52 protein-coding genes and 1 riboswitch (1 of these 53 running past the window's edge) are annotated in these 57,671 nt (G+C 55.9%); of the genes, 27 read left to right on the forward strand and 25 right to left on the reverse strand.

What is annotated here, in order from left to right:
• Positions 1-328: 328 nt before the first annotated feature.
• A complete protein-coding gene (murI, locus tag AC2FAP_RS22050) occupies positions 329-1,180 on the reverse strand; it encodes a glutamate racemase (RefSeq protein ID WP_014172170.1) in 852 nt (283 codons plus the stop codon).
• The gene (gene btuB, locus AC2FAP_RS22055; RefSeq protein ID WP_020883937.1) at positions 1,125-2,972 is read right to left on the reverse strand and encodes a TonB-dependent vitamin B12 receptor BtuB; all 1,848 of its coding nucleotides are present in this window, start codon (positions 2,970-2,972) and stop codon (positions 1,125-1,127) included. Before btuB ends, murI begins: the two co-directional genes overlap by 56 nt.
• Before the next feature lie 66 nt (positions 2,973-3,038).
• Positions 3,039-3,214: riboswitch (cobalamin riboswitch) on the reverse strand.
• A 104-nt stretch (positions 3,215-3,318) separates the two neighbouring features.
• Here btuB and trmA point away from each other — a divergent pair.
• Positions 3,319-4,419 carry a tRNA (uridine(54)-C5)-methyltransferase TrmA gene (gene trmA / locus AC2FAP_RS22060; protein ID WP_032679233.1) on the forward strand — a complete coding sequence of 367 codons (1,101 nt, stop codon included), beginning with the start codon at positions 3,319-3,321 and terminating at the stop codon, positions 4,417-4,419.
• A gap of 41 nt (positions 4,420-4,460) precedes the next feature.
• On the opposite strand, the gene AC2FAP_RS22065 is transcribed toward trmA, so the two are convergent.
• Both AC2FAP_RS22065 and fabR read right to left on the reverse strand, forming a co-directional pair.
• Positions 4,461-4,820, reverse strand: a complete 360-nt coding sequence (locus AC2FAP_RS22065) for a YijD family membrane protein (protein ID WP_020883939.1) — start codon at positions 4,818-4,820, stop codon at positions 4,461-4,463.
• Between the two features lie 9 nt (positions 4,821-4,829).
• On the reverse strand, positions 4,830-5,468 hold the full coding sequence (gene fabR / locus AC2FAP_RS22070) for an HTH-type transcriptional repressor FabR (RefSeq protein WP_008501784.1): 639 nt from the start codon (positions 5,466-5,468) through the stop codon (positions 4,830-4,832).
• A gap of 196 nt (positions 5,469-5,664) precedes the next feature.
• Between fabR and sthA the strand changes: the two genes are divergently transcribed.
• Complete coding sequence (gene sthA / locus AC2FAP_RS22075) at positions 5,665-7,065, forward strand: Si-specific NAD(P)(+) transhydrogenase (RefSeq protein WP_014172175.1); 1,401 nt, start codon at positions 5,665-5,667, stop codon at positions 7,063-7,065.
• Here sthA and oxyR read toward each other — a convergent pair.
• The 4 genes from oxyR to argC form a co-directional block, all read right to left on the reverse strand.
• On the reverse strand, positions 7,048-7,965 hold the full coding sequence (gene oxyR / locus AC2FAP_RS22080; RefSeq protein ID WP_014172176.1) for a DNA-binding transcriptional regulator OxyR: 918 nt from the start codon (positions 7,963-7,965) through the stop codon (positions 7,048-7,050). The two genes, sthA and oxyR, sit on opposite strands and share 18 nt — an antisense overlap.
• Before the next feature lie 325 nt (positions 7,966-8,290).
• Positions 8,291-9,664: an argininosuccinate lyase gene (gene argH, locus AC2FAP_RS22085; protein ID WP_449541862.1), complete on the reverse strand. Its 1,374-nt coding sequence runs from the start codon at positions 9,662-9,664 to the stop codon at positions 8,291-8,293.
• Positions 9,665-9,742: 78 nt separating this feature from the next.
• The gene (gene argB, locus AC2FAP_RS22090; protein WP_086462987.1) at positions 9,743-10,519 is read right to left on the reverse strand and encodes an acetylglutamate kinase; all 777 of its coding nucleotides are present in this window, start codon (positions 10,517-10,519) and stop codon (positions 9,743-9,745) included.
• Positions 10,520-10,525: 6 nt separating this feature from the next.
• On the reverse strand, positions 10,526-11,530 hold the full coding sequence (argC, locus tag AC2FAP_RS22095; RefSeq protein ID WP_032679234.1) for an N-acetyl-gamma-glutamyl-phosphate reductase: 1,005 nt from the start codon (positions 11,528-11,530) through the stop codon (positions 10,526-10,528).
• Positions 11,531-11,618: 88 nt separating this feature from the next.
• Between argC and argE the strand changes: the two genes are divergently transcribed.
• The 5 genes from argE to gldA all read left to right on the forward strand — a co-directional run bounded on the left by argE (position 11,619) and on the right by gldA (position 18,427).
• Entirely contained in the window at positions 11,619-12,770 is a 1,152-nt protein-coding gene (gene argE, locus AC2FAP_RS22100) for an acetylornithine deacetylase (RefSeq protein ID WP_020883942.1), read from the forward strand.
• Between the two features lie 270 nt (positions 12,771-13,040).
• Positions 13,041-15,692, forward strand: a complete 2,652-nt coding sequence (ppc, locus tag AC2FAP_RS22105; protein ID WP_014172182.1) for a phosphoenolpyruvate carboxylase — start codon at positions 13,041-13,043, stop codon at positions 15,690-15,692.
• A 63-nt stretch (positions 15,693-15,755) separates the two neighbouring features.
• Positions 15,756-16,520: a helix-turn-helix transcriptional regulator gene (locus tag AC2FAP_RS22110; protein ID WP_449541863.1), complete on the forward strand. Its 765-nt coding sequence runs from the start codon at positions 15,756-15,758 to the stop codon at positions 16,518-16,520.
• A gap of 128 nt (positions 16,521-16,648) precedes the next feature.
• Positions 16,649-17,311, forward strand: a complete 663-nt coding sequence (gene fsa / locus AC2FAP_RS22115) for a fructose-6-phosphate aldolase (RefSeq protein ID WP_032679238.1) — start codon at positions 16,649-16,651, stop codon at positions 17,309-17,311.
• 12 nt (positions 17,312-17,323) lie between these two features.
• Positions 17,324-18,427 (forward strand): bifunctional L-1,2-propanediol dehydrogenase/glycerol dehydrogenase, encoded by a 1,104-nt coding sequence (gene gldA, locus AC2FAP_RS22120; RefSeq protein WP_449541864.1) that lies wholly within the window; start codon positions 17,324-17,326, stop codon positions 18,425-18,427.
• Between the two features lie 49 nt (positions 18,428-18,476).
• Here gldA and katG read toward each other — a convergent pair whose 3' ends face one another.
• The 4 genes from katG to metB form a co-directional block, all read right to left on the reverse strand.
• Entirely contained in the window at positions 18,477-20,657 is a 2,181-nt protein-coding gene (gene katG / locus AC2FAP_RS22125) for a catalase/peroxidase HPI (RefSeq protein ID WP_025202761.1), read from the reverse strand.
• 209 nt (positions 20,658-20,866) lie between these two features.
• Entirely contained in the window at positions 20,867-21,757 is an 891-nt protein-coding gene (gene metF / locus AC2FAP_RS22130; protein ID WP_014172187.1) for a methylenetetrahydrofolate reductase, read from the reverse strand.
• Between the two features lie 226 nt (positions 21,758-21,983).
• Entirely contained in the window at positions 21,984-24,416 is a 2,433-nt protein-coding gene (locus AC2FAP_RS22135; protein ID WP_020883947.1) for a bifunctional aspartate kinase/homoserine dehydrogenase II, read from the reverse strand.
• Positions 24,417-24,418: 2 nt separating this feature from the next.
• Positions 24,419-25,579 carry a cystathionine gamma-synthase gene (gene metB, locus AC2FAP_RS22140; protein WP_014172189.1) on the reverse strand — a complete coding sequence of 387 codons (1,161 nt, stop codon included), beginning with the start codon at positions 25,577-25,579 and terminating at the stop codon, positions 24,419-24,421.
• A 276-nt stretch (positions 25,580-25,855) separates the two neighbouring features.
• Here metB and metJ point away from each other — a divergent pair, with 276 nt between their 5' ends.
• Positions 25,856-26,173: a met regulon transcriptional regulator MetJ gene (metJ, locus tag AC2FAP_RS22145; RefSeq protein WP_007369220.1), complete on the forward strand. Its 318-nt coding sequence runs from the start codon at positions 25,856-25,858 to the stop codon at positions 26,171-26,173.
• Positions 26,174-26,221: 48 nt separating this feature from the next.
• Here metJ and rpmE read toward each other — a convergent pair whose 3' ends face one another.
• The gene (gene rpmE / locus AC2FAP_RS22150) at positions 26,222-26,434 is read right to left on the reverse strand and encodes a 50S ribosomal protein L31 (protein WP_003862040.1); all 213 of its coding nucleotides are present in this window, start codon (positions 26,432-26,434) and stop codon (positions 26,222-26,224) included.
• Between the two features lie 200 nt (positions 26,435-26,634).
• On the opposite strand from rpmE, the gene priA reads away from it, so the two are divergent.
• From priA to rraA, 7 genes are all read left to right on the forward strand, one after another.
• Positions 26,635-28,830 (forward strand): primosomal protein N', encoded by a 2,196-nt coding sequence (gene priA / locus AC2FAP_RS22155; protein ID WP_181239938.1) that lies wholly within the window; start codon positions 26,635-26,637, stop codon positions 28,828-28,830.
• Between the two features lie 119 nt (positions 28,831-28,949).
• Positions 28,950-29,975: a DNA-binding transcriptional regulator CytR gene (gene cytR, locus AC2FAP_RS22160; protein WP_020883949.1), complete on the forward strand. Its 1,026-nt coding sequence runs from the start codon at positions 28,950-28,952 to the stop codon at positions 29,973-29,975.
• 93 nt (positions 29,976-30,068) lie between these two features.
• Positions 30,069-31,070 carry a cell division protein FtsN gene (ftsN, locus tag AC2FAP_RS22165; protein ID WP_014172193.1) on the forward strand — a complete coding sequence of 334 codons (1,002 nt, stop codon included), beginning with the start codon at positions 30,069-30,071 and terminating at the stop codon, positions 31,068-31,070.
• Between the two features lie 94 nt (positions 31,071-31,164).
• The gene (gene hslV, locus AC2FAP_RS22170; protein WP_014172194.1) at positions 31,165-31,695 is read left to right on the forward strand and encodes an ATP-dependent protease subunit HslV; all 531 of its coding nucleotides are present in this window, start codon (positions 31,165-31,167) and stop codon (positions 31,693-31,695) included.
• A 9-nt stretch (positions 31,696-31,704) separates the two neighbouring features.
• The gene (gene hslU / locus AC2FAP_RS22175; RefSeq protein WP_014172195.1) at positions 31,705-33,036 is read left to right on the forward strand and encodes an ATP-dependent protease ATPase subunit HslU; all 1,332 of its coding nucleotides are present in this window, start codon (positions 31,705-31,707) and stop codon (positions 33,034-33,036) included.
• A gap of 68 nt (positions 33,037-33,104) precedes the next feature.
• Positions 33,105-34,025, forward strand: coding sequence for a 1,4-dihydroxy-2-naphthoate polyprenyltransferase (gene menA / locus AC2FAP_RS22180; RefSeq protein ID WP_014172196.1), 921 nt, complete (start codon positions 33,105-33,107; stop codon positions 34,023-34,025).
• Between the two features lie 92 nt (positions 34,026-34,117).
• Complete coding sequence (gene rraA / locus AC2FAP_RS22185) at positions 34,118-34,603, forward strand: ribonuclease E activity regulator RraA (RefSeq protein WP_014172197.1); 486 nt, start codon at positions 34,118-34,120, stop codon at positions 34,601-34,603.
• A 59-nt stretch (positions 34,604-34,662) separates the two neighbouring features.
• Here rraA and zapB read toward each other — a convergent pair whose 3' ends face one another.
• The gene (gene zapB, locus AC2FAP_RS22190; protein WP_008501806.1) at positions 34,663-34,902 is read right to left on the reverse strand and encodes a septal ring assembly protein ZapB; all 240 of its coding nucleotides are present in this window, start codon (positions 34,900-34,902) and stop codon (positions 34,663-34,665) included.
• Positions 34,903-35,300: 398 nt separating this feature from the next.
• Here zapB and AC2FAP_RS22195 point away from each other — a divergent pair, with 398 nt between their 5' ends.
• The 4 genes from AC2FAP_RS22195 to fpr all read left to right on the forward strand — a co-directional run bounded on the left by AC2FAP_RS22195 (position 35,301) and on the right by fpr (position 39,639).
• On the forward strand, positions 35,301-36,146 hold the full coding sequence (locus AC2FAP_RS22195) for an MIP/aquaporin family protein (protein WP_014885705.1): 846 nt from the start codon (positions 35,301-35,303) through the stop codon (positions 36,144-36,146).
• 21 nt (positions 36,147-36,167) lie between these two features.
• Positions 36,168-37,676 (forward strand): glycerol kinase GlpK, encoded by a 1,509-nt coding sequence (glpK, locus tag AC2FAP_RS22200; RefSeq protein WP_014172201.1) that lies wholly within the window; start codon positions 36,168-36,170, stop codon positions 37,674-37,676.
• 109 nt (positions 37,677-37,785) lie between these two features.
• A complete protein-coding gene (glpX, locus tag AC2FAP_RS22205) occupies positions 37,786-38,796 on the forward strand; it encodes a class II fructose-bisphosphatase (protein ID WP_044858132.1) in 1,011 nt (336 codons plus the stop codon).
• Positions 38,797-38,892: 96 nt separating this feature from the next.
• Positions 38,893-39,639, forward strand: coding sequence for a ferredoxin--NADP(+) reductase (gene fpr, locus AC2FAP_RS22210; protein ID WP_014172203.1), 747 nt, complete (start codon positions 38,893-38,895; stop codon positions 39,637-39,639).
• Here fpr and AC2FAP_RS22215 read toward each other — a convergent pair whose 3' ends face one another.
• Positions 39,640-40,059, reverse strand: a complete 420-nt coding sequence (locus AC2FAP_RS22215; RefSeq protein ID WP_025202755.1) for a DUF805 domain-containing protein — start codon at positions 40,057-40,059, stop codon at positions 39,640-39,642.
• 112 nt (positions 40,060-40,171) lie between these two features.
• On the opposite strand from AC2FAP_RS22215, the gene AC2FAP_RS22220 reads away from it, so the two are divergent.
• Positions 40,172-40,768 carry a DUF1454 family protein gene (locus AC2FAP_RS22220; protein ID WP_020883954.1) on the forward strand — a complete coding sequence of 199 codons (597 nt, stop codon included), beginning with the start codon at positions 40,172-40,174 and terminating at the stop codon, positions 40,766-40,768.
• Between the two features lie 111 nt (positions 40,769-40,879).
• On the forward strand, positions 40,880-41,647 hold the full coding sequence (gene tpiA, locus AC2FAP_RS22225; RefSeq protein WP_014172206.1) for a triose-phosphate isomerase: 768 nt from the start codon (positions 40,880-40,882) through the stop codon (positions 41,645-41,647).
• A 33-nt stretch (positions 41,648-41,680) separates the two neighbouring features.
• Here tpiA and AC2FAP_RS22230 read toward each other — a convergent pair whose 3' ends face one another.
• The 6 genes from AC2FAP_RS22230 to cpxP form a co-directional block, all read right to left on the reverse strand.
• Entirely contained in the window at positions 41,681-42,985 is a 1,305-nt protein-coding gene (locus AC2FAP_RS22230; protein ID WP_185791918.1) for an SLC13 family permease, read from the reverse strand.
• 73 nt (positions 42,986-43,058) lie between these two features.
• Complete coding sequence (locus AC2FAP_RS22235) at positions 43,059-43,802, reverse strand: CDP-diacylglycerol diphosphatase (protein WP_449541865.1); 744 nt, start codon at positions 43,800-43,802, stop codon at positions 43,059-43,061.
• A 109-nt stretch (positions 43,803-43,911) separates the two neighbouring features.
• Positions 43,912-44,901, reverse strand: a complete 990-nt coding sequence (locus AC2FAP_RS22240; protein WP_032680073.1) for a sulfate ABC transporter substrate-binding protein — start codon at positions 44,899-44,901, stop codon at positions 43,912-43,914.
• 209 nt (positions 44,902-45,110) lie between these two features.
• Positions 45,111-46,073, reverse strand: a complete 963-nt coding sequence (gene pfkA, locus AC2FAP_RS22245) for a 6-phosphofructokinase (protein ID WP_014172210.1) — start codon at positions 46,071-46,073, stop codon at positions 45,111-45,113.
• Positions 46,074-46,246: 173 nt separating this feature from the next.
• The gene (fieF, locus tag AC2FAP_RS22250; RefSeq protein ID WP_020883958.1) at positions 46,247-47,140 is read right to left on the reverse strand and encodes a CDF family cation-efflux transporter FieF; all 894 of its coding nucleotides are present in this window, start codon (positions 47,138-47,140) and stop codon (positions 46,247-46,249) included.
• A gap of 153 nt (positions 47,141-47,293) precedes the next feature.
• The gene (gene cpxP / locus AC2FAP_RS22255) at positions 47,294-47,800 is read right to left on the reverse strand and encodes a cell-envelope stress modulator CpxP (protein ID WP_020883960.1); all 507 of its coding nucleotides are present in this window, start codon (positions 47,798-47,800) and stop codon (positions 47,294-47,296) included.
• A 150-nt stretch (positions 47,801-47,950) separates the two neighbouring features.
• On the opposite strand from cpxP, the gene cpxR reads away from it, so the two are divergent.
• Together cpxR and cpxA are read left to right on the forward strand one after the other, a co-directional pair.
• The gene (gene cpxR / locus AC2FAP_RS22260) at positions 47,951-48,649 is read left to right on the forward strand and encodes an envelope stress response regulator transcription factor CpxR (RefSeq protein WP_014172213.1); all 699 of its coding nucleotides are present in this window, start codon (positions 47,951-47,953) and stop codon (positions 48,647-48,649) included.
• Positions 48,646-50,019, forward strand: a complete 1,374-nt coding sequence (gene cpxA, locus AC2FAP_RS22265; RefSeq protein ID WP_010436910.1) for an envelope stress sensor histidine kinase CpxA — start codon at positions 48,646-48,648, stop codon at positions 50,017-50,019. The genes cpxR and cpxA overlap by 4 nt, the downstream gene beginning before the upstream one ends.
• A gap of 54 nt (positions 50,020-50,073) precedes the next feature.
• Here the strand turns inward: cpxA and yiiM are convergent, their stop codons facing one another.
• Together yiiM and sodA are read right to left on the reverse strand one after the other, a co-directional pair.
• Positions 50,074-50,748, reverse strand: a complete 675-nt coding sequence (yiiM, locus tag AC2FAP_RS22270; RefSeq protein WP_410779670.1) for a 6-hydroxyaminopurine reductase — start codon at positions 50,746-50,748, stop codon at positions 50,074-50,076.
• 70 nt (positions 50,749-50,818) lie between these two features.
• On the reverse strand, positions 50,819-51,439 hold the full coding sequence (gene sodA / locus AC2FAP_RS22275; RefSeq protein ID WP_014833772.1) for a superoxide dismutase [Mn]: 621 nt from the start codon (positions 51,437-51,439) through the stop codon (positions 50,819-50,821).
• A 289-nt stretch (positions 51,440-51,728) separates the two neighbouring features.
• Between sodA and rhaT the strand changes: the two genes are divergently transcribed.
• Positions 51,729-52,763 carry an L-rhamnose/proton symporter RhaT gene (rhaT, locus tag AC2FAP_RS22280; RefSeq protein ID WP_020883962.1) on the forward strand — a complete coding sequence of 345 codons (1,035 nt, stop codon included), beginning with the start codon at positions 51,729-51,731 and terminating at the stop codon, positions 52,761-52,763.
• On the opposite strand, the gene rhaR is transcribed toward rhaT, so the two are convergent.
• Together rhaR and rhaS are read right to left on the reverse strand one after the other, a co-directional pair.
• Entirely contained in the window at positions 52,764-53,612 is an 849-nt protein-coding gene (gene rhaR / locus AC2FAP_RS22285) for an HTH-type transcriptional activator RhaR (protein WP_025202748.1), read from the reverse strand.
• A 73-nt stretch (positions 53,613-53,685) separates the two neighbouring features.
• Complete coding sequence (gene rhaS / locus AC2FAP_RS22290) at positions 53,686-54,522, reverse strand: HTH-type transcriptional activator RhaS (protein ID WP_032680070.1); 837 nt, start codon at positions 54,520-54,522, stop codon at positions 53,686-53,688.
• 301 nt (positions 54,523-54,823) lie between these two features.
• Here rhaS and rhaB point away from each other — a divergent pair, with 301 nt between their 5' ends.
• The 3 genes from rhaB to rhaD all read left to right on the forward strand — a co-directional run.
• Positions 54,824-56,293 carry a rhamnulokinase gene (gene rhaB / locus AC2FAP_RS22295; protein WP_020883964.1) on the forward strand — a complete coding sequence of 490 codons (1,470 nt, stop codon included), beginning with the start codon at positions 54,824-54,826 and terminating at the stop codon, positions 56,291-56,293.
• Entirely contained in the window at positions 56,290-57,549 is a 1,260-nt protein-coding gene (rhaA, locus tag AC2FAP_RS22300; RefSeq protein ID WP_020883965.1) for an L-rhamnose isomerase, read from the forward strand. Before rhaB ends, rhaA begins: the two co-directional genes overlap by 4 nt.
• 109 nt (positions 57,550-57,658) lie before the next feature.
• Positions 57,659-57,671 carry the 5' end (the start) of a rhamnulose-1-phosphate aldolase gene (rhaD, locus tag AC2FAP_RS22305; protein ID WP_014172220.1) on the forward strand. The gene runs 818 nt beyond the window's last position, so only the first 13 of its 831 coding nucleotides appear in the window; it begins with the start codon at positions 57,659-57,661; the stop codon falls past the right edge of the window.

The following is a 57,671-nucleotide window of genomic DNA, read 5'->3' on the forward strand; positions in this document are numbered from 1 at the left end:
ACTTGGTATTCATTTTTTGTCCGAAGACATTAAGAATCCATGTCACTTTGAGTGCCCACACAGATTGTCTGATAAATTGTTAAAGAGCAGTTGCGACGTGGCTTACAGCTCACCGTCGCGAGGTCACGTATATTACGTTTTCCTCATTCAGAGTCAAGCATTTATTTTTGCTTTTCTCTGTTGGTGTTCATCTCTGAACCCCGCTAACCCGGCGGCTTGTAAGCCGTTGTTCCGTGTCAGTGGAGGCGCATTATAGGGAGTTCTCAGACGTTGACAACCCCTCTTTTAAAAAAAACGTTCAACCGTCTCTTTTTTGCTCAAAATCGTGCTACAGCGCCAGTTTTTCGAGCGTTTCAAAGCCATAACGGCGTAAAACGGGCAAAAGTTGCTCGGTCTCGTTGGTGATGGCCATACAAAAAGCGATGTTTGCATCGGCAGATTTTGCATCCGGGGCTTCATGTTCCAGCAACCAGGCCGTACGTCGGGCTATAGCCGCCCCCGAATCCACCAGCCGCGTGCCCTCAGGCAGAACTTCTAATAACTCTTCCTGTAATAGAGGGAAATGGGTGCACCCCAGCACAACGGTGTCCGGTGGCTCCGGCATCCGCAGCCACGGGCGGAGAATACGGCGCAACTCTTCGAGCGGCACTGCCTTTCCGTGCAGCTTCGCTTCGGCGATCTCGACCAGTTCCGCCGAACCGAGCATCGCAATCTGGCATTCGTTGGCAAAGCGGTCGATTAACTCGCGCGTATAAGGTCGCTTCACCGTGCCTCGCGTTGCCAGTAAACCAACAATGCCGTTTGCCGTCAGACGCGCGGCAGGCTTTATTGCAGGAACAACGCCCACAACCGGGAACTGGAATTTTTCGCGCAATGCAGGAAGCGATACTGTACTGGCCGTGTTACAGGCGATGACCGCCAGCGAGAGGGGATAACGCTTTTGTACCGCGCTGACGATTTCAACCACACGCTCAACAATAAAGTCTTCACTCTTTTCCCCATACGGGAACGCGACGTTATCAAAGGCGTAAATGTAATGGAGATCCGGCAGGAGATGTCGGATCTCATCATAGACCGAAAGCCCACCGACACCGGAATCAAATACCAGCACGGTGGGACGCGGATTAGAAGGTGTAGCTGCCAGACAAGGTGTATTCCCGTCCTGCAGTTTGGTAGCCATAAACTGTCTCGTAATCTTTGTCGAACAGGTTGGCTATTTTACCACGAACTGTAAGGTGAGAGGTGACAGGATATGAAACTGCGACATCCCACAGGCTTACGCCGCCCATTTTCACCTTTTCAGACGGGTAGGTACCAAAGTCAGTGTCGTAACGTGTTCCCAGGTAGTGGTAAGTCAGGCTCCAGTCGAATTCATAGACCTGCGTATCAAGCTGATACTTCACCTGCTGCTTAGCCCGGCGATCCAATAGCTGGTTTGTTGCCGCATTGCGTGCATCCACATAATCGTAACCGACCGTATGAGTCAGTGGACCTGTATCAAAGGACGCTGTGGCTTCAACCCCTTTAATACGCGCCTTGCCTACGTTGTAGTATTCCTGAAGGTTGTTATTAAAGTCGATCAGGTTATCAACGTCATTGCGATAGGCCGATACGCGCCAGTTCACGCCAGCCGTCAGACCTTCGAACGCGCCTTCCCACTGTTTACTCTCCTCAGGATCAAGATGGTCGTTGCCATAGAAACCATACAACTGCCCGAGGTTGGGTGCTTTATAGGCAGTGCCATACGAGGCAATGAATCGATAACCTTCAATGAACTCCCAGCCCGCACTGCTCTGCCAGGTGCCATGGCGACCAAACTGAGAGTTATCGTCGCTACGCGCTGCCCCTTCCAGGGTAAAGTCGCCAAACTGCTGCAGCGCAGTCAGGTAGACGCCGGTGTTACGCAGGTCATAGCCGTTTGTGACATAGCTTGTTCCTGGTTCGGTGCTCTGCTTCTGCCAGTCGACACCTGCGCCAATATTGCCATGGCCCACCTCAACGGAGTTGGTCCACTGCACGTTGTACTGTTTGATCTCATCCAGCGTGGCATTGGAATCATAACGTCCCAGATGCGGGTCGTAGTTATAATCTTTGCTGTGGCTATAGCTGGTGAGAAGTTGTGAATGGACGATGTCATTATTAAAGCGCAGTCCAGCGTCCCAGGTCTGGCTATAGAGCTGGCGAGTATCAACCAAAACATCAGGCGTAAATGAACTGTAATAGCCGTCATAGGCGGTACGGTTGCTGTAGCCATAGCCGCGAACGAACCCGCTCCACTGATCAGAGAAAGCATGCTCCAGCGCACCGTAGAGGGTTTTATTCATAAAGCCGTCACGATCGGTCTGAGCCAGACCACCGTTGTTGCCATCCGCAACCACGTCAAAGCCTTTGGTATAGGTATAATCACCCGCCAGCGTCACGCGTGTGCTGTCACCCAGGGTTTGCTGGGTGCTGCCGCCGTAATTTTGGTAGCCATGCGAGCCTACGCCCGCATTCAACGTCGTGCCGTCCTTTGCGCGGGTAGTAATAATGTTCACTACGCCACCAATCGCATCAGAACCATAGACTGCAGAGCGTGGCCCGCGAATATATTCAATGCGCTGCACCAGGGCGATCGGGAATTGGCTGAGATCGGACGACCCCGTTACCCCAGCCTGGTTAAGACGGATCCCGTCGACAAGAATAAGAACATGACTGGAATTAGTTCCCCGAATAAAAAGAGAGGAAAGTTGCCCCATTCCGCCGTTTTGGGCAGTATCCACGCCAGGCAAGCGACGCATAACGTCAATGACGGTGTTTGCCTGCCAGCGATCAATATCCTCGCGCGTCACCACAGACGTTGGTGCAAGAACGGTATTAACAGGTTGCTCAAAACGGTTTGCTGTCACCACCAACGAGTCGGCGCTATCCTGCGCCCAGCCCGAAAATGCCGTGACGGACAACGCCGTCAACAGCGATACTTTTTTAATCATTGTTAAAGCATCCACAATATAAGAAGGATGCCGCAGGCTTCATCTATAGCACGCGATGACGAAACCAAATGCGACGTGATCCCGGCAGGTCTTCGGGCTAGGTGGCGTTTTGCGGATGAAGACTTCCCATTTTCACAGTGTCTACAATTCTCATCCCGCCAGTCTTTACCGCTGCGCGTCAGCTCCAGATTTTCACTGGATTCCCTTTTCACTCTCAGGAGACCGGAAACAGAATGCTACAATTAGACACGTATAGATGTCCAGATAGCTATTGGCCATTAAATCTGGACATCCACTGCACAATCCCTACAATCCCCGCGTAATTCTTTATCACTCAGGACGCATCATGACCCCCGAACACCTCCCAACAGAACAGTACGACGCACAGCTGGCAGAGAAAGTTGTCCGCCTGCAAAGTATGATGACGCCTTTCAACGCGCCCGTTCCTGAGGTGTTCCGCTCGCCCGTTAGCCACTACCGCATGCGTGCGGAATTCCGCATCTGGCACGACGGTGACGACCTGTACCACATCATTTTCGATCAGCAGACGAAGTCCCGCATTCGGGTTGACAGTTTCCCGGCGGCGAGTGAACTCATCAACCAGCTCATGACGCTGATGATCGACGGCGTACGCAACAACCCTGTGCTGCGCCACAAGCTGTTCCAGATTGATTATCTGACCACACAAAGCAACCAGGCGATCGTCTCTCTGCTGTATCACAAAGCGCTGAATGACGAATGGCGCGAGCAGGCAGAAGCGCTGCGCGATGCCCTGCGCGCGCAGAACATCAATGTTCACCTGATTGGTCGTGCAACAAAAACCAAAATCATGCTGGATCAGGATTTCATCGACGAACGTCTGTCGGTGGCGGGAAAAGAGATGGTGTACCGCCAGGTTGAGAACAGCTTTACCCAGCCAAACGCAGCAATGAACGTACAGATGCTGGACTGGGCGCTGAAGGCGACCGAAGGGTCAAAGGGCGATCTGCTAGAGCTGTACTGCGGGAACGGCAACTTCTCCCTGGCGCTGGCGCGTAACTTTGAGCGCGTCCTGGCGACGGAGATTGCCAAGCCGTCCGTTGCCGCTGCACAGTACAACATTGCCGCCAATCACATCGACAATGTGCAGATCATTCGTATGTCTGCAGAAGAGTTCACGCAGGCCATGAATGGCGTACGCCAGTTTAATCGCCTGGAGGGGATCGATCTGAAGAGTTACCAGTGTGAGACGATTTTTGTCGATCCGCCGCGCAGTGGCCTGGACAGCGAAACCGAGAAGATGGTGCAGGCGTACCCGCGTATTTTGTACATATCCTGTAACCCGGAAACGCTGTGCAAGAACCTCGAAACATTAAGCCAGACGCACAATGTTGAACGTCTGGCTCTCTTCGATCAGTTCCCGTATACGCACCATATGGAGTGCGGCGTACTTCTTACCGCGAAGTAACGTGATGGCAGGCAGGTCAACCTGCCTGCCATCACACTCTCTTACTCCGGCAGCTCGTGCTTGCGGCTACGCATGCGCGAGCCAATCCAGAACACCAGTGCCACAGAAAGTACCGCCGGCAGGAAGTTAGAACCGATATCCGGATACTCTGCACGCACCACAGTGCTATACAGCAACACGCCAAGAATAAAGCAGGCCGCGGCCAGCCCAGGCAACCCGACCGGCATGGTGCGGTTCAGGTAACGCTGATGCAGACAGTACACCGTCAGCACCAGCGCAATGAGCGGGAAAATAGAAAATGGAACGATCGAGCTGAACACAGCCGCAAACGTGCCATTAATTGATAAGCCAGCGATCAATGCCAGCAACAGCGTACCCTTATCCTGACCTGACTGTTTCATTACTCACCTTCACTCTTCGGTTTGATGTGCCAGTTTCTCTTGTTCACGGCGATACCAGTAGTACGCGCCTTTGGAGATCATCCTGAGCTGTAATACCAGTCGCTCTTCGAGCTGCTTGCGTTGTTCGATGCTGACATCCAGCGCTTCGGCACCCGCGCTGAAAACAATCGTCACCATCGCCTCAGCCTGTGCTTCAGTGAACGCACGCGGCATATGGTTTTCGAGTTCAAGATAGTCGGCAAGTTCCGCGATAAAATGCTGAATTTCACGCGCCACAGCGGCACGGAACGCGGCTGATGTTCCGGAACGTTCCCGCAACAGCAGGCGAAACGCGTTGGGGTTATTGCCAATAAATTCCATAAAGGTCGACACAGAGGTGCGGATCACGCTCCCCCCTTTAGCGATACGCTGCCGCGCCTGGCGCATAAGCTGACGCAGCATCAGCCCGCTCTCGTCGACCATGGTCAGACCCAGTTCATCCACATCACGGAAATGACGATAGAAGGACGTTGGCGCAATCCCGGCCTCGCGCGCAACTTCACGCAGGCTTAAACTGGCAAAACTACGCTCGGCACTCAGTTGACTGAATGCGGCTTCCACCAGCGAACGCCGGGTTTTCTCTTTTTGTTGTGCTCTTACGCCCATCACGATAGTTGAATCCTTCCAAAGGCCTGATGGCACTATACCAGAGAATAAAATTAATCTGTTTGCCTGGCTTTGTGAATGATTGTTTACGTACGGTTTGTGCTCCACTGCCGGAAAAAAGCACAACGATAATTGGGTTACTCGGGCAATGATGTTATGATTCTGTTGCTTTTATGTATAAGAACAGGTAAGCCTTACCATGCCACATTCCTACGATTACGACGCAATTGTGATAGGTTCCGGCCCCGGCGGCGAAGGCGCTGCTATGGGACTGGTGAAACAGGGAGCCAGAGTAGCGGTGATAGAGCGCTACCATAACGTTGGCGGCGGTTGCACCCATTGGGGCACCATCCCTTCCAAAGCCCTCCGCCATGCCGTTAGCCGCATTATTGAATTTAACCAGAACCCTCTTTACAGCGACCACTCCCGACTTCTTCGTTCCTCCTTTGCTGACATCCTGAATCATGCGGATACCGTTATTAACCAGCAGACACGGATGCGCCAGGGGTTTTATGAGCGTAACCACTGTGAAATTTTGCAGGGCAATGCGCACTTTGTTGATGAACACACCCTGGCGCTCGAATGCCACGACGGGTCGGTCGAAACCATCACGGCGGAAAAATTTGTCATCGCCTGTGGTTCACGCCCGTACCATCCGGCAGACGTGGACTTCTCCCACCCGCGCATTTACGACAGCGACTCCATCCTGAGCCTGCACCACGAACCCCGTCATGTGATTATCTATGGCGCAGGGGTGATTGGCTGCGAATATGCGTCGATCTTCCGGGGCATGGACGTGAAAGTTGACCTGATCAACACCCGCGACCGCCTGCTGGCCTTCCTCGATCAGGAAATGTCAGACTCGCTCTCTTACCACTTCTGGAACAGCGGCGTGGTGATTCGCCACAACGAAGAGTACGAGAAAATTGAAGGCTGCGACGACGGTGTGATCATGCATCTGAAATCGGGCAAGAAGCTGAAAGCAGACTGCCTGCTGTACGCCAACGGCCGTACCGGTAACACCGATTCTCTGGCTCTGGAAAATATCGGGCTCGAAACCGACAGCCGCGGTCAGCTGAAGGTGAACAGCATGTACCAGACAGCCCTGCCGCATGTGTATGCCGTCGGTGATGTTATCGGTTATCCAAGCCTGGCTTCTGCAGCATACGATCAGGGACGCATCGCGGCGCAGGCGCTGGTGAAAGGCGAAGCGACGGCACATCTTATCGAAGATATTCCGACAGGTATTTATACCATCCCGGAAATCAGCTCCGTCGGGAAAACCGAGCAGCAGCTGACGTCAATGAAGGTGCCTTACGAGGTGGGTCGCGCGCAGTTTAAACATCTGGCGAGGGCACAAATCGTGGGAATGAGCGTGGGTACGCTGAAGATCCTGTTCCATCGCGAGACGAAAGAGATCCTCGGTATTCACTGCTTTGGTGAACGCGCGGCGGAGATTATTCATATCGGCCAGGCGATCATGGAGCAAAAAGGTGGTGGTAACACCATCGAGTACTTCGTTAACACCACCTTCAACTACCCGACCATGGCGGAAGCCTATCGGGTCGCGGCACTGAACGGTTTAAACCGCCTGTTTTAACGCATTGTCAAAATGGCCATCCATCGAACCACGGATGGCCTCTGCCAGCTGCTCATAGCGGCTGCGCAGCGGTGAACCCGGACGATAAACCAGACCAATGGTACGACGTGGCTCTGGTTTAATGCATGGCAGATAAACCACGCCGTCACGTTTACGTTCTCGCGGCACGGCCAGTGCCGGCAGCAATGTGATCCCACTGCCCGCCGCCACCATATTACGCAGCGTTTCAAGGCTGGTTGCGCGGAAATGGGTATCCTCGTCAGCACCCGCTTCGAAGCAGAATCCCATCGCCTGATCGCGCAGGCAGTGACCATCTTCCAGCATCAGCAGTTTTTCACCGGCCAGATCGGCCATCGGCACGCGATCGCGGTTCGCCCACGGGTGATCTTCATAGATCGCCAGCATCATGGGCTCATCAAACAGCGGCACTTCGATAAAAGCTTCGCTCTCTTTGACCAGCGCCAGAATGGCACAGTCGAGCTTGCCGCTGTCTAACTGCGCCAGCAGCTGATGGGTTTGCGCTTCATGCAGATACATTTCGAGTTTCGGGAACGTCTGATGCAGCATTGGAATGATGTGCGGCAACAGGTACGGGCCAACGGTTGGGATCAGGCCAATATGCAACGGGCCGGACATCGCCTCCCCCTGCTGGCTTGCCATTTCCTTGAGCACTTTGACCTCGCGCAGCACGGTGCGCGCCTGATCCACCAGCAGCAGACCTGCCTGGGTGAACAGTACCTTACGACTGGTGCGCTCCAGCAGCATCACGCCCAGCTCGTCTTCCAGCTTGCGGATCTGGCCGCTCAGGGTAGGCTGGCTGACGTGGCAGGAATCTGCCGCGCGGCGAAAATGGCGGTGCTCGGCTAGCGCTACCAGGTATTCAAGATCACGAATATTCATTATTCATCCTCCGTCGCCACGATAGTTCATGGCGATAGATAGCATAGCAACGAACGATTATCCCTATCAAGCATTCTGTTGAATAATACACCACATAGACGAGGCGGCACGTGTTTGACCCTTGACGTCCCCGCACCGTCAGCGAGTTTCTCTCAAAACTCGAACAACTAAAGCCAACGTGAACTTTTGCGGACCCCGTGGTCCGCTTTTTTTTGCGTAAAAAAGGCCGGGGATAAAAGCAAAATGGCAACCGAAGTTGCCATTTTTAGTGTTTACTCCCTCTCCCCGTGGGAGAGGGCGGGGTGAGGGCACCCGCCCGCACTCATCAAACCAGCCGGTTTTTCGCATCCGCAATCGCCTGCGCGACCTGCTTCGGTGACACGCCGCCTTTCGCTGCACGCTTATCCAGACAAGACTGCAACGCCAGAATCGGATACACATCATCACCGATAACCGCACTGAATTTCTGCAGGTCGGTCAGCGGCAACGCTTCCAGTGCCTTACCCTGACGAATGGCTTCAACCACCGCTTCACCGACAATATGGTGCGCTTCACGGAACGGTACGCCTTTCGCCACCAGGTAATCGGCAAGCTCGGTCGAGTTTGCATAGCCCTGCTGCGCCGCTTCCTGACAACGCGGGCGTTTCACCTGAATGCCATCCAGCACCAGCGCGCCCATATGCAGGCAGTCCAGCCAAGTATCGAGCGCGTCGAACAGCCCTTCTTTGTCTTCCTGCATATCTTTGTTATACGCCAGCGGCAGCCCTTTCAGGGTCATCATCATGCCGGTCAGCGCGCCCTGCACACGGCCACACTTACCGCGGATAAGCTCCAGCGCATCCGGGTTTTTCTTCTGTGGCATCAGGGAGGAGCCTGACGTCACGCGGTCAGACAGCTCAACAAACCCGGCTTCACCGGAGTTAAAGAAAATCAGGTCTTCGGCAAAGCGCGACAGATGCACCATGCCGATAGACGCATTGGAAAGCAGCTCCAGCACGTGATCACGGTCAGAGACGCTGTCCAGGCTGTTACGGGTGGCTGAAGCAAAGCCCAGCCAGCCTGCCAGCTGATCACGGTCGATTTCATAGGCCGTCCCTGCCAGCGCACCGCTGCCCAGCGGGCTCACGTCCAGACGCTTCAGGGTATCCTGCAGACGGCTTTCATCACGCGCCAGCATCTCAACGTAGGCCAGACACCAGTGCGCAAAGGTTACCGGCTGCGCACGCTGCAGGTGGGTATAACCCGGCATCACCGCGTCCTGGTTGTTCTGCGCGGTTTCCACCAGCGCGCCCTGCAGCTGACGGTTGGCTGCCAGCAGTTCACCAACGGTATCTTTACACCACAATTTCAGATCAGTCGCGACCTGGTCGTTACGGCTACGCCCGGTATGCAGTTTTTTACCCAGCTGGCCGACTTTATCGATGAGTTTCCCTTCCACCCAGCTGTGAATATCTTCCGCATCGCTGGCGAGGATCTGCTGCGGGTTCAGACGCACCTCTTCCAACAGGTTATTCAGCGCCTCTTCCAGCTGCAGCTGTTCGTCTGCGGTCAGGACGCCCACGGTGACCAGCGCTTTGGACCAGGCCACAGAGCCGACGATATCCTGCTCGGCCAGGCGGTAGTCGAAGCGCAAAGAGTCGTTGAACTGTTTGAACCGTTGATCCGCTGCCTGTGTAAAACGCCCACCCCAAAGTGCCATAACATGCTTCCTTAATATCTTTGAATTTCATTGCCCGGCTGCGCTGCGCTGACCGGGCCTGCAGAATCGGTAAATTGCTTACGCCAGAATACGCGTGCCAATCGGCGTGCCGTTAAACAACGCCGGGAGTTGCTCCGCGTGGCGCCAGGAGGCGATGTCCACCGGACGTCCGAGCGTACGCGCGGCATCCAGCGCCGCATTGACTTTGACGATCATGCCGTCGGTAATAATGCCCTGCTCGATAAGCTGTTCGGCTTTCGCTGCGGTCATTTCCGCAATACGCTGGCCTTTGCCGTCGAGAATACCGCTTACGTCAGAGAGCAGAATCAGGTCAGCGCCCAGCGTAGCCGCCAGAGCCGTTGCCGCCTGGTCTGCATTGACGTTCATCAGCTCGCCCTCTTCGGTCACCCCGATAGAGCTCACCACCGGCAGGAATCCTCCTTCCAGCAGCATGTTAATCAGCTTAGGCGAACCAGGCTGTGCCAGTCCAACGTGTCCGAGCTCTTCGTCGAGCTGGGTCACTTTTACGCTGTCACCATCGCCCAGACACAGACCGACAGAGGCGATATGGTGTTTCTTCGCCCACGCCAGCAGCGTTTTGTTCGCCGTCCCCGCCAGGGCACCGGTAATAATATCAATCTGGTCAGCAGGCGTGACGCGCAGGCCATTTTTCTTTTTCACCGGCAGGTTGAGCCCTTTCATCAGCTCATCAACCACGCAGCCGCCGCCGTGCACAATCACCAGCGGACGTTGGTGTGATTCGCGATAGTTCACCAGCGCGGTAAAAAGACGCTCCAGCGCTTCTTCGCTGTCCAGCAGTACACCACCGAGTTTGATAATTAATGGGTTCATCATCACACCTTAAATAAGAGCCTGGGTTTCCGGGAAACCGAAACGAATATTTGCACACTGCATTGCCTGCGCGGCAGCGCCTTTAAGTAAGTTATCTTCCGCAGCCACCACAATCAGGTGCTCACCCTGCACGGCAAAACCGATGTCGCAGAATGGCAGGCCAACCACGTTTTTCAGCGCCGGCACGCCTTTGTCGTACAGACGCACCAGCGGTTTGTCCGCATAGGCCTGCGTAAAGGCTTCGCTCACCTGTTCGTGGGTCACGCCGGGTTTCAGGCGGCAGGTGATAGTTTCGAGGATCCCTCGCGGGAAGCTGCCCAGATGCGGCGTGAAGATGACATCCGCACCCAGATGCGTCGTGATTTCAGGGTGATGGCGGTGATTGAACACGCCATACGGCTGAAGGCTCACTTCGCAGAAGCTGTTAGCGATAGCGGCTTTACGCCCCGCGCCGCTGACACCACTGGTGGCGTTGATCACCGGCCACTGGTTCAGATCCAGCAGGTCTGCGTCGATCAGCGGCTTCAGAGAAAGCTGTGCCGCCGTCGGATAACAGCCCGGCACGGCAACCAGATCCGCTTCTTTCAGTTTATCTGTGCTCCACTCCGCCAGGCCGTAAACCGCTTTTTCCAGCAGTTCAGGGTGTTGATGGGTGAAACCGTAATATTTTTCGTAGAACGCGCCGTCATTCACACGGAAGGCGCCGGAGAGGTCGAACACCACACAGCCGGCCGCCAGACAGTGCGGAACCAGGTCGTGGCTGACTTCGTGCGCGGTAGCTAAAAACACCACGTCAACGCCGTCGGTGAACGCGCGGATGTCAGACATTGGCTGCAGCGGCAGATCAACAATGCCTTTAAGTTGCGGATGCAAATCGGAAATTAACTTTCCTGCATCATTGCTTTGCGCTGACACGGTCAAAGCGGTTATGGTCATATGAGGATGGCGATTCACGTAGCTTACAAGCTCTGCGCCCGCATAACCGCTAGCGCCTACAATCAGCGTATTCAACATCGGGTTCCTTTATGCTCAACGTTAATGTATTTTTATTCACATTTATTGCATGAATATTGATACTATCACGACCTAAGGTGTGTCAACAATGAAAATGAACTTACCGCCATTTATCGAGATTTACCGCGCCCTAATTGCCACACCCTCCATCAGTGCGACCGAAGAAGCGCTGGATCAGAGCAATGAGTCTTTAATCAATCTGCTGGCAGGTTGGTTTAGCGATATTGGGTTTAACGTTGAGGTTCAGCCCGTTCCCGGAACACGCCATAAATTTAACCTGCTCGCCAGTACCGGACAGGGTGCCGGCGGCCTGCTGCTGGCCGGTCATACCGATACCGTTCCCTTTGACGATGGCCGCTGGACGCGCGATCCGTTCACCCTGACCGAGCATGACAACAAGCTTTACGGTCTGGGCACCGCCGACATGAAAGGCTTTTTTGCTTTTATCCTCGATGCGCTGCGTGACGTGGACGTGACAACGCTGAAGAAACCGCTCTACATTCTGGCCACTGCCGATGAAGAGACCAGCATGGCCGGGGCGCGCTACTTCTCTGAAAACACCTCGATTCGCCCGGATTGCGCCATTATTGGTGAACCAACGTCACTGCAGCCAATCCGCGCCCACAAAGGCCATATCTCCACGGCGGTGCGCGTGCTGGGCCAGTCAGGCCACTCCAGCGATCCGGCGCGCGGCGTCAACGCCATCGAACTGATGCACGACGCCATCGGCCGCATCATGCAGTTGCGCGACTCGCTGAAAGAGCGTTATCACTACGACGCATTCACCGTGCCTTACCCGACGCTGAACCTCGGCAGCCTGCACGGTGGCGATGCATCCAACCGTATCTGCGCCTGCTGCGAACTGCATATGGATATCCGTCCGCTGCCGGGCATGACGCTGAGCGATCTCGACGGCCTGTTGACCGAAGCGCTGGCGCCGGTCAGCGAGCGCTGGCCGGGCCGCCTGACGGTCTCCGAGCTTCATCCGCCGATCCCTGGCTACGAATGTCCACCGGATCATCAACTGGTTGAAGTCGTGGAAAAGCTGCTCGGCGAGAAAACCGACGTGGTGAACTATTGCACCGAAGCACCGTTTATTCAGACCCTGTGTCCTACGCTGGTGCTTGGCCCGGGTTCCATCAACCAGGCCCACCAGCCGGATGAATATCTGGAAACGCGCTTTATCAAACCGACCCGTGAACTGATTACCCAGGTCGTGCATCACTTCTGCTGGCATTAAAATGCCCCTGAGGGTTCCCTCTCCCGGTGGGAGAGGGTCAGGGTAAGGGCAACAAATCCCGCGATCTTCGTCACATTCCCATAAGCATCTCTTATCTGACGCAAAGCGAATTAAATTTCGTAAATTACCCACATTTATTCGTTTGCTGAACCGTTTTCGCAGCAATTGACGACGGGGGTTTTACGTGGCTTTATAAAGGGAGATGACAAAATATTGTCCAAAAGATTTTCGATTGGGCATAAACAAAAATGATGGGGTGACTGGGTTTTTATGAACGAACAATATTCCGCGTTGCGTAGTAATGTCAGTATGCTCGGCAAAGTGCTTGGAGATACCATCAAAGATGCGTTGGGGGAAAACATCCTCGACCGCGTTGAAACCATCCGCAAGCTGTCAAAATCTTCCCGTGCAGGTAACGAGGCCAGTCGTCAGGAGCTGCTCACCACCTTGCAGAACCTTTCTAACGATGAGCTGCTGCCCGTTGCCCGCGCCTTCAGCCAGTTTCTGAACCTGGCAAACACCGCTGAGCAATACCACAGCATTTCGCCGAATGGCGAAGCTGCCAGCAACCCGGAAGTCATTGCCCGTACGCTTCGTAAACTGAAAGACCAGCCAGACCTCAACGAAGACATCATCAAAAAAGCGGTGGAGTCCCTTTCGCTGGAGCTGGTTCTGACCGCTCACCCAACCGAAATCACTCGCCGCACCCTGATCCACAAAATGGTGGAAGTGAACAACTGCCTCAAGCAGCTGGATAACAAAGACATTGCTGACTACGAGCGCAACCAGCTGATGCGCCGTCTGCGCCAGCTGATTGCCCAGTCCTGGCACACCGATGAAATTCGTAAGCATCGTCCAAGCCCGGTCGACGAAGCCAAATGGGGCTTTGCAGTGGTGGAAAATAGCCTGTGGGAAGGGGTGCCGAACTACCTGCGTGAGCTGAACGAGCAGCTGGAAGCGAATCTGGATTACCGCCTGCCGGTCGATTTTGTACCGGTGCGCTTCACCTCCTGGATGGGCGGCGACCGTGACGGCAACCCGAACGTCACCGCGGAAATTACCCGCCACGTGCTCCTGTTGAGCCGCTGGAAAGCAACCGACCTGTTCCTGAAAGATATTCAGGTATTGATCTCCGAGCTGTCGATGGTAGAGGCCACGCCGGAACTGCGCGCGCTGGCCGGCGAAGAAGGTGCCAGCGAGCCGTATCGTTTCCTGATGAAAAAACTGCGTGGCCAACTGATGGCGACGCAGGCCTGGCTGGAAGCGCGTCTGAAAGGCCAGCGCCTGCCGAAGCCGGAAGGCCTGCTGAGCCAGAACGAGCAGCTCTGGGAGCCGCTGTATGCCTGCTATAAATCGCTGCAGGCCTGCGGAATGGGCATCATCGCGAATGGCGAACTGCTCGACACCCTGCGTCGCGTGAAGTGTTTCGGCGTGCCGCTGGTGCGTATTGACGTCCGTCAGGAAAGCACCCGTCATACCGAAGCGCTGGGCGAACTGACCCGCTATCTCGGCATCGGCGACTATGAAAGCTGGTCTGAAGCGGACAAACAAGCCTTCCTGATCCGCGAACTGAACTCCAAGCGCCCCTTGCTGCCACGTAACTGGGAGCCAAGCAACGAAACCCGCGAGGTGCTCAACACCTGTAAAGCGATCGTTGATGCGCCGAAAGGATCGGTGGCTGCCTATGTGATCTCCATGGCGAAAACGCCGTCTGACGTGCTGGGCGTTCACCTTCTGCTCAAAGAAGCCGGTATCGACTATGCCCTTCCGGTTGCACCGCTGTTTGAAACCCTTGATGACCTGAACAACGCCAACGACGTCATGACGCAGCTGCTGAACATCGACTGGTACCGCGGCTTTATTCAGGGCAAACAGATGGTGATGATTGGCTATTCCGACTCCGCAAAAGACGCGGGCGTCATGGCGGCATCCTGGGCGCAGTATCAGGCACAGGACGCGTTGATCAAGACCTGTGAAAAAGCAGGCATCGAACTGACGCTGTTCCACGGACGCGGTGGCTCGATTGGCCGTGGTGGTGCGCCAGCGCATGCGGCACTGCTGTCACAACCGCCGGGAAGCCTGAAAGGCGGCCTGCGCGTGACCGAACAGGGTGAAATGATCCGCTTTAAGTACGGCCTGCCGGAAGTGACCATCAGCAGCCTGTCGCTCTACACCAGTGCAATTCTGGAAGCGAACCTGCTGCCACCGCCAGAGCCGAAAGAGTCCTGGTGCCATATCATGGACGAGCTATCAGATATCTCCTGCGATCTGTACCGCGGCTACGTGCGTGAAAACAAAGATTTTGTGCCTTACTTCCGTTCAGCTACCCCTGAGCAGGAGCTGGGTAAACTGCCGCTGGGTTCACGCCCGGCTAAACGCCGCCCGACCGGTGGTGTAGAGTCTCTGCGTGCCATCCCGTGGATCTTCGCCTGGACCCAGAACCGTCTGATGCTGCCCGCCTGGCTGGGCGCAGGCGCGGCGCTGCAGAAAGTGGTGGAAGATGGCAAACAGAACGAACTGGAAACCATGTGCCGCGACTGGCCATTCTTCTCCACCCGTCTGGGTATGCTGGAGATGGTCTTCTCGAAAGCAGACCTGTGGCTGGCGGAATACTACGATCAGCGTCTGGTGAAGCCTGAGCTGTGGACGCTGGGTAAAGAGCTGCGCGAACTGCTGGAAGACGACATCAAAGTGGTGCTGGACATTGCTAACGACTCGCACCTGATGGCGGATCTGCCGTGGATTGCCGAGTCCATCCAGCTGCGTAACATCTACACCGACCCCCTGAACGTCCTGCAGGCGGAGCTGCTGCACCGTTCACGTCTGGCGGAAGAAGAAGGTAAAGAGCCGGATCCACGCGTCGAACAGGCGTTGATGGTGACGATTGCAGGCGTTGCGGCAGGTATGCGTAACACAGGCTAATCCATTGGCTTCATACAGGCCCGGCAGCGCTAACGCTGCCGGGCGATATCCGGTATTCACGCCATGCACCACGACATCAGCACCCTTCTGACCGACCTCATTAATGGCACCGTAGCGCTACGTGACGTACGGTTTGTCACCCCGCCCGACCCACACTCCCGCACATCGCCTTGCCTGGTCATTAACCTCGATAATGCCTGCGAAGCGTGGTTTTCTTCCTCTGCGGAGGGGTTACTTCAGACCGGACACGCGCTCAGCATCAGCTTCGGTAAACAGCAGCTGTCGCTTCGCCTTTATCGGGATAACGTGCTTATACAGCACCAGCAGGTTGCCCGGCGCGGCCCCCGAACCGGAGCGTTTCTCCTGCAAACGCTGGCCGAACTGCAGATGCAGCCTGATGAACAGAAAACGGCCAGACTGGTGGTACTGAGTATGCTCAGCCACTGTCGCGATCTTCTTGGCAGCGACATTCATACTGACAGCCGCAGTCGTGCTTTGTTTGAAGCCATCCGGCGCTATCTCGATGAACATCACGCCTCACCGCTGACCCGCGATTCCGTGGCGCGGGCGTTTTATATTTCACCCAACTACCTTTCACATCTGTTTCAGAAGACCGGGAACGTGGGGTTCAATGAATACCTGACCCAAACGCGTCTGGAACACGCGCGCCAGTTGCTCAAGGGTTATGATCTAAAAATCAAAGACATTGCCGCCCGCTGCGGCTTTACAGACAGCAACTACTTCTGTCGCCTCTTTCGTAAACATACCGAACGCTCCCCTTCTGAATACCGCCGCCAGTATCACAGCCAACTGACTGCCAAAAACTAGCATTGTGATCGCCCTCTCACTTCACTAAGCACATTACATTTGTCCAGTATTTGGCAAAATTGACCTGTATCCCCGGCCAGCGGCCCCACCTTATCCTTGAGTTAACCTTTCTGACTTAAGGAAAAATAATGGAACTGTATCTGGATACCGCCAACGTGGCAGAGGTTGAGCGCCTGGCGCGCATTTTTCCGATTGCCGGCGTCACCACCAACCCGAGCATTGTAGCCGCCAGCGGCGAAACCCTCTGGAACGTACTGCCGCGTCTGCAAAACGCCATCGGGCCACAGGGTACGCTGTTTGCCCAGACCATGAGCCGTGAAGCCGAAGGGATGGTGGCAGAAGCCAAACGCCTGAGTAACGCCATTCCTGACATCGTGGTGAAAATCCCGGTGACCGCACAGGGCCTTATAGCGATAAAAATGCTGAAAAAAGAGGGCATTACCACGTTAGGCACGGCCGTTTACAGCGCCGCCCAGGGTTTACTGGCCGCGCTGGCGGGTGCGAAATATGTCGCACCGTATGTTAATCGCGTCGACGCTCAGGGCGGGGACGGCATTCGTATGGTACAGGAGCTGCAATCCCTGCTCGAACGCCACGCCCCAGAAAGCAGCGTGCTGGCCGCCAGCTTCAAAACACCACGTCAGGCGCTGGACTGCCTGCTCGCCGGATGTGAAGCAATCACGCTTCCTTTAGATGTAGCGCAACAAATGCTCGGCACCCCGGCGGTAGAGTCAGCCATAGAGAAGTTTGAGCACGACTGGAAAAACGCGTTTGGTAACCTCAACCTCTAAGGGAGATCTGTTATGGACCGTATCATTCAATCGCCGGGGAAATATATCCAGGGCGCTGATGTTCTCACCCGTCTCGGCGACTATCTGAAACCACTGGCAACACGCTGGCTGGTTGTGGGTGATAAGTTTGTGCTGGGTTTTGCACAAGAGACCTTGCTTGAGAGTTTCAAAAAAGCGGAAATTTATGCTGAAATCGCGCCCTTCGGTGGCGAATGTTCGCAAAATGAAATCGATCGCCTGAAAAAACGGGCCGACGGCGCCGACTGTATGGCGGTGCTCGGTATCGGCGGCGGGAAAACGCTGGATACCGCCAAAGCGCTGGCGCATTTTATGGACGTGCCCGTTGCCATCGCCCCGACTATCGCCTCCACCGACGCCCCGTGCAGCGCCCTTTCCGTCATTTATACCGACAGCGGTGAATTCGATCGCTACCTGATGCTGCCGCATAACCCGAACATGGTGATTGTCGACACCCGGGTGGTAGCTGGCGCTCCGCCGCGTCTGCTGGCCGCCGGGATAGGCGATGCCCTTGCCACCTGGTTTGAAGCGCGCGCCTGTTCCCGTAGTGGCGCGATCACCATGGCGGGCGGAAAATGTACCCAGGCTGCGCTAGCCCTCGCCGAGCTGTGCTACAACACGTTAATTGAAGAGGGTGAGAAAGCGATGCTCGCGGCCGGGCAGCACGTGGTCACACCGGCGCTGGAGCGCATCATTGAAGCCAATACCTATCTGAGCGGCGTTGGATTTGAAAGCGGTGGACTGGCGGCCGCACACGCCATTCACAACGGAATGACCGCCGTGCCGGAGGCACATTCGTTCTATCACGGTGAAAAAGTGGCGTTTGGGACGCTGACGCAACTGGTGCTGGAAAATGCCCCGGTAGAGGAAATTGAAACCGTCGCGGCGCTGTGTCACAGCGTAGGTTTGCCCATCACGCTAGCAGAACTGAACATTAAAGAGGATATTCCGCTTAAAATGCGGCTGATTGCCGAGGCTGCCTGCGCAGAGGGTGAAACCATTCACAACATGCCAGGCGGGGTGTCAACGGATCAGGTTTACGCGGCGCTGCTGGTGGCCGATCAGTACGGGCAACGGTTCCTGCGGGAGTGGGCGTAACCGGTATTGCCGGATGGTAAAAAAATCCCCGCCGAAGCGGGGATTGTTTTTACTGCAGATCAAACCGATCCAAATCCATCACCTTCGCCCAAGCGGCAACAAAGTCGCGGACGAATTTCTCATGGGCGTCGCTGCTGGCGTAAACCTCGGCCAGCGCGCGCAGCACGGCGTTCGAACCGAATACCAGATCGGCACGCGTGGCGGTGTATTTCACTTCACCGCTGGCGCGATCGCTGCCGGCAAACAGCTCGTTTGATTCATCGGTCGCTTTCCACTGGGTATTCATGTCCAGCAGGTTCACGAAGAAATCGTTGCTCAGCACGCCTTCACGATGGGTGAACACGCCGTTCTGACTGCCATCGAAGTTCGCCCCCAGTACGCGCAGACCGCCAATCAGCACCGTCAGTTCTGGTGCAGTGAGCGTCAGCTGCTGGGCCTTATCAATCAACAGAGACTCGGTAGTGGAGGCATCAACCTGTGCACGGTAGTTACGGAAGCCATCGGCAATCGGTTCGAGCAGGTTAAACATCTCGATATCCGTCTGATCCTGGCGCGCATCAACGCGGCCCGGCGTGAACGGTACATTGACGTAAACGCCGGCCTCTTTCGCCGCCTGTTCAACACCCACCACACCTGCCAGCACGATGATATCGGCCAGTGACGCTTTGTTAGTGGTACGCTGAATAGCTTCCAGGGCGGGTAACGCGCGAACCGCTGCGGCGTTAACTTCCCAGTCGCGCTGGGGTGCCAGTGCCAGACGCGCACCGTTGGCGCCGCCACGCTTATCGCCACCGCGGAAGGTCGATGCAGACGCCCAGGCAACGGAAACCAGGTCGCTCACGGACAGACCCGAGGCAATGATTTCCGCTTTCAGACTCTCGATGTCCTCTTTGGTCGGGTTGAACACCGCCTGCGGCAATGGATCCTGCCAGATGAGATCTTCTTTCGGCACTTCCGGACCAATGTAACGCGCTTTTGGTCCCATATCACGGTGGGTCAGCTTGAACCACGCGCGGGCAAAGGCTTCGTTAAAGGCCTGCGGATCGTTCAGGAAGCGGCGGGAGATTTTCTCGAACTCGGGGTCAAAACGCAGCGTCAGATCGGTAACCAGCATCGTCGGTTTGCGCTTTTTCGACGGGTCGAACGGATCAGGCATAATGTCTGGTGCATCCACCGCTTCGAACTGAATCGCACCCGCCGGGCTGCGGGTCTGCACCCACTCGTATTTGAACAGGTTCTCGAAGAAGTAGTTACTCCACTGGGTCGGCGTTTGTGACCAGATGACTTCCAGCCCGGAGGTGATCGCATCTGCGCCAACGCCGGTACCGTGCGTACTGGTCCAGCCCAGACCCTGCGCTTCAATTGGCGCGGCTTCCGGGTCGGCACCGACATGGGTCGCTTCACCTGCACCGTGGGTTTTACCGAGGGTATGACCGCCAGCAATCAACGCAACGGTCTCTTCGTCGTTCATCCCCATGTTGCCAAAGGTGGCACGGATCGCCGCGGCCGCTGACAGTGGTTCACCGCTGGCGTTTGGCCCTTCCGGGTTAACGTAAATCAGCCCCATTTCGGTGGCTGCCAGTGGGCGCTTCGCCAGTGCTTCCGGGTCACGGTGGGTGAGCCAGGCTTTTTCATCACCCCAGTTCACGTCCATATCCGGTTCCCAGACATCTTCACGCCCGGCCCCAAAACCAAAGGTACGGAAGCCAGAGTTCTCCAGCGCCACGTTACCGGCAAGGATGAAGAGGTCAGCCCAGGAAATTTTTTGACCGTATTTTTGCTTGATAGGCCACAGGAGACGGCGCGCTTTATCCAGACTTACGTTATCTGGCCAGGAGTTCAGGGGGGCAAAGCGCTGTTGACCGCGGCCTGCGCCACCGCGACCGTCAACGGAGCGATAGGTACCTGCGCCGTGCCAGGCCATACGAATAAACAGGCCCGCATAGCTGCCCCAGTCGGCTGGCCACCACGGCTGAGAGTCGGTCAGAAGTGCTTTGAGATCGCCCTTGAGTGCGGAGTAATCGAGTTTGCTGAATTCTTTGCGGTAGTCAAAGTCTTCACCCAGAGGGTTAGAACGGTTGGAATGTTGATTAAGAAGATCGACGCGGAGTTGTTTTGGCCACCAGTCGCGGCTGCCTGTGCCTGCTCCCGCGCTGTGATCGACGCTGCCCTGATGGAACGGGCACTTGCCGATTGATGCCGCATTATTGCTGTCGTCTGACGTGCTCATCGCTATGCTCCCTTTTACAGTGTTACCGTTACGATATACGCCCTTGTTGATAAGGTATAGTTGAGATAACCCACAGATTCGATAGTTAATTCCGTTTAATTTCCCATTGAAAGTATGTGCGTTCTGTACGTCAAAGGCAGCATTGCTGATATGGCGGGGAAATAAAACCCTTATAAATCAAAAAACCCTCCGAAGAGGGCTTCTATTTGTTATGCGCCAGGCCGAACACCCAGCGTATGGCAAATGGCGTAACTCATTTCCGCGCGGTTGAGCGTATAGAAGTGGAAATCCTTCACTCCTTCACGACTCAAGATCTTCACCATGTCCATCGCGATGTTTGCGCCCACCAGCTTGCGTGTTTCCGGGTCATCGTCCAGCCCTTCGTACATTTTAGACATCCAGTGTGGAATGCGCACATTGGTCATATCGGCAAATTTCTTCGCCTGTTTGAAGTTAGAGACCGGCAAAATTCCCGGGATAATTTCGACGTCGATGCCCGCGGACACACAGCGGTCACGAAAGCGCAGGTAGCTTTCCACATCAAAGAAGAACTGGGTAATGGCGCGGTTCGCACCGGCGTCCACTTTACGCTTCAGGTTAAGCAGATCCGCCTGGGCGCTTTTCGCTTCCGGGTGAACTTCAGGGTAAGCGGCAACGGAAATGTCGAAGTCTGCGACCTCTTTCAGCAGCGCGACCAGATCGGTGGCGTACATGTCCGGTTTACCGCTCCCCGGCGGCAGGTCACCGCGCAGGGCGACGATATGGCGAATACCGTTGTTCCAGTAGTCCTGGGCAATGGCACGCAGCTCATCGCGCGTCGCGTCGATACAGGTCAGGTGCGGAGCCGCTTCCAGACCCGTACGGTCCTTAATGCCTTTAATGATGCTGTGCGTACGGTCACGCTCACCGGAGTTGGCACCGTAGGTGACGGAGACAAACTTCGGTTTCAGGCTGCTCAGGCGATCGATAGAGCTCCAGAGGGTTTGCTCCATTTCACTGGTGCGCGGCGGGAAAAATTCAAAAGAGACGTTAATCTGACCATTTACTTCGGCCAGGCTCTGATTCAGGGCTTCCCGCTGGTTGGCGTGAAAAAAGCTCATACCTTACCTCATCAATCGCGTGTCATTGTGTGTTGTGCTTCGAACTTCTATACGTTTAGACGTCCAGATGTAAAAATGACGGAAAAGCGGAGGGACGTCAACAGAAATAATCGCCAGGAATGGTGAGGAATGCTCAGGGAAGATGAAGGGAGTTCATGATGGCGGGTGAGTGCGGTCTGATGCCCTCACCCTGTCCCTCTCCCACCGGGAGAGGGAACAAGAAAGATTACAGCAGTTTAGCCAGACGGTTGATGTCGGACTGGATAGCCCCGGCGGTCACATCGCGCCCCGCACCCGGGCCACGGATCACCAGTGGGTTATCACGGTACCAGCGGCTTTCAATGGCGAAAACATTATCGCACGGCAGCAGTGCCGCCAGCGGATGTTCAGGACGAACCGCCTCGACACCCACACGTGCTTTTCCGTTCGCTTCGAAACGCGCCACGTAGCGCAGCACTAGCCCCATCTCGTTTGCCGCTTCCAGACGTTGCACCATCTGCTCGTTCAGCTCTTCGCCGTTCTCGAAGAAGTGGTCGACAGAGTCGTCCTCACAGCCAGCAGGCACCAGCGACTCAACGCGGACGGCATCAGGTTCGATGTCATAACCGGCTTCGCGCGCCAGGATCACCAGCTTACGCATAACGTCTTTACCGGAGAGGTCAACGCGTGGGTCAGGCTCCGTTAAGCCCTGCTGCCATGCCTGATCCACCAGGTCAGTGAACGGCACGGTGCCATCAAACTGCAGGAACAGCCAGGAGAGCGTGCCGGAGAAGATGCCACTCAGCGCCAGAATGCTGTCGCCGCTTTCAATCAAATCACGCACAGTATGGTTAACCGGCAAGCCAGCGCCCACCGTGGCGTTATACAGCCAGTGACGGCCTGTCTTTTCAAACGCGTCGTGGATTTGACGGTACTTGTCCGTGCTGCTCGCCCCCGCCAGCTTATTGGCGCTAATAACATGGAAACCGTGGCTGGCGAAATCAAGATACTGATCGGCAAGCTGTTCACTGGCGGTCACGTCCAGCACCACCAGATCGTCATACGGGTGCGCGCGCATCCAGAGGAACAGCGACTCTTCGTCCTGTTCAACCGCTTCATCGTTAAAGAAGGCCAGCGCCCGGCTGGCATCCAGCCCTTCGTAGTTCAGCAGGCTGCGGCGGCTGTCCACCACGCCCGCGAGAATAAATTCAAACCCCGTACGCGCTGAGAGGGTCACCTGCTCGCGAGCGAACAGCTCCAGCCAGCGTGAGCCGATGTTTCCTTTGCCAAACAGCACCAGTCCAATGCGTTTCTCCGCACGGAACAGAGAGGTATGCAGCCCCTGAATCAGACTCTCGGTAGGTCCTTTACGCAGTACGGCCACAAGGCTAATGCCCTCTTCCGACTGCCAGGTGAATTCAACCGGCTGGCCTTTCAGCTGCTGCCAGAAACGATGGCAGTGCAGCGGGTTGCGGGTAACGCCCGCCCCCACCATCGCCACCAGCGCCAGACCCTGACGCAGGCGAAGCTCGCCCGGCAGGCCCGCTTCATCAAGAATTTTCAGGGCGCTGTCCGCCACTTCAGCGGTGTAGCAGAACTGCAGCAGCTGGCGATCGTTATGCACGCCAACGGCGAGCGGACGCACCTGGGCGCGTTTGAGGATCAGGTCGATGTCTTTGTGTGCCAGTTTGAAATCCTGGCCCGCCGGGACCTGGAACTCAATCAGGCAGATGTCGTCATGGCTGGTCACAATTCGCGCCCCCGTACCGGACGCCAGGACGCGTTCGATACGGGTAGAGCCTTGATCCGGGGTGTAACTACAGCGCAGCTGCAGGTCGATGTCGCTCCCGGAAACCGGCTGTAGCGTACGCGCATGCAGAACCGGTGCCGCCAGGCGTGCCAGCTCGCTGGCCTCGTCCAGACGCAGCAGCGGCAGCAGGCAGGCATCCTTCACTTTACGCGGGTCAGCACTGTAGACACCGGCCACGTCGCTCCAGATGGTGACGCGGGAAACGCCTGCCAGCGCACCAATTTGCGTCGCTGAGTAGTCAGAGCCGTTACGTCCCAGCAGCACGGTTTCACCGGCACTGCTGCGGCTGATAAAGCCGGTCACCACAATACGTTTGCCCGGATGCTGAACCAGCAACTGTTGCAGCAGCGGATATGACAAGCCTTCATCCACCTGCGGCTGAGCGGCGCGTTCGGCGCGCAGGAAGTCACGCGCGTCAAGCCAGGCTGCATCCACGCCCAGGTGTTGCAGCACGGCCGCCATCAGGCGCGCAGACCACACTTCACCGTGACCGACCACCTCGGCATACACCGCGTCGGTAATACCGCTGTCCAGCAGGGCAGCCAGACGCTCAAGGTCATGCGTAAAGGCGCTAATCAATCCGTCCGCGACGTCCGCAGGCAGTAAGCCGGCAATCAGCTCACTCTGGTAACGACGTAAGGACTGTTGCACCTGATGCGCAGAGAGGCGATCGGTCTGACTCAGTTTGAGCCAGCTAATCAACTGGTTGGTGGTGCTGCCAGCCGCGGAGACAACCATCATGTCCCCTGGCTGCGAATACTCTGTCATGATCCCTGCGACACGCAGGTAACACTTCACATCAGCAAGACTACTACCACCAAACTTGTGCAGTTGACGACCCTTCGCCCCTGCCTGCGCTATCACACTCATGATTACCCCTTGGCTGCGACCCGGAAGCCATTTTCCAGATCGGCAATTAAATCTTCAGAATCTTCAATACCGGTCGAGATACGCAGCAGCGTCTCAGAAATACCGGCGGCGGCACGTGCTTCTGGTGCCATACCTGCGTGCGTCATGGTCGCGGCGTGGGAGATCAAGCTTTCAACCCCACCTAATGATTCCGCCAGCGTAAACAATGACAGCCCGCTCAGGAAGCGACGCAGCGTTTGCTCGTCACCGTCCAGTTCAAAACTTAACATCGCGCCAAATCCCTTTTGTTGACGCGCGGCAATCTCGTGCCCCTGGTTTTCCGGCAGCGACGGGTGATAGAGCTTTTTCACCAGCGGCTGGGTCTTCAGGAAATCAACAATCGCCTGAGCATTGCGCTGCGCCACTTCCATGCGCGGCGACAGCGTGCGGATACCGCGCAACAACAGGTAGCTGTCGAAAGCGCTCGCAGTGACGCCAATGTTATTGGCCCACCATGCCAGTTCGGTGACAACGTCGGGATCTTTTGCAATCACCACGCCCGCTACCACATCAGAATGACCGTTCAGATATTTAGTGCATGAATGCAATACCAGATCGGCACCCAGCGCAAGCGGGTTCTGAAGGGCCGGACTGAGGAAGGTATTATCCACTACACTTATCGCTCCCGCATCCCTTGCGCGCTGACAAATTTTCGCAATATCGACGACACGCAACAATGGATTGCTTGGACTTTCCACCAGCACCAGCTTCGGTTTCTCTGCCAGCGCCTGTTTCAGCGCCTGTTCGTCGTTTTGATCGACAAACAGTACGCGGTAGCACCCGCGTTTTGCGAGGCTGTCAAACAGACGATAGCTACCACCGTAACAGTCGTGCGGTGCCACCAGCAGGTCGCCCGGCTTCAGAAATACCGTCGTCACCAGGTGAATCGCAGACATCCCGGTGTTGGTTAACACGGCGCCTGCACCGCCTTCCAGCTCCGCCAGCGTGCGCTGGGTCACGTCACGCGTCGGGTTGCCGCGACGGGAGTAGTCATGCGCACGGGGTTCATTAAAACCGGTAAAATTGTAAGTACTGGAAAGATGAATTGGCGGGACAACACAGCCGTACTGCTCGTCATCATTTAATCCGCTACGCACTGCGATGGTGGCCTGTTTACGCGTCATGGTGAAGGCTTCCTGGCTAAAAGAGGTGAAAAGTCAGGCACCAGAGTAAACACTGAAAGTATGGACGTCAATACATCTGGACATCTAAACTTCTTTGCGTATAGATTGAGCAATGCGCAAATAGCCGTTAAAATTATATGCTTTAGTGCACGCTGCAGCGGCAATATCCGTGCCACGGTATCGTCTCTACGGTAAACTACGCTGGATTACGGTCAAAACTGGCGATGACGGGTTTTGCACCTTTAGATTAATGACTGAGAGGATTAAAGGTATCTCATGGCTGAATGGAGCGGCGAATATATCAGCCCATACGCTGAGCACGGTAAGAAGAGTGAGCAAGTAAAGAAAATTACGGTTTCCATTCCTCTGAAGGTGTTGAAGATCCTCACCGATGAACGTACGCGTCGTCAGGTGAACAACCTGCGCCACGCGACCAACAGCGAACTCCTGTGCGAAGCGTTTCTGCATGCGTTTACCGGTCAACCGTTGCCAAACGATGAAGATCTGCGCAAAGAGCGTAGTGATGAAATTCCGGAAGAGGCGAAGGTGATCATGCGTGAACTGGGTATCGACCCGGATACGTGGGAATACTGAGAAGCGGATACAAAAAAGGCACCTTGCGGTGCCTTTTTTTCGGGAAACTTACTTAGCGCCCGGGATGCTGAAACGCTTGTTGAAGCGGTCAACACGGCCACCGGTTGCAACATCACGCTGCTTACCAGTGTAGAACGGGTGGCATTTGCCGCACACGTCCAGGTTCAGATCGTGACCCACGGTAGAGCGGATCTGGATAGAGTTACCGCAAGAACAGTTTGCAGTAATCATTTCGTATTTCGGGTGAATATCTTTTTTCATGGGAGAACCTCAGTTAAGGCCGCGTCGCTCTTCCAGCCCTAACGCCAGACACCACGCGATGTTGAATGTAAGTTCTTTGGCGTAAAGTACACCAAAGGCGGCGAATCATACAGAATTTGACCAACGTATGCAAACTGATCCGCACGCCGCTTTCACTAATGTGTATACTAACGCGCCACTTTTCAAGTCAGGAAGATTCGATGCCCGTCGCTCACGTTGCCCTGCCCGTTCCGCTTCCCCGCACCTTTGACTATCTGCTGCCTGACAGCATGAGCGCCAAAGCGGGCTGTCGCGTGACCGTGCCATTTGGCAAACAGCAGCGTATTGGGATTGTGGTGTCGGTGAGCGATAAGAGCGAATTGCCGCTCAATGAGCTGAAAGCCGTCGCAGAGGTACTGGACAGCGAGCCCGTTTTCTCCACCAGCACCTGGCGGCTCCTGCTGTGGGCGGCAGATTACTACCATCATCCCATCGGCGATGTCCTGTTCCACGCCCTGCCTATTATGCTTCGTCAGGGTAAAAGTGCCAGCCACGCTCCCCTGTGGTACTGGTTTGCCACTGAAGAGGGTCAGGCGGTCGATATCAATAGCCTGAAACGCTCGCAGAAACAGCAGCAGGCGCTGGCGGCCCTGCGTCAGGGGAAAATCTGGCGGCATCAGGTTGACGAGCTTGAGGTGAGCGAAACGGCGCTACAGGCCCTGCGCAAAAAAGGGCTGAGCGAACTGGCAAGCGAGGCGCCTGCCCTTTATGACTGGCGGGACAGTTTCTCCGTTTCAGGGGATCGTCTGCGACTCAACACCGAGCAGGCCACCGCCGTCGGAGCCATTCACAGCGCCTCCGATCATTTCTCCGCCTGGCTACTGGCAGGGGTTACCGGCTCCGGCAAAACAGAAGTGTATCTCAGCGTACTGGAAAACGTGCTTGCGCAGGGTAAACAGGCGCTGGTGATGGTTCCGGAAATCGGCCTCACGCCACAAACCATCGCCCGTTTTCGCGAGCGGTTTAATGCGCCGGTTGAAGTGTTACATTCGGGCCTGAACGATAGCGAGCGCCTCAGCGCCTGGCTGAAAGCCAAAAACGGCGAAGCGGCGATTGTGATTGGCACCCGGTCCTCGCTGTTTACGCCGTTTAAAAACCTCGGCGTTATCGTCATCGATGAAGAGCATGACAGCTCCTATAAGCAACAGGAAGGCTGGCGCTATCACGCCCGCGATCTGGCCGTTTATCGCGCCCACAGCGAGCAAATCCCGATTATTCTTGGCTCCGCGACGCCCGCCCTCGAAACGCTGCATAACGTTCGCCAGCGTAAATACCACATGCTGCGCCTGACGCGGCGCGCAGGGAACGCACGCCCTGCCATTCAGCATGTGCTGGATCTAAAAGGCCAGCAGGTGCAGGCGGGGTTAGCGCCTGCGCTTATCACCCGGATGCGCCAGCATTTGCAGGCCGGTAATCAGGTCATTTTGTTCCTTAACCGCCGCGGGTTTGCCCCGGCGCTGCTGTGTCACGACTGCGGCTGGATTGCCGAATGCCCGCGCTGCGACCACTACTACACGTTCCATCAGGCCCAGCGCCATTTGCGCTGCCACCACTGCGACAGCCAGCGGCCGGTACCACGCCAGTGTCCATCATGTGGCTCAACGCATATCGTGCCGGTCGGCCTGGGGACGGAGCAACTGGAAGAGGCCCTTAAGCCTTTCTTCCCTGACGTTCCTCTTTCCCGCATCGACCGTGACACCACCAGCCGCAAAGGGGCGCTGGAACAGCAGCTGGCGGAAGTGCATCGCGGTGGCGCACGCATTCTGATTGGCACGCAGATGCTGGCCAAAGGGCATCACTTCCCGGACGTAACGCTGGTCGCCCTGCTGGACGTAGACGGCGCGCTGTTTTCGGCCGATTTTCGCTCAGCAGAACGTTTTGCCCAGCTTTATACCCAGGTTGCCGGACGTGCCGGTCGCGCAGGCAAACAGGGTGAGGTGGTTTTACAGACCCACCATCCTGAACATCCGCTACTGCAAACCCTGCTGCATAAAGGCTATGACGCGTTTGCGGAGCAGGCGCTGGCAGAACGCCAGACGATGCAGCTTCCGCCGTGGACCAGCCACGTCATCATCCGCGCAGAAGATCACAACAACCAGCAGGCACCGCTTTTCCTGCAGCAGCTGAGAAACCTCCTGCAGGCCAGTCCGCTGGTGGATAACTCGCTGTGGATACTGGGGCCGGTGCCGGCGCTGGCACCAAAGCGTGGTGGACGTTTTCGCTGGCAGATTTTGCTCCAGCACCCTTCGCGCATCCGCCTGCAACATATCGTCAGCGGCGCGCTGGTACTGATCAATACCCTACCAGAAGCGCGCAAAGTGAAGTGGGTGCTGGACGTTGATCCTATCGAAGGCTGAAGACGGATCGAAAAATTTAACGCTCCTCACACTTTTTATGAAAATTCTGTAACCGATTCCATTAACTATCTGTAAAAATGGTGGCGTCAGAAGTTCGGTGTTCAGGCGAGGAGAAGACGTTGAAGTCCAGGAAAGAGGTTGCCACGGCGACCATGAAAGACGTTGCCCAGAAAGCACAAGTCTCTACGGCAACCGTGTCCCGCGCATTAATGAACCCGGATAAAGTCTCCCAGGCGACCCGTAACCGGGTAGAGCAGGCTGCGCTGGAAGTGGGCTATTTCCCGCAGGCGATGGGACGAAACGTTAAACGCAATGAGTCGCGCACCATCCTGGTGATTGTGCCGGACATCTGCGATCCCTTCTTCAGCGAGATTATTCGCGGTATCGAAGTGACGGCGGCAGAACAAGGTTATCTGGTGCTGATTGGCGACTGTGCTCACCAGAACCAGCAGGAAAAAACCTTTATCGACCTCATTATCACCAAGCAGATCGACGGCATGTTGCTGCTTGGGTCTCGCCTGCCGTTTGATGCCAGCATTGAAGAGCAGCGCAATTTACCGCCGATGGTGATGGCCAACGAGTTTGCACCCGAGCTGGAGCTGCCGACGGTACATATTGATAACCTGACCGCCGCGTTCAACGCCGTCAACTATCTTCAGGAGCTGGGGCACAAGCGTATTGGCTGCATTGCCGGGCCGGAAGAGATGCCATTGTGCCACTACCGCCTGCAGGGCTACGTTCAGGCGCTGCGCCGTACCGGCGTCACCGTCGACCCGCACTACATTGCTCGCGGGGATTTCACCTTTGAAGCTGGTGGACAGGCGCTGGAGAAGCTGCTGGATCTGCCCGAGCCGCCGACCGCGGTGTTCTGTCACAGCGATGTGATGGCACTGGGGGCATTATCGTATGCGAAGCGCCGCGGCCTGCGCATACCGAAAGATTTGTCGATCATCGGATTCGATAATATTTCGCTGTCAGAATTTTGCGATCCTCCACTCTCGACCGTGGCGCAGCCGCGCTATGATATTGGGCGTGAAGCGATGCTTCTTCTGCTGGATCAGCTGCATGGTCAAACAGTTAACAGCGGCTCGCGGTTGCTGGACTGTGAATTGATTGTGCGCGGTTCTACCCAGGCATTGACTTAAAGTAAATGTCTTTCAGACACCCTTATCTGGTCAAAGCCCCGCCGCTTAAGTAACATGGCGGGCTGACGAACGAATAAATACAGCGAAACGATAGTGGCACAACGAGATTATGTACGTCGCGGCCAGCCGGCACCTTCGCGACGCAAAAAGAGTAGCTCAAGGAAAAAGCAACGTAACCTGCCTGCTGTCTCGCCAGCGATGGTCGCTATTGCTGCGGCTGTAGTCGTGGCCTTTATTGGTGGTCTGTACTTTATCACGCACCATAAAAAAGAAGAGTCCGAGGCGCTTCAGGCCAGCAAGGTTGCCGGAAACGGCCTTCCGCCGAAGCCTGAAGAGCGCTGGCGCTATATCAAAGAGCTGGAAAGCCGTCAGCCTGGCGTACGTGCGCCGACCGAACCTTCAGCGGGTGGTGAAGTGCAAAATGCCAGCCAGTTGACGGATGAACAGCGTCAGTTGCTGGCACAAATGCAGGCCGATATGCGCCAGCAGCCTACGCAGCTGAACGAAGTACCGTGGAACGAGCAGACGCCGGAACAGCGTCAGCAAACGCTGCAGCGTCGTCAGGCACAGCAGCAGCTCCAACAGCAACAGCAGCAACAACAGCAGTGGGCGCAAACCCAGCCAGTGCAGCAGCCTAAAACGCAGCCGCGGGTGACGGAACAGCCGTATCAGCAGCAAACGCGAACGGCGCAGTCCCAGCCAGTGCAGCAACCGCCGAAGGCCCAGCCGCAGAAACAGGCGGCTCAGCCGTATCAGGATCTGCTGCAGACGCCGGCGCATACCACTGCGCAGCAGCCGAAAACGCAGCAGGCCGCACCGGTAACCAAAGAGACCGATGCGCCGAAACAGACTGCTGAGAAAAAAGACGAACGCCGCTGGATGGTGCAATGTGGTTCATTCAAAGGTGCTGAGCAGGCGGAAACGGTGCGCGCACAGCTGGCTTTTGAAGGGTTTGATTCACGCATTACCACCAATAACGGCTGGAATCGCGTGGTGATTGGCCCGGTCAAAGGCAAAGAAAATGCCGACGGAACCATTTCCCGTTTGAAAGTGGCGGGACACACAAACTGCATTCGACTCGCTACCGGGGGTTGAAACCCCCAAATTCCCCCCCATCTATCATTCTATTCAGCCCTGAGCACAGGCTCAGGGCTTCTGTTTCCCGATTCTGTAACCAGGGGGTCTGCTCGTGACAACAATCGTAAGTGTACGCCGTAACGGCCACGTGGTAATCGCCGGTGATGGCCAGGCCACGCTGGGTAATACCGTAATGAAAGGCAACGTGAAGAAAGTTCGTCGTTTATACAACGACAAAGTGATCGCCGGTTTTGCAGGCGGCACGGCTGACGCCTTCACGCTGTTCGAACTGTTTGAACGCAAACTGGAAATGCACCAGGGTCACCTGGTGAAAGCCGCCGTTGAGCTGGCGAAAGACTGGCGTACCGATCGCATGCTGCGCAAACTTGAAGCGCTGCTGGCGGTGGCCGATGAAACCGCTTCGCTTATCATCACCGGTAACGGTGACGTCATTCAGCCTGAAAACGACCTGATTGCTATTGGCTCTGGTGGCCCGTACGCCCAGGCTGCAGCCCGTGCGCTGTTGGAAAATACCGACATGAACGCGCGCGATATCGCGGTGAAGGCGTTGGATATTGCAGGTGATATCTGCATCTATACCAACCACAACCACACCATCGAAGAATTACCGTCTAAAGCGTAAGGATCTCCCATGTCTGAAATGACCCCACGCGAAATTGTCAGCGAACTGGACAAACATATTATCGGCCAGGACAACGCCAAGCGTTCCGTGGCTATTGCCCTGCGTAACCGCTGGCGCCGCATGCAGCTCGAAGAAGAGCTGCGCCATGAAGTGACGCCAAAAAACATTCTGATGATCGGCCCGACCGGTGTCGGTAAAACCGAAATTGCCCGTCGTCTGGCGAAACTGGCTAACGCCCCGTTCATCAAAGTCGAAGCCACCAAGTTCACCGAAGTGGGCTATGTGGGTAAAGAAGTGGACTCTATCATTCGCGATCTGACCGACTCGGCGATCAAAATGGTGCGCGTCCAGGCGATTGAGAAAAACCGCTACCGCGCCGAAGAGATGGCGGAAGAGCGCATTCTTGACGTCCTGATCCCACCGGCGAAGAACAACTGGGGCCAGGCTGAACAGCAGGCTGAGCCGTCAGCGGCACGTCAGGCGTTCCGCAAAAAACTGCGTGAAGGCGAGCTGGACGACAAAGAGATTGAGATCGATCTTGCTGCTGCCCCTATGGGTGTGGAAATCATGGCACCGCCTGGCATGGAAGAGATGACCAGCCAGCTGCAGTCCATGTTCCAGAACCTGGGCGGCCAGAAGCAGAAAGCGCGTAAGCTGAAAATCAAAGACGCCATGAAGCTGCTGATCGAAGAAGAAGCGGCGAAACTGGTGAACCCGGAAGAGCTGAAGCAGGATGCTATCGACGCGGTTGAGCAGCACGGTATCGTGTTTATCGACGAAATCGACAAAATCTGTAAGCGTGGCGAATCCTCAGGCCCGGATGTCTCCCGTGAAGGCGTTCAGCGCGACCTGCTGCCGCTGGTTGAAGGCTGCACCGTCTCCACCAAACACGGTATGGTCAAAACGGACCACATCCTGTTTATCGCCTCTGGCGCATTCCAGGTGGCGAAACCGTCTGACCTGATCCCGGAGCTGCAGGGTCGTCTGCCGATTCGCGTGGAGCTGCAGGCGCTGACCACTGAAGATTTCGAACGCATCCTGACCGAGCCAAATGCCTCTGTGACCGTACAGTACAAAGCGCTGATGGCAACCGAAGGTGTGAACATCGAGTTCACTGAAGACGGTATCAAACGCATCGCCCAGGCCGCCTGGCAGGTCAACGAAACCACCGAGAACATCGGTGCCCGTCGTCTGCACACCGTGCTGGAGCGCCTGATGGAAGATATCTCTTATGATGCGAGCGACCTGAACGGTCAAAGCATTACCATTGACGCAGAATATGTGGGTAAACACCTGGATGCGTTAGTGGCAGATGAAGATCTGAGCCGTTTTATCCTATAATCGCGGTTACTGCATTCTCATCACGTTTAATGGGGGCTAAAGCCCCCATTTTTATTGGCTAAATTACTATGACTGACATCAGCCGTACTCAGGCGTGGCTCGAAAGTCTGCGCCCTAAAACTCTTCCTCTGGCCTTTGCCGCCATTATCGTCGGTACGGCGCTTGCCTGGTGGCAAGGCTATTTCGATCCGCTGGTTGCCGGGCTGGCACTGATTACCGCCGGTCTGCTGCAAATTCTCTCCAATCTCGCCAACGACTATGGCGATGCGGTTAAAGGCAGCGACAAACCCGACCGTATCGGGCCACTGCGCGGTATGCAGAAAGGGGTCATTACCCAGGCGCAGATGAAGCGCGCGCTGATCATCACCGTGGCGCTGATTTGTCTTTCCGGCCTGGCGCTGGTAACGGTCGCGTCTAAAACCCCCAGCGATTTCATTGGTTTCCTGGTACTGGGTTTGCTCGCCATTATTGCCGCCATTACCTATACCGTCGGTACCCGCCCTTACGGGTATATTGGGCTGGGTGATATCTCCGTGCTGGTGTTCTTCGGCTGGCTGAGCGTGATGGGGAGCGGGTACTTACAGGCACATACCCTGATCCCGGCCCTGTTCCTGCCGGCAACCGCCTGCGGCATGCTGGCGACGGCGGTGCTTAACATCAACAACCTGCGCGATATCGACAGCGACCGTGAGAACGGCAAAAACACGCTGGCCGTGCGTCTGGGGCCCGTTAATGCACGCCGTTATCATGCGTGTCTGCTGCTGGGCGCTCTGCTGTGCCTGGCGCTGTTTAACGTTATCTCGCTGCACAGCATATGGGGCTGGCTGTTTGTACTCGCCGCACCGCTGCTGATTAAGCAGGCGCGATTCGTCATGCGTGAACTCAGCCCTGCGGCCATGCCGCCAATGCTGGAGCGTACGGTAAAAGGGGCACTGCTGACTAACCTGTTGTTCGTCATCGGGATTGTCTTAAGTCAGACGCTGGGTTAACTGACAAATATCAATTAACAATTGATGATTTTGCCAACAACGCATTTAGCACGATATACTGAACACATTCGCAGCAACTGAGCGTTAAACCTATGAAATACGATACCTCCGAGCTTTGTGACATCTACCAGGAAGATGTCAACGTCGTTGAACCGCTGTTCTCCAACTTTGGTGGGCGGTCGTCGTTTGGCGGACAAATCGTCACGGTGAAATGTTTCGAGGATAACGGGTTGCTCTATGATCTGCTCGAACAGAACGGCCGTGGCCGCGTTCTGCTGGTTGATGGCGGGGGCTCCGTACGTCGTGCCCTCATTGATGCTGAGCTCGCCCGTCTTGCCGTACAGAACGAGTGGGAAGGCATTGTGGTGTATGGCTCAGTGCGCCAGGTGGACGATCTCGAAGACCTGGACATTGGCATTCAGGCTATCGCGGCCATTCCGGTGGGTGCTGCGGGTGAAGGTATCGGCGAAAGCGACGTGCGCGTCAATTTCGGCGGCGTGACCTTCTTCTCCGGTGACCATCTCTATGCCGATAACACCGGGATTATCCTTTCCGAAGATCCGCTGGATATCGAGTAATAAAAAAGCCGGGTGGCGGCGACGCCTTACCCGGCCTGTTCTGCATTTCCCGAAAGAAATTACACTTCTTCCATACGCCCCAGCAGCGCCTGCAGACGATCCTGCCAGCCATTCTGCTGTTCACGCAGCTGGTTGTTTTCGCGCTCCAGTTCTTCACGGCTGTGCTGAGCGTTCTGAACTTCCTGCGCCAGGCTGTTGTTCTTCTCTTTCAGCTCTTCAATTTCCATCTGCAGCAGCGTGATGGTGTCAATCGCCTGCTGTACTTTCGATTCCAGTTTCTCAAACACTTCTAAAGACATGATCCTACCTCTCCTGAATTGCAAGGCGACGCTTTAACGTAAACGCGCACAACAGATATGCCGATTGTATGAAGCCCCGTCGCCCCTGTCCAGCGGCAGACCGCGCAGATCGTGGTTTGCAACACTTTTCGGCCTCGTCCTGGTGCGTTCGCGGCATATACCCCTAAATTGTTAACTGATTCGTTAATGAAATGATTCAGCTCACATTTTGCCATTGGTGTAAAAATGCGCTTTATGGCGCGAAAACGCTCATTTTATTGACGCAGACCACACATTTTGATTTCGATATTTCTCGTTTTTGCTCGTTAACGATAAATTAACACTATGTCTACAGGGCATCGTGGCTGTCACGGGCGGTCATGCTAACAATAAACATCAATTTCTTCAGGATTCCGATTATGAGTCAGACATCAACCTTAAAAGGCCAGTGCATTGCCGAGTTCCTTGGTACCGGGTTGTTGATATTCTTCGGAGTGGGCTGTGTTGCTGCACTGAAAGTGGCGGGTGCCAGTTTCGGTCAGTGGGAAATCAGTATTATCTGGGGTCTGGGCGTGGCGATGGCCATCTACCTGACCGCAGGGGTTTCCGGCGCACATCTTAACCCGGCGGTGACCATCGCGCTGTGGCTGTTCGCGTGCTTCGACGGACGCAAAGTTGTTCCCTTCATCCTTTCTCAGTTTGCCGGCGCGTTTTGCGCAGCGGCGTTAGTTTACGGGCTTTATTACAATCTTTTCATCGACTTCGAACAGACACATCATATGGTGCGTGGCAGTGTCGAAAGTCTGGATCTGGCAGGCATTTTCTCAACCTATCCCAACCCGCATATCAATTTTGTGCAGGCGTTCGCAGTTGAAATGGTGATTACCGCTATTCTGATGGGCGTTATCCTGGCGCTGACCGACGACGGAAACGGCATTCCGCGCGGCCCGCTGGCACCGCTGCTGATTGGCCTGCTGATTGCGGTGATCGGTGCATCCATGGGCCCGCTGACCGGGTTTGCGATGAACCCGGCGCGTGATATCGGACCTAAAGCTTTTGCCTTTATCGCAGGATGGGGCGACGTGGCCTTCACCGGCGGTAAAGATATCCCTTACTTCCTGGTACCGCTGTTTGCACCGGTTGTCGGGGCTGCGCTGGGTGCATTTAGCTACCGCAAATTAATTGGTCGCCATTTACCGTGCGACACCTGTGTGGAAGAGGAGAAGGAAACGACTTCTACCGCACAACAAAAAGCTTCGCTGTAATCTGACTACGGGACACATACCATGACCGAAAAAAAATATATCGTTGCGCTCGACCAGGGCACTACCAGCTCCCGCGCTGTCGTAATGGATCATGACGCGAATATCGTCAGCGTGTCACAGCGCGAATTTGAGCAAATCTATCCTCGTCCAGGCTGGGTCGAACACGACCCTATGGAGATCTGGGCTTCACAAAGCTCCACGCTGGTAGAAGTGCTGGCGAAAGCCGATATCAGTTCCGACGAGATTGCCGCTATCGGTATTACCAACCAGCGTGAAACCACTATCGTCTGGGAGCGCGAAACCGGTAAGCCCATTTACAATGCCATCGTCTGGCAGTGCCGCCGTACGTCAGAAATCTGCGAACAGCTGAAGCGCGACGGTATGGAAGACTATGTACGTAGCGCAACCGGTCTGGTCGTTGACCCGTATTTCTCCGGTACCAAAGTGAAATGGATCCTCGACCACGTTGAGGGTTCACGTGAACGTGCAAAACGCGGTGAGCTGCTGTTCGGTACCGTCGACACCTGGCTTATCTGGAAGATGACCCAGGGGCGTGTCCACGTCACTGATTACACCAACGCCTCGCGCACCATGCTGTTCAACATCAATACCCTGGAGTGGGATGACAAGATGCTGGACGCGCTGGATATCCCGCGCGCGATGTTGCCAGAAGTCCGCAAATCTTCTGAAGTTTACGGTCAGACCAATATCGGCGGCAAAGGCGGCACGCGTATTCCAATCGCCGGTATTGCCGGTGACCAGCAGGCGGCGCTGTTTGGCCAGCTGTGCGTTAAGGAAGGGATGGCGAAAAACACCTACGGTACCGGCTGCTTTATGCTGATGAACACCGGTGAGAAAGCGGTAAAATCAGAAAACGGCTTGCTGACCACCATCGCCTGCGGCCCACGCGGTGAAGTGAACTATGCGCTGGAAGGTGCGGTGTTCATGGCAGGCGCGTCTATTCAGTGGCTGCGTGACGAGATGAAACTCATCAGCGATGCGTTTGACTCCGAGTATTTCGCAACCAAAGTGAAGGACACCAACGGCGTGTATGTGGTTCCGGCCTTTACCGGTCTGGGTGCCCCCTACTGGGACCCGTATGCACGCGGCGCGATTTTCGGCCTGACCCGTGGGGTAAACTCGAACCACATTATCCGCGCGACGCTGGAATCCATCGCTTATCAGACGCGCGACGTACTGGAAGCGATGCAGGCTGACTCCGGCATTCGTCTGCACGCCCTGCGCGTGGACGGCGGCGCCGTTGCCAACAACTTCCTGATGCAGTTCCAGTCCGACATTCTGGGCACCCGCGTAGAGCGCCCGGAAGTACGTGAAGTCACCGCGCTGGGTGCGGCGTACCTCGCAGGTCTGGCTGTCGGCTTCTGGCAGAATCTGGATGAACTGCAGGAAAAAGCGGTTATCGAACGCGAATTCCGCCCTGGCATCGAAACCACTGAGCGTAACTACCGCTACAGCGGCTGGAAGAAAGCGGTGAAACGCGCCCTGGCGTGGGAAGAGCACGAGCAGTAATTTCTCCCCTCACCCGTCCCCTCTCCCCGCCGGGGAGAGGGGACCGACCGCACCCACCCCCACTCTGTGATAAACTTCGTGCAATTCCTTTTGATTGCACGAGTACCTCATGAAACGTGAACTGGCTATCGAGTTTTCCCGCGTCACCGAAGCTGCCGCACTGGCGGGCTATAAATGGCTTGGCCGTGGCGACAAAAATACCGCAGACGGTGCGGCTGTCCATGCCATGCGCATTGTGCTTAACCAGGTCAATATCGATGGCACCATCGTCATTGGCGAAGGCGAGATCGACGAAGCGCCAATGCTCTATATCGGTGAGAAAGTGGGCACCGGCAAAGGTGATGCCGTGGATATCGCCGTCGACCCGATTGAGGGTACCCGCATGACGGCAATGGGCCAGGCCAACGCGCTGGCCGTGCTGGCGGTAGGGGACAAAGGCTGTTTCCTCAACGCGCCGGATATGTACATGGAAAAGCTGATTGTCGGCCCCGGCGCCAAAGGGGCTATCGACCTGAGCCTGCCGCTGGAAGAGAATCTGCGTAACGTTGCCAGGGCGCTGGAAAAACCGCTTAGCGCGCTCACCGTGACCATTCTGGCGAAACCGCGCCACGATGCCACCATTGCCCAGTTGCAACAGCTCGGCGTGCGCGTCTTTGCCATCCCGGATGGCGACGTGGCAGCATCTATCCTGACCTGCATGCCAGACAGCGAAGTGGATGTGCTTTACGGCATCGGCGGCGCGCCGGAAGGTGTGGTCTCCGCCGCGGTGATCCGCGCTCTGGATGGCGACATGCAGGCCCGTCTGTTGCCCCGTCATGAAGTCAAAGGCGACAGCGAAGAGAATCGCCGTATTGGGGAAGAAGAGCTGGCACGCTGCGAAGCGATGGGTATTGAAGCCAACAAGGTGCTTGCGCTGGATGACATGGCGCGCAGCGACAACGTTGTCTTCTCCGCAACCGGCATCACCAAAGGTGACCTGCTGGATGGCATCACCCGTAAGGGCAATATGGCCACCACCGAAACCCTGCTGATCCGCGGTAAATCGCGCACCATTCGCCGCATTCAGTCTGTTCACTATCTGGATCGTAAAGACCCTGACGTGCAGGCGCACATTCTGTAAAACCGTTTGATCGATAGAGCTTTCCGGCCCAAATGGGCTGGAAATCTTCGCCACAAGTCCGGAAGATAGAACAGAGAAAAAGCACAGGAGAAGATCATGGCGGACTGGGTAACAGGTAAAGTCACAAAAATACAGTTCTGGACCGATGCGCTATTTAGTCTCACCCTGCATGCTCCCGTCCACCCGTTTACGGCCGGGCAATTTGCGAAGCTGGGGCTGGATGTTGACGGCGAGCGCGTGCAGCGCGCCTATTCCTACGTTAATGCCCCCGATAACCCGGATCTCGAGTTCTATCTGGTCACCGTCCCGGACGGCAAACTCAGCCCACGCCTTGCCGCGCTTAAGCCCGGTGACGATGTGCAAATTGTGAGTGAAGCGGCCGGTTTCTTCGTACTGGACGAAATCCCGGACTGCGACACCCTCTGGATGCTGGCAACCGGCACGGCCATTGGCCCCTATCTCTCTATTTTGCAGTACGGCAAAGACCTTGAGCGCTTTAAAAACATCGTGCTGGTTCACGCCGCGCGCTATGCCGCAGACTTGAGCTATCTTCCGCAGATGCAGGCGCTGGAAAAGCAGTACGGCGGGAAACTGAAAATTCAGACCGTGGTCAGCCGCGAAACCGCAGCAGGTTCACTGACGGGCCGCGTGCCGGCATTGATTGAGAGTGGTGCACTGGAAGACGCAATTGGCTTGCCGATGAGCGCTGAAACCAGCCACGTCATGCTGTGTGGCAACCCGCAGATGGTTCGCGACACGCAGCAGCTTCTGAAGGATACCCGGCAGATGACGAAACATCTTCGCCGCCGGCCGGGCCATATGACTGCCGAACACTACTGGTGATCAGCGGTATTTCACCTCAAGGGTGTCTTTGCCGTATTTGTTTTCGCTCTGGGTGCCGATAAACGCGCCCAGATCGACCACCATCATGACAAAAATAATGGTTGGTAGCAGTCTGCCCACCACCCAGGGAAGGATGGACGGAAGTATCGACCAGTTCCCGGCCACCAGCATCCACGCCAGAATAATCAGAAAAGCCCACGCGCCGGAACGGCCGCGATCGTGCAGACGTTTCACCACCACGGCCGCTGTTGGCCACAGCAAACAGACCAGCGCAAACGCCGCCGTTTGTGTGCTGAGCCATGCGTTGAAGGCCACGAAAAACAGAAGCAGCATGGCAACGATCCACGTCGCCATCCAGATCCAGAAGTCACGGCGTCCAATACGCCCTTTGAATGAAAACAACCACTGCTGTATGGTCATGTAAGGTTCCTTATTATCATATAGCGCGCATTTTACCCTGGAGTTGTGACCTTTTGACAAGCCGACCAGATATCGATTTAATCATGAACACTTACGGCCAGGGGCAATGTTGATGAAAAGTTCGGCACGTTCTCTTTTCCTGTGTTTAGCGATGCTCATCGCGGGTGTCCCCCTGCACGCCGCCGAAACCACTGCCCCGACGACAGCCCCCTATCTGCTGGCCGGTGCGCCCTCGTTCGATCAGTCAATCAGCCAGTTTCGTGAAACCTTCAATAAAACCAACCCCACGCTACCGCTGGATGAATTCCGCGCCATTGACAGCTCCCGGGATACGCCAACCCTGACCCGGGCTGCGAGCAAGATTAACGAAAATTTATATGCCTCCACTGCGCTGGAGCGCGGCACGCTAAAAATCAAAAGCATGCAAATAACCTGGCTGCCGATTCAGGGGCCAGAGCAGAAAGCCGCTAAGGCAAAAGCGCTCGAGTACATGAGCGCGATACTGCAGGCTTTTACGCCCGCACTGACCAAAAAGCAAAGCCAGCAAAAGCTGCAAAAACTCCTCACCGCCGGTAAAAACAAGCGTTACTACGCCGATACCGAAGGGGCCATACGCTATGTGGTGGCAGATAACGGCGAAAAAGGACTGACCTTCGCTGTTGAACCGATTAAGCTGGCACTATCAGACACACTCGGCGGGGCGAATTAATGACAAAAAGCAAAGCCTTTCGAGGGAAAATCTCTATACTGATTCACAGACCATGCTGCCCGACAGGGCGGCCATATTCCTTAATTCGCTAATTTAGCGTGGAGAATTGAAATGCGACATCCTTTAGTGATGGGTAACTGGAAACTGAACGGCAGCCGCCACATGGTAAACGAACTGGTTGCGAACCTGCGTAAAGAGCTGGCGGGCGTGACGGGCTGCGCGGTTGCTATCGCTCCGCCGGATATGTACCTGGATCTGGCTAAACATGCCGCTGACGGCAGCCACATCATTCTGGGCGCACAGAACGTTGACGTTAACCTGTCAGGCGCATTCACCGGTGAAACCTCTGCTGAAATGCTGAAAGATATCGGCGCGAAATACATCATCATCGGCCACTCTGAGCGTCGCACTTACCACAAAGAATCCGACGAATTTATCGCGAAGAAATTCGCGGTGCTGAAAGAGCAGGGTCTGATCCCGGTTCTGTGCATCGGTGAAACCGAAGCCGAAAACGAAGCTGGCAAAACGGAAGAAGTGTGTGCTCGTCAGATCGACGCCGTGCTGAAAACGCAGGGTGCTGCCGCATTCGAAGGCGCGGTTATCGCGTACGAACCCGTCTGGGCGATCGGTACCGGCAAATCAGCGACCCCTGCGCAGGCGCAGGCGGTTCACAAATTTATCCGTGACCACATTGCTAAAGCGGACGCGAAAGTGGCTGAGCAGGTAATTATTCAGTACGGCGGTTCCGTTAACGCATCCAACGCTGCTGAGCTGTTCACCCAGCCAGACATCGATGGCGCGCTGGTTGGCGGTGCATCCCTGAAAGCTGACGCTTTCGCGGTGATCGTTAAAGCAGCAGAAGCGGCTAAACAGGCGTAAAAACCGACTTCCCTCCCCCACCGGGGAGGGAAATTACACTTTCCCCAGCACGCTAAACCACAGATAATCCAGCGGCAGCAGCACCAGATACGTTGCAATCGCCAGCGCCAGACAGAGCAACATCCCCGCCTTTGCAGGCACCTTCCCTAAACCCATTGCCACCACAATCGGCGACGCCTGATACGGCAACAGCGGCGTGGAATACCCCAGTACCTGAATCATGATCACCGACAACAGCGGGAAACCGGTGGCGTCAGAAAAACTCTGTGCCAGCGTGGTATACAACGCTGGCACACCGTTCGCGGTCATAATGAAGTTGAGCGCCGTGGTAATACCGGTAAGCGCCAGGAAGCTGGTGAACGGTCTGTTGGCATCAAGCGGCATAAACCGCAATAACGCCTCCCCCACCGCGGAACCGATACCCGTTTGGGTCACCACAATCGCCAGCCCGAGAATCCCCGCCACGTAAATGCAGGTGCGCATGTTCACTCCCGCAGAAAACTCTTCACCGGTGATAAACCCAACGCGTGGCAGCATGACGATGACCGATGCCGCAAGACCCGTCCACGCCGGTCCAACGCCGTGCCAGCTCTCTGTCACCCACATCCCCAGCACCACCGCCAGCAGCCAGGCGAGACGTTTTTCATCCCGCCCCATCGGTTCAGACGGCGTAAGATCGGTGGCCGGTTTCGGGCTGCCGGGGAACAACCAGCAGATCAGGCCGATCAGAATGCCCCCTTTCAGGATCCCGAGGACGGGTGTATGCAGCAGCAGATACGGGACATAGTTCAGATGGATCCCGTACGAACCCTCCGCGGCGCCGCTCATCACCAGATTCGGCACGTTGGCAGGCAGGATGGTCGCCGAGAGCTGGAAGGTTCCGAACCCGACGGCCAGCGCCAGGCCATACCACGCGCGGGAACCGTCGGGGATGGCGGCCCTTTTGGCCATGGCGGCGACAATCGGCATCAGCAGCGCGATACGGCCCATATTCGACGGCATCACAAACGCCAGCGCGTAGCTCAGCCCCACCACGCTTGCCACCATCAGTACCCACGAATCCGTGAGTTTTGCCGACAGCGCCCGTGCGGCCCTGTCCGCCAGACCGGTTTTACGGATTGCCACCCCCAGCACGAAGCCGCTAAACACTAACCAGAATGCAGACGAGGCAAAACCACCAAAAATCACCTCCGCCGGGGCGATTCTGGCGGTCATCGCCGCCGTGAAAAACAGCAGCGCGGTGATAAATTCCGGCAATAGCGACGTCGCCCACAGCACGATGGTGACGCCGACTATCAATGAGGGCACAAACAGAGGATGCGTTAACCAGAGCGACATTCCTGTCTCCTGTCGTTTTTTTCAGCAAGTCTACGGCGACAGGCAGGACGAGTAAACGCTATTTATGGTGATGTCACTTCAGGATATCGCATTGATGATCCTGCAATTCCTCAGCCGACGCGCGATTCAGGGTCAGCAAGTTACGTTCGGTCGCCAGTAAGACAAACGATCCATCCGACTGCTGCGCCATGGCCAGCGCGAAGCGCCCCATATGGTCACGCGCTTCCGGCAGCTCTTCAGCCAGCATCATAAACGGACTGCGCTGTACCAGCTCATTTTCCGTCACGCGACGGGCGAGGTACTCATGCCCTTCCAGCACGCCCGGGAACGGTAACCACTGGGTACTGATTTGCCCCTGTGCGGCATTAAGCTTCTCGCGCACGTCCGGGCGCAGGCAGGAGATATGGATATGAAAATGGTTCTGCGTACGGCCTGTCGGGGAGTTAATGGCGAGCGAAATTGCGCTGTCCGGCACCTCGGCCCCGCGCTTCATGCTCATAAAGTTGCGTGACTGCCAGGCCAGCCAGAAGAAGTTGGGCGTATTCGGTTCGGTCAACAGCGGGCTTTCGGTTCCTTTGATACGGTAAGTCGGCATCAGGAGATACTGCAGCGGCCCGTTGCGGTCTTTAAACACCACATAACCCGCATCAGGCTTCACCTGCGCGCACGGGGCCGGGTTACGGTGCTGGAGTTGATTCGGCAGACACTGGTCGAGAACGATATGACGCAACGCATTCGGATTACCCGCTTTCATCCAGTACCAGCCACCCGCGGCAAGAATGATGACAACCAGAATCAGTAATAGTATTTTTTTCACAATGCGTTCCCTGTTTTCGATAGTGGCGAAAGAGTAACGCAAAATGATGACCAAATAAAAAACCCGGCGGATTTCTCGCGCCGGGTCACCGTGTCTGTCCTGCTAACGTTTAGCGCTTGCTGATCTGGTCGAAAGTTCCGCCGTTAGAGAAGTGCTCTTTCTGCGCTTTCGCCCAGCCGCCGAACTCTTCATCAATGGTGAAAAGCTTCAGTTTCGGGAAGACGCTTTCATATTTCTTCGCCACCGCCGGATCGCGTGGACGATAGTAGTTTTTCGCCGCAATTTCCTGGCCTTCTGGCGAGTAGAGATACTTCAGGTACGCTTCCGCCACCGCTTTGGTCTCTTTCTTCTCAACCACTTTATCAACCACAGAAACGGTAGGTTCGGCGAGGATAGATTCGCCTGGCGTAACGATCTCGAACTTGTCTTTACCCAGTTCGTGGGTGGCGAGCAGGGCTTCGTTTTCCCATGCGATCAGCACGTCGCCAATCCCACGCTCAACGAAGGTGTTCGTGGCACCACGTGCGCCAGAGTCCAGCACCTCAACGTTTTTATACAGCGCTTTCACGAACGCCTGGGCTTTCGCCTGGTCACCGTTGTTGTGATGCAGCGCGTAGCCCCAGGCCGCCAGGTAGTTCCAGCGTGCGCCACCCGAGCTTTTCGGGTTCGGGGTGATAATGGAAACGCCTGGCTTAACCAGATCGTTCCAGTCATGAATTTGTTTTGGGTTGCCCTTACGCACCAGGAAAACAATGGTCGAGGTGTAAGGCGCTGAGTTGTCCGGCAGGCGTTTGATCCAGTTTTTATCGATACGCCCACGCTCGGCGATGGCGTCGACGTCATAGGCCAGCGCCAGGGTAACCACGTCGGCTTCAATCCCGTTGATGACTGAAGTCGCCTGCTTACCGGAGCCACCATGCGACTGACGCACCACCACGTTGTCGCCGGTTTCCTGTTTCCAGTGTGCCGCGAAGGCTTTGTTGTACTGCTCATACAGCTCACGCGTCGGGTCGTATGACACGTTCAGTAACTGGATGTCCTTAGCCAGAACGCTGGTCGATGCCAGCAATAATGTTAACCCCACGCCCCATTTATTCATCGCCCGGATCTCTTGTGTAGTGTTTTGATGCTTGCAGCGTGCCAGAAAGCTAACCAATGATTAAAGAATAAAAAAAGATTGGCTATAACATAGAGGAATAAAAAACGGGCAGGCATAAAAAAACCGGGCGGCGATATCGCCTTACCCGGCCTTTATGAGCGTGGACTGCAGACCCGGTTAACTCAGCGCGACCGGGGGAAAGTCACCGCTCAGTACAGTTTTTTTGCGCAGTCCAGCCAGTCACCCTTGAACGGACGCTTCATGTTTTCAATGGCGTCGATGATGTCATGGTGAACCAGTTTTTCGTTCTGAATACCGACGCAACGACCGCCATGACCCTGCAGCAGCAGTTCAATGGCGTATGCACCCATACGTGATGCCAGGATGCGGTCGTATGGACCCGGGGAACCCCCACGCTGGATGTGGCCCAGAACGGTAGCGCGCGTTTCACGTTTGGTTTCGGTTTCGATGTACTTCGCCAGCTCGTCAACGTCACAGATATGCTCGGTGATGGCTACGATGGCGTGTTTCTTGCCTTTTGCGATACCCGCTTTGATTTCAGCCACCAGATCTTCACGGCTGAATTCCACTTCCGGAACCACCACGAACTCACAACCGCCGGCGATGGCCGCAGCCAGCGTCAGGTCACCACAGTAACGGCCCATCACTTCCACGATGGAGATACGCTGGTGGGAAGAAGAGGTGTCGCGCAGGCGGTCAATCGCTTCAACAACGGTGCCCAGTGCGGTGAAATAACCGATGGTGTAGTCAGTGCCTTTGATGTCGTTGTCGATCGTACCCGGCAGCCCGATGCACGGGAAGCCCATTTCAGTCAGACGTTTTGCACCCATGTACGAGCCGTCACCACCAATAACAACCAGTGCGTCGAGGCCACGTTTTTTCATGTTCTCAATAGCCACTTCACGGACGTGTTCATCACGGAATTCCGGGAAGCGCGCAGAACCGAGGAAAGTACCGCCACGGTTGATCATGTCGGACACGCTGTAACGGTCGAGCTGAACCATGCGATCTTCATACAGGCCCAGATAACCATCATAGATACCAAAAACTTCCAGGCCTTCCGTCAGCGCTGAACGGACAACCCCACGAATTGCCGCGTTCATGCCCGGCGCATCACCGCCGCTTGTCAACACACCGATTTTCTTAATCATGACTACCTCTGAACTTAGGAATGCAAAATTGAAATCTGTTGCCGGAAGAATTTATCGACCAACGAATACTGCAAATAGTATATCAATCACTTCCAGCTGAATTGATTCAGGTCAGACCAAATGGCGGTAATTTATACACAAAATGCTGGCCTGGCTCACTTTTTTACAACCAATTACGAAAGCTCAACATGTCCGGGTACAACCGAGCAGGGATCCTGGTGAATAATGACGTCTGAACCAGGAAAACGCTGCAAAATCGCCTGCTCGACCTGCTCAGCAATAACGTGAGCCTGAACCAGTGGCAGGTTGTCTTCCATTTCAATATGAATCTGAATAAAGCGGGTCGGCCCTGACTGCCGCGTTCGAAGATCGTGTGCACCTCTGACACCAGGCCAGGAGGTCACGATAGAAAAAATTTCATTACGTTCTGAGTCCGGGAGGGCGCGGTCCAGAAGCGATTGCACCGCTTCATACCCCATCCGTAAGGCGCTATATAAAATATAGATGCCAATCCCTAACGCAAACAACGCATCGGCCCGATGCCAGCCATACCAGGCCAGACCGAGCGCAATAAGAATAGCGCCATTCATCATAACATCAGATTGATAATGAAGCATATCCGCCCGTACAGCCTGGCTTTGCGTTTTGCGAACAACCCAGCGCTGGAACGTTACCAGAACAAGTGTGCATATAAGTGCCACAATCGTCACGACCACGCCCACGCCGGGATCGTTCATCGGTGACGGCGAGACGAGATGCTGAATACCGGTTAAAAACAGAAACAGCGCGGAGCCGGAAATAAACATGCTTTGCGCCAGCGCGGCCAGCGATTCGGCTTTCCCGTGCCCAAACGTGTGTTCTTCATCCGCCGGTTGCAGCGAGTAACGCACAACCAGCAGGTTCGTCAGCGAGGCGGCAATATCCATCAACGAGTCCACCAGCGCCGCGAGAATACTGACTGAGCCGGTATACCACCACGCAAAAATTTTAATCACTAACAGGCTTGAAGCCACGATGGTCGCTGCAATCGCTGCCCGACTTACCAGTCTTCCATAGGATTGATTCATAAACGCTCCTGTCATGTCATGCCGCTAGTATAACGGAAGCATGGGGAGTCAAAGGATGAATAAACGGTTAACAAAGCAGAATGAAGGGCAAAAAAAACCCCCACATCATGTGGGGGAAGACAGGGATGGTGTCTATGGCAAGGAAAACAGGGTTTACTGGTTACTACGGGTACTGCTATTGCTACTGAAAAACGTTGTTTCTGAGCTTCGCTGCATCCGTGCAACCTCACGCAACTGGTCCATTCGCTGCTGATGTCTTGTGTTCAAAACCGCTTGCTGCTCGGGCGTTAGCAGGTGGAACATCTGGTTGCGGACCTTCGCCATCTCTACCTGGCGGGCAACCTGCTCCTGTGCCATTTTTTCGGCCTGAGCGCGTACAGCGCTTTCGTCAAATTTTTCTGCGGTGACAAGGCGGTGCATTGTCTCCATTTCGCTAACATTAACAGGGGGCTGGTCGTGTCGTGCCCTCTGCATCAGATCTCGCATCTGTTGACGCTGATGTTCGGTTAAACTTATGCCATCAAACATATGGCTTTGGCTGCTGTGCTGCGTTGCCCCCTCCGTTGAGGGCCCGTTATCGCCGGGGATAGCTACAGCGGCCTGGCTTAATGTACTGAACGCCAGCGTTGAGGCCATGACGGCAGCGGTAACTTTGCGCATCACTTGCTCCCAAAATCTTTCGTGTCGCGATTCAACGAGAGACAGTCTACGATTCAGGCTGCAAACATGCGTCAGGGGGTGTAAAACAACGTAAAGTCATGGATTAGATAGCCTTGATGTCGTAATTTCTGCCTCGGAGGTATTTAAACAATGAATAAAATCCTGTTAGTTGATGATGACCGAGAGCTCACATCCCTTTTAAAGGAGTTGCTCGACATGGAAGGTTTCAACGTTCTGGTTGCCCATGATGGCGAGCAGGCGCTGAGTCTCCTTGACGACAGCATCGATTTACTTTTGCTCGACGTGATGATGCCGAAGAAAAACGGCATTGATACGTTGAAAGAGCTTCGCCAGACACACCAGACGCCCGTAATTATGCTGACCGCTCGTGGCAGCGAACTTGACCGTGTACTTGGCCTTGAGCTGGGCGCGGATGACTATTTACCAAAGCCGTTTAACGACCGTGAACTGGTTGCCCGTATTCGCGCTATCCTGCGTCGTTCTCACTGGAGCGAACAGCAGCAGAACAGCGACAACAGTTCACCGACGCTGGAAGTCGACTCCCTGAGCCTGAATCCGGGCCGTCAGGAAGCGAGTTTTGACGGTGAAACGCTGGAACTGACTGGCACCGAGTTCACCCTGCTGTATCTGCTGGCCCAGCACCTCGGCCAGGTGGTATCGCGTGAACATTTGAGCCAGGAAGTGCTCGGCAAACGCCTCACCCCGTTTGATCGCGCCATCGATATGCATATCTCGAACCTGCGCCGCAAGCTGCCGGAACGCAAGGACGGACACCCGTGGTTTAAAACCCTGCGTGGTCGCGGTTATCTGATGGTTTCCGCTTCATGATAGGAAGCTTAACAGCCCGCATCTTCGCCATTTTCTGGCTGACGCTGGCACTGGTTTTAATGCTCGTTTTGATGTTGCCAAAACTCGACTCACGCCAGATGACGGAGCTTCTCGACAGCGAGCAACGTCAGGGCGTGATGATCGAGCAGCACGTGGAAGCCGAGCTGGCAAACGACCCGCCGAACGATTTAATGTGGTGGCGCAGGCTGTTTCGCGCTATCGACAAATGGGCACCGCCAGGCCAGCGCCTGTTGCTGGTGACCAGCGAAGGGCGCGTGATTGGCGCCGATCGCAATGAAATGCAGATCATCCGTAACTTCATTGGTCAGGCGGATAACGCCGACCATCCTCAGAAGAAAAAATACGGTCGGGTTGAGATGGTGGGCCCCTTCTCCGTCAGAGATGGCGAGGATAATTACCAGCTTTACCTGATCCGCCCGGCGAGCAACTCCCAGTCCGATTTCATCAACCTGCTGTTTGACCGTCCGCTTCTGCTGCTGATTGTCACCATGCTGGTCAGCTCACCGCTGCTGCTGTGGCTGGCGTGGAGTCTGGCGAAACCGGCGCGTAAGCTGAAAAACGCGGCGGACGAAGTGGCGCAGGGTAACCTGCGACAACACCCTGAACTGGAAGCTGGTCCACAGGAGTTCCTTGCCGCCGGGACCAGTTTTAACCAGATGGTGAGCGCCCTCGACCGCATGATGACGGCACAGCAACGCCTGCTGTCGGATATCTCGCACGAGCTGCGCACGCCGCTCACGCGCTTACAGCTCGGCACCGCGCTGCTGCGTCGCCGCAGCGGTGAGAGCAAAGAGCTGGAACGTATTGAAACGGAAGCGCATCGTCTGGACAGCATGATTAACGACCTGCTGGTCATGTCGCGCAATCAGCAGAAAAATGCGCTGGTGAGCGAAACGGTGAAAGCCAACCACCTGTGGCATGAAGTGCTGGATAACGCGGCGTTCGAAGCGGAGCAGATGGGGAAATCCTTTACCGTCAACTTCCCGCCGGGGCCATGGCCGCTGTACGGTAACCCTAACACGCTGGAAAGCGCGCTGGAGAACATCGTGCGTAACGCCCTGCGCTATTCGCACACGAAGATTGAGGTAGCCTTCTCGGTGGATAAAGACGGGATCACCATCATCGTTGATGACGATGGTCCTGGGGTAAGCCCGGAAGACCGCGAACAGATTTTCCGTCCGTTCTACCGTACCGACGAGGCGCGTGACCGTGAATCTGGCGGCACGGGGCTGGGTCTGGCGATTGTTGAAACCGCCATGCAGCAGCATCGCGGCTGGGTGAAGGCCGACGACAGCCCGCTGGGTGGGTTGCGGTTAACGCTGTGGCTGCCGTTGTATAAACGTTCGTAGCCGTTTAGCCGGGCGGCGGTATCGCTGACCCGGCTTGCCTCTCCTGCGGGGAAACTATTTCCCCCACAATCTCCGCGAATTATCTTCGATCTTGCTACTTAAACGGCGTTTCTGCATCGTTCGGGTCCAGCTCGTGGACAGCCCTGCAGCGGACAAAAGCCGATGGTACTGGTCGTCATCAAACGGCATATGCCAGGCGATCGCGCAGGCGTCATATACCGAGACATCACTCAGGCGCGATGCCAGCACCAGCGGCGCATCTGCCGATACCTGACCTGCCAGCACCACCCGATATAACCAGCCCGTTTTACCCGCGCTCTGCAGCCGGGCAGACATGTCGCTGATGCCGAAATGATAGTTTAGTTTGAAGCACGGCGAGCGCGGCTGCGTCACCTGAATCAGGGCATCGCCCCAGCGGTAGATATCGCCGATAAAGATGTTTTTCTCGGTCAGCCCTTCCGTTGAGAGATTCTCACCAAACGCTGGCGCGACAAACATATCCGCCTGTTCGGGGAACTCGGTTATCCAGTGCTGATAGTGTTCCCGCGGATAGTGGCACAGCGCGCGGTCAGGCCCGCCATGGATTTTCTTTTCGGCCTGCTCATCGCCCACCAGCCCGAGGTCGGTTAACGTCAACTCGCCGTCGACCTGAATTTTGGCGATAGCGCTCGGGCGGCTGCCGTCGTACTCCCTTACCTTGCCTGTAAAGACATTCACCGGAAAATGCATCGCTGCTCCTTTCTGCAGATACAAAAAAAGCGAGTCATCAGACTCGCTTCTCACAGGCGTCAATGCAACCTTATTTTTTCGCGGCGAAACGCGCTGCTGCTTCGTCCCAGTTCACCACGTCCCAGAAGGCTTTGATGTAGTCCGGGCGACGATTCTGGAATTTCAGGTAGTAAGCGTGTTCCCACACGTCCAGACCCAGGATAGGGAAACCGGATGCGCCAGAGATTGCTTCACCCATCAGCGGGGAGTCCTGGTTAGCCGTTGAAACAACCGCCAGTTTGTCACCTTTCAGAACCAGCCACGCCCAGCCAGAGCCGAAACGGGTCGCAGCGGCTTTTTCGAATTCCGCTTTGAAGTTGTCTACAGAACCGAAATCGCGCTCGATAGCCGCTTTCAGGTCGCCCTGCAGGGTGGTACCGGTTTTCAGGCCTTTCCAGAACAGGCTGTGGTTAGCGTGACCACCTGCGTTGTTACGCAGAACGGTTTTCTTGTCAGCTGGCAGCTGGTCCAGTTTGGTGATCAGCTCTTCAACAGGCAGGCTAGCGAACTCTGGCAGGCTTTCCAGCGCGGCGTTCGCGTTGTTCACATAGGTCTGGTGGTGTTTAGTGTGATGGATTTCCATCGTCTGCTTGTCGAAATGCGGTTCCAGTGCGTCGTAGGCATACGGCAGGGATGGCAGTGTATAACTCATAATCCTCTCCATTATTGTCGGGCGGCACAGCTGTTAATGCCGCGTAAGCAGTTGGTTCATTATAGTTAATTAAATGATATTGAAAATGATTATCAATGCCGTAGTTTTTATAAGGTTATTCGGTTTTCGATTATTGCTGAAATTGTGAGTCTGCTCACCCGGTTAACGCGTTGATTGCCATTCAAAACCAAAGTGCGGCAACCTTCCGAAGGTTACCCGACTGCTTAATTTTTACACTCATCGAGTCGGTGGGAAGCCACCGGCATATAAAAACGATGAGGATGTAAACATGAATCATGCGATTACGATGGGTATTTTCTGGCATCTGATAGGCGCGGCCAGTGCAGCCTGTTTCTATGCCCCGTTTAAACAGGTCAAACAGTGGTCATGGGAAACCATGTGGTCCGTCGGCGGTGTGGTCTCGTGGATAATTCTTCCCTGGACCATCAGCGCCATGCTGCTCCCGGATTTCTGGGGCTATTTCTCCTCCTTTAACGCCTCCACCCTGCTGCCGGTCTTTCTTTTTGGCGCCATGTGGGGCGTCGGTAACATTAACTATGGCCTCACCATGCGCTATCTCGGCATGTCGATGGGCATTGGCATCGCGATTGGTATTACGCTGATTGTCGGCACTCTGATGACGCCGATACTCAACGGCAACGTCGACGTGCTCATCAACACCAAAGGCGGCCAGATGACGCTGCTGGGCGTGCTGGTGGCCGTCATTGGCGTGGGCATTGTCACCCGCGCAGGGCAGCTGAAAGAGCGCAAAATGGGCATCAGAGCCGAAGAGTTCAACCTGAAGAAAGGCCTGCTGCTGGCGGTGATGTGCGGGATCTTCTCCGCAGGCATGTCATTCGCGATGAACGCCGCCAAACCGATGCATGAAGCCGCTGCCGCACTGGGCGTCGACCCGCTGTACGTGGCACTGCCAAGCTATGTGGTGATCATGGGTGGCGGAGCGGTGGTTAACCTCGGTTTCTGTTTTTTCCGTCTGGCAAACGTGAAGACCTTGTCACTGAAAGCCGACTTCTCGCTGGCTAAACAGATGATTATCGGGAACGTGCTGCTCTCGGCGCTCGGCGGGCTGATGTGGTATCTCCAGTTCTTCTTCTACGCGTGGGGTCACGCCAGTATTCCGGCGCAGTATGACTATATGAGCTGGATGCTGCACATGAGCTTCTACGTGCTGTGCGGTGGGCTGGTGGGTCTGCTTCTGAAAGAGTGGAACAACGCCGGGCGTCGCCCGGTGGGCGTGCTGAGTCTGGGGTGCGTGGTGATCATTATTGCGGCCAACATTGTGGGCCTCGGCATGGCGAACTGATTACGCCGCGTTACGACTGCGATGACGCCACTGAACCGGCGTCATCCCCACCTCGCGGTTAAAGACCACCGAAAAATAGTTACTGTCCTCAAAGCCGCAGCGCATCGCCACATCGCTGACCATCAGTTCCGTATGCTGAAGCAGGTACTGGGCATGGCAGATGCGCAGCTGGCGCAGATAGTGGTTCACCGTCATCCCGGTCTGGGTGCGGAATTGCTGGCGCAACGCGCGCTCGCTGCACTGCGCCTGCTCGCAGAATTTCTCCAGCACAAAGCTTTTGTTAAGGCTGCCCGCCAGGGTGGTAATGAGCTTATCGAGCAGGGCTTCCTGCGCGGTAGCCGACGGGTTATCAATGGCGTAGCGATGGCGCGCCAACGTCATGACCAGTTGGGCGAAAAGCAGTTCTGCCATCTGATGAGCCTCAGGATCGCTTTTCTGGCTTTCCTGCTCCAGCTGAGAAATCACCTGTCGCACCTGCGTCATGCCGTTACTGCTCAGTCGCCAGTGCGCCGCGCACTTCGTATCATTAAAACCCGGAATGTAAGCCGCCCAGTCGACGTTGAGTTTCAGCCTGTCGGGGCAATAAATCACATTCTGCAGGACCAGGTCGTTGACCGAAGCGTAGGCGTGCTTGTCTTCAGCACGGATGTAAAACAGATCCCCACGCGTAATGCGGTAGGGCCGGTCGTTGAGGATATGCAAGCCATTGCCCCGCCACACCAGCACCAGCTCGCAGAATTCATGGGTGTGCTCGGCAAAGACGTTTTGCGGATAGCGATCCGCCACCGCGACGGCCTGGCCGGCGGAGGCAAAAAAATCCACTTTGCGAAGCATTAGCTGAGCAACCACGACACCACCTCGACAGCAAATAACCTGACATTATTAGCGTTTTTGCCCACGGGAAACGGTGACAACCCTCGCGTTACTGCAGTGACGCGTCCTTTCCCTGACGAATATCGCGCGGTGACCAGCTAAATTCCCGGCGAAACAGGGTCGAAAAGTGGTTACTGTCGCCGAAACCGCAACGATAGGCGATATCCGTGACGCTCTCATCGGTATGACGCAGCAGATGGCGCGCTTTAATCAGGCGCAGACGGTTCAGATAGCGCTGGGGCGTCAGCCCGGTTTGCTGCTTCAGCTGACGATGCAAGGTCCGGAGCGACAGCGAAAAATCATCCGCCAGCGTTTCCCAGCAGACATCCTCGGCGAAATGGTCCTCCAGCCAGGCCATCAGTTGAGTCAAACGCGCATCGTTATTCCCCAGCCCGGCCACCATGCTACTGCGACGCAGCAGCACCAGCAGCTGCATAAACAGCAGCTCACGCGTGGCGATGACGTGGGTCTCCTGTCCCTCGTCGCGCTGTTCCATCTGGCTCACCAGCTGACGCACCTGCTGCAGCGTGGACTGATTCACCCGCCAGTGCGAAGGATAGATGCCGTCCTTCTCCTGCGGCAGGAGATGGTTCAGCCCGGACAGGAACTGGAACGCATCGGGCGAACGGTAGAGCACGTTAGTCAGGCACAGGTTGTCGGTATGTTCATATAAGTGCCGGTCATGATCGCGCACAAAGCAGACCGTCCCACCACTGATGGTATACGGCTGGCCGTTAAACACATGGATCCCCGTTCCGTGTTCAACAATCACAATTTCGTGAAAATCATGATGATGCTCAGGGAACGCCACCTGAGGGAGTCGCGGTTCAATCGCGACAGACGACCCACCCGAAGGAAAAAAATCCGCGCTGTGCAGTACGGTCATAACGGCCCCCACCAATGAGAAATGTTCTCAAAATATTAATTAAGGCCCCGTCCCCTCACCTTAAATTTTCGACCGTAAACCTCGCAAAAACTGTCCGTTTTTCAAGAAACAGGCTGAAAGATCAGGAAATGCGGTAAGCGTCACACTGCCTGCAAACCCCGTCACGCCTGGAAACTGTGAACTCCCTCACGTTCATCTTTGCTTTCTTGCCAGCCCCGGAAAACCGCTGTCACTGGCGAGAAGGTGGTGATGGGTTCCTTTTTTTACACTCACCGCTAATGACTTTAAGAAGGACACAACCATGACTTTTCGCCATTGCGTGGCTGTCGATCTAGGCGCATCCAGCGGCCGTGTAATGCTGGCCACTTATGACGGCAAGCGGCAGACGCTTTCGCTTCGCGAGATGCACCGCTTTGTTAACTGCCTGCAAAAGCAGGACGGCTGTGAGGTGTGGGATATCGACAGCCTTGAGGCAGCGATCCGCACCGGACTGCAGAAGGTCTGCGATGCGGGTATCCGTATCGACAGTATCGGCATCGATACCTGGGGCGTCGATTACGTACTGCTGGACAGCAACGGTGAACGCGTTGGTTTGCCGATAGCCTATCGCGACAGCCGCACCGACGGCCTGATGGCGCGTGCGATTGCCGGGCTTGGCAAAGAGAATATTTATGGCCGCAGCGGCATTCAGTTCCTGCCATTCAATACGCTCTATCAACTGCGCGCGCTGGTCGAACAGCAGCCGGCGCTGGTTCCCCGCGTGGCGCATGCACTGCTGATCCCGGACTACTTCAGCTACCGCCTGACCGGCAACATGAACTGGGAATACACCAACGCCACCACCACGCAACTGGTGAACATCAACTCCGATAACTGGGATGAACACCTGCTGGCCTGGACCGGGGCTTCACCCTCCTGGTTCGGTACGCCGACGCATCCTGGCAATGTGATCGGGCAATGGATGTGCCCGCAGGGTAATGCGATCCCGGTGGTGGCGGTTGCGAGTCACGATACCGCCAGCGCCGTCATTGCGTCACCGCTTGCCGGTAACGACGCGGCCTACCTCTCTTCCGGGACCTGGTCGCTGATGGGCTTTGAGAGCAAAACTCCCTACACCAGCGATGCCGCGCTGGCCGCGAACATCACCAACGAAGGCGGTGCCGAGGGGCGCTACCGCGTGCTGAAGAACATCATGGGTCTGTGGCTGCTCCAGCGCGTGCTTAAAGAGCAGAACATTACCGACCTGCCCGCGCTTATTGCCGACACCGAAAGACTGAAAGCCTGCAGTTTCCTGATCAATCCTAATGATGACCGCTTTATCAACCCGGCGGACATGAGCGCCGAAATCCAGGCCGCCTGCGTCGACGCCGGGCAGCCCGTGCCATCGAAACCGGCAGAGCTGGCACGCTGTATTTTCGACAGCCTCGCCCTGCTGTATGCCGAGATCCTGAGCGAGCTGGCCGACCTTCGCGGCCGGCCGTTCACTCAGCTGCATATTGTCGGTGGCGGCTGCCAGAACCAGCTTCTGAACCAGCTCTGCGCCGATGCCTGCGGGATCACCGTGGTGGCGGGCCCGATTGAAGCGTCGACGCTCGGCAATATTGGCATTCAGCTCATGACCCTGGACGAACTTGCCAGCGTGGACGATTTCCGCACGGTGGTCTCGGCGAACGCCACGCTGACCACGTTCATCCCCAATCCCTGCCATGAAATTGCCCGCTATCGGGCGCAGTTTCAGCAAAACCGACTGACTAAGGAGCTTTGCGCATGACCACTCAACTTGAACAAGCCTGGGACCTGGCTAAACAGCGTTACGCCGCCGTCGGCGTGGATGTCGATGAGGCGCTGCGCCAGCTCGATCGTCTGCCGGTCTCCATGCACTGCTGGCAGGGCGACGACGTTGCCGGTTTTGAAAACCCGGGCGGCTCGCTGACGGGGGGCATTCAGGCCACCGGCAACTATCCGGGCAAAGCGCGTAACGCCACCGAGCTGCGCGCCGACCTGGAGCTGGCGCTGAGCCTGATCCCGGGGCCTAAGCGGCTGAACCTGCATGCTATCTATCTGGAATCTGACACGCCGGTCGCGCGTAACGAGATCAAACCTGCGCACTTTAAAAACTGGGTGGCGTGGGCGAAAGCCAACCAGCTGGGCCTGGATTTCAACCCATCCTGCTTCTCGCACCCGCTGAGCGCCGACGGTTTTACCCTTGCCCACGCGAACGACGATATCCGCCAGTTCTGGATTGACCACGTAAAAGCCAGCCGCCGCGTCTCCGCGTACTTTGGCGAGCAGCTCGGCACGCCGTCGGTGATGAACATCTGGATCCCGGACGGCATGAAAGACATCACCGTTGACCGTCTGGCCCCGCGTCAGCGCCTGCTGGCGGCGCTGGATGAAGCCATCAGCGAAAAACTGAACCCGGCGCACCACATCGACGCCGTAGAGAGCAAGCTGTTCGGTATTGGTGCGGAAAGTTACACCGTTGGCTCGAACGAGTTTTACATGGGGTACGCCACCAGCCGCCAGACCGCGCTGTGCCTGGATGCCGGCCACTTCCACCCGACGGAGGTGATCTCCGACAAAATCTCCGCCGCCATGCTCTACGTACCCCGCCTGCTGCTGCACGTGAGCCGTCCCGTACGCTGGGACAGCGACCACGTGGTGCTGCTGGATGACGAAACCCAGGCCATTGCCAGCGAAATCATTCGCCACGATCTGTTTGACCGCGTGCACATTGGCCTCGACTTCTTTGACGCCTCCATCAACCGCATCGCGGCCTGGGTGATTGGCACCCGCAACATGAAAAAAGCCCTGCTGCGTGCGCTGCTGGAGCCCACCAGCGCCCTGAAGCAGCTGGAAGAGAACGGCGATTACACCGCGCGCCTGGTGCTGCTGGAAGAGCAGAAAACCCTGCCGTGGCAGGCGGTGTGGGAGATGTACTGCCAGCGTAACGACACCCCAGCGGGCAGTCAGTGGCTGGATAACGTGCGGATGTATGAGAAAGACGTGCTGAGTCAGCGCGGATAAATATGCCCTCACCCTCTTCCTGTGGAAGAGGCCACTTTTACCCCCTCTCCCCGTGGGAGAGGGCCGGGGTGAGGGAAACGCTCACCCCGATCACGGGAAATGAAACACTATGCAGACCATCA

The sequence above is a fragment of the Enterobacter cloacae complex sp. 394I7 genome (assembly GCF_057320345.1).

Coding starts and splice junctions, on each gene's coding strand:
- AC2FAP_RS22215 (WP_025202755.1), bottom strand. CDS start 40,059: ATGACCATACAGCAGTGGTTGTTTTCATTCAAAGGGCGTATTGGACGC.
- cpxR (WP_014172213.1), top strand. CDS start 47,951: ATGAATAAAATCCTGTTAGTTGATGATGACCGAGAGCTCACATCCCTT.
- AC2FAP_RS22135 (WP_020883947.1), bottom strand. CDS start 24,416: ATGAGTGTGATAGCGCAGGCAGGGGCGAAGGGTCGTCAACTGCACAAG.
- glpX (WP_044858132.1), top strand. CDS start 37,786: ATGAAACGTGAACTGGCTATCGAGTTTTCCCGCGTCACCGAAGCTGCC.
- argB (WP_086462987.1), bottom strand. CDS start 10,519: ATGATGAACCCATTAATTATCAAACTCGGTGGTGTACTGCTGGACAGC.
- rraA (WP_014172197.1), top strand. CDS start 34,118: ATGAAATACGATACCTCCGAGCTTTGTGACATCTACCAGGAAGATGTC.
- fieF (WP_020883958.1), bottom strand. CDS start 47,140: ATGAATCAATCCTATGGAAGACTGGTAAGTCGGGCAGCGATTGCAGCG.
- rhaB (WP_020883964.1), top strand. CDS start 54,824: ATGACTTTTCGCCATTGCGTGGCTGTCGATCTAGGCGCATCCAGCGGC.
- argH (WP_449541862.1), bottom strand. CDS start 9,664: ATGGCACTTTGGGGTGGGCGTTTTACACAGGCAGCGGATCAACGGTTC.
- cpxA (WP_010436910.1), top strand. CDS start 48,646: ATGATAGGAAGCTTAACAGCCCGCATCTTCGCCATTTTCTGGCTGACG.
- murI (WP_014172170.1), bottom strand. CDS start 1,180: ATGGCTACCAAACTGCAGGACGGGAATACACCTTGTCTGGCAGCTACA.
- fsa (WP_032679238.1), top strand. CDS start 16,649: ATGGAACTGTATCTGGATACCGCCAACGTGGCAGAGGTTGAGCGCCTG.
- sthA (WP_014172175.1), top strand. CDS start 5,665: ATGCCACATTCCTACGATTACGACGCAATTGTGATAGGTTCCGGCCCC.
- trmA (WP_032679233.1), top strand. CDS start 3,319: ATGACCCCCGAACACCTCCCAACAGAACAGTACGACGCACAGCTGGCA.
- gldA (WP_449541864.1), top strand. CDS start 17,324: ATGGACCGTATCATTCAATCGCCGGGGAAATATATCCAGGGCGCTGAT.
- pfkA (WP_014172210.1), bottom strand. CDS start 46,073: ATGATTAAGAAAATCGGTGTGTTGACAAGCGGCGGTGATGCGCCGGGC.
- btuB (WP_020883937.1), bottom strand. CDS start 2,972: ATGATTAAAAAAGTATCGCTGTTGACGGCGTTGTCCGTCACGGCATTT.
- AC2FAP_RS22220 (WP_020883954.1), top strand. CDS start 40,172: ATGAAAAGTTCGGCACGTTCTCTTTTCCTGTGTTTAGCGATGCTCATC.
- rhaA (WP_020883965.1), top strand. CDS start 56,290: ATGACCACTCAACTTGAACAAGCCTGGGACCTGGCTAAACAGCGTTAC.
- argC (WP_032679234.1), bottom strand. CDS start 11,530: ATGTTGAATACGCTGATTGTAGGCGCTAGCGGTTATGCGGGCGCAGAG.
- katG (WP_025202761.1), bottom strand. CDS start 20,657: ATGAGCACGTCAGACGACAGCAATAATGCGGCATCAATCGGCAAGTGC.
- hslU (WP_014172195.1), top strand. CDS start 31,705: ATGTCTGAAATGACCCCACGCGAAATTGTCAGCGAACTGGACAAACAT.
- glpK (WP_014172201.1), top strand. CDS start 36,168: ATGACCGAAAAAAAATATATCGTTGCGCTCGACCAGGGCACTACCAGC.
- rhaT (WP_020883962.1), top strand. CDS start 51,729: ATGAATCATGCGATTACGATGGGTATTTTCTGGCATCTGATAGGCGCG.
- cpxP (WP_020883960.1), bottom strand. CDS start 47,800: ATGCGCAAAGTTACCGCTGCCGTCATGGCCTCAACGCTGGCGTTCAGT.
- priA (WP_181239938.1), top strand. CDS start 26,635: ATGCCCGTCGCTCACGTTGCCCTGCCCGTTCCGCTTCCCCGCACCTTT.
- metJ (WP_007369220.1), top strand. CDS start 25,856: ATGGCTGAATGGAGCGGCGAATATATCAGCCCATACGCTGAGCACGGT.
- tpiA (WP_014172206.1), top strand. CDS start 40,880: ATGCGACATCCTTTAGTGATGGGTAACTGGAAACTGAACGGCAGCCGC.
- AC2FAP_RS22240 (WP_032680073.1), bottom strand. CDS start 44,901: ATGAATAAATGGGGCGTGGGGTTAACATTATTGCTGGCATCGACCAGC.
- rpmE (WP_003862040.1), bottom strand. CDS start 26,434: ATGAAAAAAGATATTCACCCGAAATACGAAATGATTACTGCAAACTGT.
- metB (WP_014172189.1), bottom strand. CDS start 25,579: ATGACGCGTAAACAGGCCACCATCGCAGTGCGTAGCGGATTAAATGAT.
- ppc (WP_014172182.1), top strand. CDS start 13,041: ATGAACGAACAATATTCCGCGTTGCGTAGTAATGTCAGTATGCTCGGC.
- zapB (WP_008501806.1), bottom strand. CDS start 34,902: ATGTCTTTAGAAGTGTTTGAGAAACTGGAATCGAAAGTACAGCAGGCG.
- yiiM (WP_410779670.1), bottom strand. CDS start 50,748: ATGCATTTTCCGGTGAATGTCTTTACAGGCAAGGTAAGGGAGTACGAC.
- metF (WP_014172187.1), bottom strand. CDS start 21,757: ATGAGCTTTTTTCACGCCAACCAGCGGGAAGCCCTGAATCAGAGCCTG.
- AC2FAP_RS22110 (WP_449541863.1), top strand. CDS start 15,756: ATGCACCACGACATCAGCACCCTTCTGACCGACCTCATTAATGGCACC.
- oxyR (WP_014172176.1), bottom strand. CDS start 7,965: ATGAATATTCGTGATCTTGAATACCTGGTAGCGCTAGCCGAGCACCGC.
- argE (WP_020883942.1), top strand. CDS start 11,619: ATGAAAATGAACTTACCGCCATTTATCGAGATTTACCGCGCCCTAATT.
- AC2FAP_RS22065 (WP_020883939.1), bottom strand. CDS start 4,820: ATGAAACAGTCAGGTCAGGATAAGGGTACGCTGTTGCTGGCATTGATC.
- fpr (WP_014172203.1), top strand. CDS start 38,893: ATGGCGGACTGGGTAACAGGTAAAGTCACAAAAATACAGTTCTGGACC.
- menA (WP_014172196.1), top strand. CDS start 33,105: ATGACTGACATCAGCCGTACTCAGGCGTGGCTCGAAAGTCTGCGCCCT.
- rhaS (WP_032680070.1), bottom strand. CDS start 54,522: ATGACCGTACTGCACAGCGCGGATTTTTTTCCTTCGGGTGGGTCGTCT.
- sodA (WP_014833772.1), bottom strand. CDS start 51,439: ATGAGTTATACACTGCCATCCCTGCCGTATGCCTACGACGCACTGGAA.
- AC2FAP_RS22195 (WP_014885705.1), top strand. CDS start 35,301: ATGAGTCAGACATCAACCTTAAAAGGCCAGTGCATTGCCGAGTTCCTT.
- AC2FAP_RS22230 (WP_185791918.1), bottom strand. CDS start 42,985: ATGTCGCTCTGGTTAACGCATCCTCTGTTTGTGCCCTCATTGATAGTC.